Raw genomic sequence first — 57,671 nt, 5'->3', positions numbered from 1 at the left:
GATATCCCGGAAAAACGGCGACGGATCAGGGACTTGAAGCGTTCTGCACAGAAAAGGCCACCTTGCACAGAAACGGCTACCTTGGCGCACACAAAAGGCCACCTTGCTGCACAAAAACAGGCACCTTGCCCTGCACATAAAAGAGCACTTTGTGCACACAAACGGGCACCTTGAGGTCCGAATTGCACACAAACAGGCACTTTGATGAACGTAAGCTGTTGATTTCAAATAGTTTTTTGGCTTCCTAAAGCTTGCTGGTTTTTTAATTATTTAAATAGCTGGCTGAAGTCGAAGCCGTTGAAAAAGACATGAAGCCAAATACAGCCGACAGGGGATCAGGGCTGCGAGCGACCATGAAACGGCTTACGGCGCTTGCAGCACTTTTGCCTCCATGCTTGGCGGCACGCGGTTGCTCGTCGTTGGGCAGACAGAGGGTCAGATATCCATCAACCAGGCGTGCAAGAGCCCTCAGAAGCCTCCACACGGGTTTTGGAAGCCAGTAGTGGCCCCTTCCCCGCCCGCGACGGCCTTGTTGCCGACACCGGGCGTTGAACGCTGACTCGCACGCAGCTCCACAGCCATCGCAAGGTGCCTTTTTGTGTGCATCAAACGGCCGATCTTTATCTACCGCGCCGGCTGCGTAGCAAGGTTGCACAAAAAAGAGCACCTTTGGCGCTCGTGCCCTGGGTCGCGCACTGCAGCGTGCTCATGGGCATCCGAGGAACGCTCTTCCGGATCCCGCTACATGGCGCATGCGTGCACAAAAAAGGACACCTTGTACGGCGCTTCGACCTTGCCGCGGGGTAGCGCAGGGTGCCGCAGCACAAAAAAGAGCACCTTTGTCTCGCTGACGGAGCCAATCGGCCGCTGTTGGCGTCATGGCATTTCTGCTGATGTTCCCTAGACAAGCGCACGGCAGCGGCGCTGCACAAAAAAGGGCACCTTGTACCCATGCCGTCCCGGGACGGCACTGGCGCCATAGCGCGCATTCCCTGTGCACCCGCCCGCACGGGCGGAGCACCCCGGCGTCCATTGGTGCCGCGTCAAAGCTCCACGGACTGCGGAGCGGGCGCCCCGGCGCTGGGCGGACTGTGCTGTTGGGCAATATCCAGCCGCGCCTGGACCATCTTGCCCACCTCTTCGTAGAGCGTCTTGAGCAGTTCCAGAGGCACGCCCTTGAGCTCCAGCTCCAGACGGCGCTCGGCCTCGAAGAACTTGAGCGCGCCGCTGCCACCCGCGGGGCAGCGTAGCAGCACGCGCGCCGGCGTGGCGCGGCTGGGGGCGCCCTTGCGCAGCGGCTTGCCCTTGGCCTCTTCCACCTTCTCGATGAGCTTTTCCTCGCTCAGCGCGTCCTCGTGGTCGCGAACCAGTTTGAGCGTGCGCGCCGTGCCATCCAGCCCCTGCTGCGTCCACAGCGCGTGGAGCTGCGCCAGCGGATAGAGCTTGCCCAGCTTCTGCCAGGCCGAACTGCCGGCCGCGGCCTCCAGCACCGGGCGGGGAATGGCCGCGATGGTGACGGTCTTGGACACGCGGCTGGGCGGCACGTTGAAAAACTCGGCCAGCGCCTGTTGCGACTCGAACTCGCCCTTGTCCAGGGCATCGCGCCAGCGCACGGCATCGTCGAGCACCGTGGTGTCGGCCCGCGCCCCGTTGAGGTTGCGGCTCAGCCGGGCCCTGTGCTTGGGCGACTCCGGCGGGTCTATGACCAGCACGTTGAGGTGGGGCAGCGGGATCTGGCGCGCCGCACGCAGCCGCCGGTGCCCGCCGACCAGCTCGTACTTGCCGTCTTGGCGCAGGAAGGCCTGCACGGGTTCGAGCTGCCCGTCGCGGCGCAACTCGTCTTCGAGCTCCTGCAGCTTCTTCGGGTCGAAGAACACGCGCCAGTTTTCCTGGCCTTCCACCAACTGGTCCAAGGGCAACTGGATGATGCTGCCGGCCACCGCCGGCGGCTGTGGCGCGGCGGCGTGCAGGCCCGGCACGCGCAACTGCGGCACGGCGCCCGGCGTGGCAACCACCGGCACCGGCGCCTTGAGCAACTCGTCAGGCACCGTGCTGAGCGTGCCTTGCGCCAGCGCGCGCGCGGCGGCGCTGCCGCCCGCGGCTGGCGTGCCGCCGGTTCTGGAAAGCGACTTGCTGCGCAGCCTGTCCTGGGGTTTGGACATCTCAGGCTTCCTCTCTTGCGGCCTTGGCGCTGCTCTTGCGCTTGGCGGGCCGGACCTTGTTGAGCAGCCGCACTTCCAGGGCCACGTTGGTCAGCGCGGTGATGGCGGCATCACGTGCGGGCTTCTTGGTGACGACCTCGTCCAGGCCGACGTTGAGCGCCGTCATCTCCTCCAGCGCCACCGAGTCCGGCACGGTCGCGGCCGTGACGGAGAGCTCGATGTAGTCGTTGTTCTGCGCGATGTCCGTGAGCTCCTCGATACCGACCTTGTCCACGTTGTGCCGCTGCACGGCGTTGGGGACGATGGCGATGACGGGCAGGTGCTCCACGTTGGCCAGGCTCTTGGCCAGCTTGGGAATGCCGATATCGCGCAGCACGCGCACGTCGGCCCGCCCGGGCTTGCTGGGGATGAGCACGAAGTCGGCGCCTATGAGCGCGGCCAGTTGCTCCGGCTCCTCGGAGCGGGCGGGCAGGTCGATGAACACGTAGTCATATCCCTGCCCCAACTGCAGCACTTGCGCCAAGTACGCCGCGGTATCGGGCTTCAAATGCCCCGGCCGCTGCGGGTCCGGGTAGCGCGGCGCCTGCAGGATCACGGCCTCCACCGGAAACGTGGACTCCGGGTCCATCAGCCGCGTCACGTTGGCCGACGTGGCCTGCTCCGGATCCGAGTCCACGATCAGCACGCGGCAGCCGTGCTTGTGCAGCACGTAAGCCAGGCCCAGGCAGAGCTTGGACTTGCCCGCGCCTCCCTTGGTGTTGAAGAAAGTGACGATCTTTGGCAGCGCTTGTTCCATGGGGCGGCAGTGTAAAGGCTTGTTGCCTTTTCAAGCGCTACAAATCTCAAGAATGAATGGTTCGCACACCGGCGGCCTTGGGAAAGCCCATGGAATTTCGGTACCGAAATTCGGCTCGATCCAGCCTCTGCGGTTTTCGATACCAAAGGCCGCAGTTCGAGCTTGGAGCACGGAGAGCTGTCAAGCCGCTGCGCGCAGCTGTGCGACAAGACGCGGACGGAAGGGCCTCCACTTTCGGTACCGAAAGTGGTTGAGGCTCCGCGCGGCCGGCGCCCAGGGCCGAAAATTTCGGTACCGAAACTGATGGCCAAAGCCTTCTGGTGGCGGCTCTGTCTTTGCGTCCGGCAAAGCGATGCGTGCATGCGGTTGGCGTGGCCGGAACGGCATCCATGAACTTTCGGTACCGAAAGCTTTTCCGCGCTTGCCCGCATTTCGTCCCCGGCCGCTTGGACGCGGCCTGCCGTCCAAGCGCCAGCGAGCGAGCGCGCTCTCTTCGAATGCCGGCATCTTTTTTGCCCCGGTTTCGCGCCTTTGCGCCGTTGTGCCACCGGTATCCGAATTGGCGCGCAGGCTTGCCGGAGTACAGCCATGGCCCATCGCCGACACCGCGCGCTTGCCGCATGCCTGCTTTCCTTGTTGATGGCCGTACCGGCCTGGGCGCAGGAGGGCAGCCCCGAAGCCGCCGAGCACTGGGTGGGCACTTGGAGCACGGCGATGCAGTACCCCCTGTTTCCGCCCATACGCAACGGCTTTCCGGGACAGACCTTGCGCCAGATCGTTTTCACCAGCATGGGAGGCGACCGGGTTCGGGTGCGCTTTTCCAACGTCTACGGCAACGAGCCGGTGATCCTGGGCGAGGCTCGCATCGCGCTGCGCAGCAGCGGGCCGGCCATCGAGCCGGGCTCGGACCGCCTGCTGACCTTTGGCGGCAAGCGCTCCGTGACCATGGCGCCCGGTGCCATCGTCGCGAGCGACCCGATTGCCTTCAAGGTGCCCGCCCGCACGTCGCTGGCCGTCAGCACCTATTTCCCCGGCTACACCGGCGCGCCCACGCTGCACTTCCGGGCCCGCCAGACCAATTACGTTTCGCCGCCGGGCAACTTCACGGCCGCGGCCAGCTTGCCGGTGGCGTCCACCGGGTTTTGCGTCTACCAGGGCGGACGCCGGGTCTGCAGCTCGCCCTGGTATTTCCTGGTTGGGGTGGACGTGCAGGCCGCCGCCGAGGTGAAGTCCATCGTGGCCTTCGGCGACTCCATCACCTCCGGCGCGGGCTCGCCGGAGAACGCCAACAAGCGCTGGCCCGACTTTTTGGCAAGGCGGCTGCTGAACCAGGGGATGGTGCATGGCGTGCTGAACCAGGGCATGGACGGCAACAAGCTGTGGTCCTCGTGGCTCAGCGAGAACGGGCAGTCGCGCTTTGGCCGCGATGCACTGGACGCCCCGGGTGTGCGCTACGTCATCGTCCTCATGGGCATCAACGACCTGCGCGGCGGCGTCGACGCCTCGCGCGTCATCAGCGCGCTGCAGCAGCTTGCCTCGCGAGCCAAGGCGCGGGGCCTGCGCGTGTACGGCGGCACCTTGCTGCCCAACGCCAATGCGCCGCAATCCGTGCAGGAGCAGCGCCAGGCCGTGAACCGCTGGATACGCACGGGCGGCGCCTTCCACGCCGTGATCGACTTCGATGCCGCCCTGCGCGACCCCGCGCAGCCGCTGCGGCTGCGCCCGCTCTACGACAGCGGCGACTCGCTGCATCCCAACAGCGCCGGCTACCAGGCCATGGGGAACGCCATCGACTTGTCGCTGTTCCGGCGCTGACGCGCCGCACGGGCAGAGCAGCACCTGCAGCGTTCCGGCGCGCGTCAACGTAGTTGTCGCCTGAGCTATGCGGCCAGCGGCTGTTTATTCCGGACCGGCACGTGTGCGGCTACGACAGTATCGTGCTCGGGGTTCAGGTTCACGGCGCCGACTGGAGTCCAAGTACGAGCGTCACGTTATCAGCGGCGTGGATAGAAATCTCGGGCTTCGCTGTACAGCATGTGAAGGGCGGCCAGAGCCGAACTCCGTGTGGCTGGAACCCGCATGGTGCACCTCTATGAAGCCGTCGGACGGGTGAGGCCGCAAATCGGAGAAGATGCGCTGGTCAGGCCCGCTCCAATGGCAACGCCACGTCAGAGCTGCAATAGAGGATGTCTTCCTTCAGCGCTGACCGGGGCGGCATTAGCTGCGATGGCGGCCAGTAGAAGTCGATCTCTGGCCCGAGGTTCACTAGGATCCGGCCATTGAGGTGAAGGCAGGGCAAACGAAGCAGCAACCACCCAGGCCGGCCAAGTCCGTGAGTAGGACGCGTGCGCCGGTTGGCAGACTCTTGCCGGACACCACTTGCGCAAGGGCATGCGTCTGGCACGTTATGGCGTGGCGGTGAATGCAGGCGTGGCTGCGGCCACGGTAAAGGCCGGTAGGGCGACGTCGGTGCCGGCCGCAATGGTGCCGACGGTGAAGCCTGGATCCGCTGGACAGCGGCTTGGCCCCCCTGACGACGACTTTCAGCACGGTAAGTATGCCCGCCATGATGCGGCCCACGACAGCCACAAATGCTTGTCACGCCTGGAACAGCCGCCATGCAGGCACCAGCAGCAGCAATTGGTCTAATTTTTCTTTATAAAAGATTATGCGTGATTATCTGGATTACAAAGGAAGCACTGGCACCGCGTCTTGGCGCATTTCCTCGCGTCCATGCCGACTATCGGGGCCAAGATTTGCACGGTTCGCTACTTGGCGGTTCGCCGAGGTACGGGTGTGCCAGCATGACGGGTTGGACGCTCCGGTGCCGATGAGAATTGCAGTTATCAAGACTAAGGATCGAAGTTAAATCGCAGGGAACCGTAGACGGACTGCAGTCTTTTTCGATGCTCGGGGTAGGCAGTGTTTTGCTACAGGCATCGGCCACCGCAAACGTCGATGCCTTCCCTGGATGTGGCGGTGATACAGCGCCATCAACGATCCCGAAGCGCTGGGTTCAAGGCTCATGCAGCTGGGGTTTGAGTGCCATTGACTCCTCACGATCCTGCCAACAAGTATCTGCAGCGATGCCCTTCGGCTGGCCGCGACATGCAACGCAGTCGCCGTGCAACACTGAGCAGCGACGTCTATCCCTCACCTTCCATGCCCCTACCGGCCCCGGGCGCGTTGCGCCTAGATCCGTACAGCCTTCACCTTTTCGTTGCCGCTGCCGAGGAGGGCTCCATTGCCCGCGCGGCCGAGCGTGAGCACATTGCAGCCTCTGCGTTAAGCCGCCGCATCGCGGACTTGGAACATGCGCTGGGCGCCAAGTTGCTGGTGCGCTCCACTCGCGGCATTGAATTGACGGAGGCCGGCCACTGCGTGTTCGAGCGCGGTGCACGCATTGAGGAGGAACTGCGCACGCTGGTCAAGGACGTCTGGAAACTCAGTGGCAGCGTGGTCGGAACCGTCCGGCTATGCGCCAACGCCTCTGCCATCGTCGGCGAGTTGCCCGAGCGGCTGCAGACGTTCAAGCGGGCTTATTCGGCCGTAAACATCGCCTTGCAGGAGCAGCGGAGCTGGGAGGTCATCAGGGCCTGCGTGGATGACCGTGCGGACGTGGGCATTGCGGTGGCATCCGAGGGCGCGCCCAAAGGACTGGAATCGTGGCATTTCGCTACGGACCCGCTCCTCGTGCTGCTGCCGACAGAGCACCCATTGGCCGCCCGGCAGCGCCTTGGGTTCAAGGAAGTGGCCGCCAGCGGCTTGGTCGGCATCCAGGCCGGCGGCGCACTCGACCAACTGATCCATGAAAAGGCCGAGATGGCGCAGGTGCCGCTACGCATCGGGGTCACCGTCAATAGCTTTGACGCCGCTTGCCGCATGGTGCAGGCCGGGTTGGGCGCTGCCATCGTGCCGACAAGCGCGGCCACGGCCTATGCGGGCTCCACGGCCTTCGAGCGGCGTGAACTGGCCGAACCCTGGGCCGACAGGGAACTGCGGCTTTATGCCTTGCGCAAGGAGCCACGCCTACGGGCGGTCGAGCTGTTGATCGAAACGCTCAAGCGATAGTGTGCCGTCTCAGGGTTTCCACGGACATCGCATGACGCGATGCCCCGCATGTCGCATGAGCGCTTCATGGGGCGTGAAGCCGTGACTAGATTCACGGCCACCAACCTACGCCCCGTGTGTCGCCCAGTACAAGGCTCTCGCCCTGGCTGGCGCGCACCCATGATTGCATGAACACCCTTCAGCTCGATGGCCGCCTCCTGTTCCTGAGCCAGTCGGCCGACGTGATGGCGCGCCAGCTCGCTGGTGAGAATTTCACCGTTGCTCAGGCCGGGGCGTTGCGCGACGACGTCTCCACCGACGAGATCACGCCGGTGCATATCCTGTCGCACTACGACGACCGGCTCGGGCGCTTTACCTACACCGGCGTCCAGGCAGGCGACAGCCTGCCCTTCGCGCCCGAGGCCGCGCGCGCCGGTGGCTTCGCCGTCACGGTGGCGGGCAAGCGCTACGGCAAGGGGTCCTCGCGCGAGCACAGTCCCTTTGCAGAGAAGCTCGCCGGCATCCGGCTCGTCATCGCCGAGAGCTTCGAGCGCATCTACCGCCAGAACGCCGACAACATCGGGCTGTTCACCTCGACCGACTTCGGCCTCATCCCGCGCATTCAGGCCGGCGAGGCCATCGGCATCGACGAGCTCGTGGCCGGGCGCGACGCGCTGGCCGCGTCCATCCTGGGCGCCGGCGGGCTGCTACGCTTCGGGCAGCAGTTCATGCGCGACGTGCGCCCGGTGGCCTTGCCCGAGGGCGGGCGGCCGCGCACGCTGTTCGAGAAAATCGTGGCGCGCCACGCGTTGTCCACCGAGCTCACCGCCGCCGACCCCGCACCGGGCGACGGCGCCTTCGTGCGCGCCGACCTGCGCTTCATCCACGAGTACTACACCGGCATGGCCGCGCACATGCTGGATGCCACCTTCGGTGAGCCTCTGGCACTGCAGGACCCGGTGTCCATCGTCGTCTTCGAGGACCACACCAACTACGTTACCGAGAGCCTGGCGCACGTGCGCGGCGGCCTGGTGGACAACGTGCTGGCCATGTGTCGCGCGCAGCGAGCGTTCGCGGCCCGGCATGGTTTGCGCGAGTACCGCGCGCTGACCGAGGCAGAGGCCACGCAGGACGACGGCCGCAACGACGCCGGCATCTCGCACGCGATGGTGGCCGAGCATTACGCGCTGCCTGGAGGCCTGCTGGTGGGCACCGACTCGCACACGCCGCACAGCGGCGCCCTGGGCTGCGTGGCTTTCGGCGTGGGCACCACCGACATGGCCAACGCCTTCGTCACCGGCGCGGTGCGGTTGACCGTGCCGCAGTCGCTGCTGGTGCGGCTTGACGGTGCGCTGCCCGACGGGCTGACGGCCAAGGACGTGGTGCTGCACCTGCTGGCTCTGCCGGCCATCCGCGCCGGCGCGGGCCTGGGCAAGGTGTTCGAGTTCACGGGGCCGGTGGTGGAAAAATTGTCCACCGACGAGCGCGCCACGCTCACCAATATGACGGCAGAGCTGGGCGGCTTCACCGGCATCGTGGCGCCCGACGCGGAGACGGTGCGCTTCCTGAAGGAGCGGCGCGGCGTGGATGTCACGCTGCAGCCGTGGATGCAGAGCGACGCGGGCGCGGCCTACGCTGGCGTGATCCACCTCGACTGCAACCGGCTCACGCCGATGGTGGCGCGCCCGGGCGACCCGGGCAATGGCGTGGCGCTGGACGAGGTAGCGGAGCGCCCGCGCGTGGACATCGCCTACGGCGGCTCGTGCACCGCGGGCAAGCTGGAGGACTTCGAGCACTACCACGGGGTGCTGGCATGGGCCGCGCAGCGCGGCCTGCGCGTGGCGCCAGGCGTGCAGCTGTTCCTGCAGTTCGGCACCACGGCTGTGCGCGACCAGTGCATCGCGCGCGGCTACCTCGACGCGTTTGAAGCCGTGGGCGCGCGCATCCTGCAGCCCTCATGCGGGGCCTGCGGCAACTGCGGGCCGGGATCGTCCGTCGAGGCCGCGCAAGTCACGGTCAGCGCCATCAACCGCAACTTCCCCGGCCGCGGCGGCCCGGGCCAGGTGTGGCTGGCGAGCCCGCCCACGGTGGCGGCCAGCGCCATCGCCGGGCGGCTGGTGTCGTTCGAAGAACTGCAGGCTCAGGCCGGCAACTGAGAGCCGCCTGTTGCCCATCTCATTCATCACACAGGAGACAACGTGACGATTCGCACCCTCACGCGCCGCGGCGCTTTGACCCTGGCTTGCCTGGGACTGGCGCTGCCTGCTTCGTTGGTACAAGCCCAATCCGACAAGCCCATCCGTGTCGTCGTGCCGCTTTCCGCGGGCTCCACCGTGGACGCCGTGGCGCGCGCCATGAGCAACCAGATGGCCAAGGTCATGGGCCATCCGATCGTGATCGACAACTTGGCAGGCGCCGGCGGCATGACGGGTACGGTCCAGGTGGTGAATGCACCCAAGGACGGCCTGACGCTGGGCATGATCTCGTCCAATCACGTCATCAATCCGAGCATCTACAAGAAGGTTCCGTTCGACACGCTCAAGGACATCACGCCGATTACCGTCATCGGCACCGTTCCGTTGGTGCTGGTGGTGCACCCGTCGGTCAAGGCCAACAACGTGAAGGAACTCATCGCGCTGATGAAGGCCAAGCCCGGCACGCTGAACCTGGGCTCGGCCGGCAACGGCAGCACGTTGCATCTGGCCGGCGTGATGTTCGGCACCGAGGCCGGCGTCGAGATCCGCCACATCCCCTACAAGGGTACGGGCCCGCTGACCTCGGACATCGTCGGCGGCCAGGTGGACATGGCGTTCATCTCCGTGACGGCTGCCGCGCCGCACGTCAAGAGCGGCAAGCTGCGCGCGCTGGGCATGTCCACCAAGACCCGCTCTGCGGTGCTGCCCGATGTGCCCACGCTGGCGGAGTCCGGGCTGCCCAACTACAGCTTTGACGCCTGGATCGCGCTCGTGGGTCCGGCTGGGTTGCCCGCACCCATGGTCCAGAAGTACTACGCCGACACCAAGACCGTGCTGGCGCAAAAGGAAGTGCAGGATGCCTTGGTCCAGCAGGGCATCACCGTCATCAACAGCACGCCGGAGCAGTCCGTGCCGTTCTTCAAGTCCGAGCTGGAAAAGCATGCCAAGCTGGTCAAGCAGTCCGGCGCGACGGCTGAGTGAGCACGCTCGTGAGCCAGCCGCACCGCATCGCCGTCTTGCCTGGGGAGGGCATCGGCCCGGAGATCGTGGCCCAGGCGCTCAAGGTGCTGCGTGCCTTGCAGGGCCCTGGAATCGAGTTCGAGATCAATGAAGCGCCCGTGGGCGGCAGCGCCTACCTGCTCACCGGCACGCCCCTGCCGCAGCCGACCGTCGAGCTGGCGCTGGCCAGTGATGCGGTGCTGTTCGGCGCCGTGGGCGACCCGTGTTTCGACCACCTGGAAACCGCGCTGCGACCAGAGCGTGCCATCCTGGGGCTGCGCAACGCGCTGGGCCTGTTCGCCAACCTCAAGCAGGTCAGCGTGCCGGCCGAACTCGCAGAGCTGTCGCCGTTGCGTGCTGATAAGGTGTCCGGCGTGGACGTGCTGGTGGTGCGCGAGCTCAACGGCGACGTCTACACCGGGCAGCCCCGCGGCGTGCGTGTGGCACCCGATGGCCTCTTCACCGGCGAACGCGAGGGCTTCGACACGATGCGCTATGCCGAAGGAGAGGTGCGGCGCATCGCGCACGTGGCTTTCAAGGCCGCGCAGCGGCGCTCCAAGCGGGTGTGCAACGTGGACAAGGCCAACGTGCTGGCCACCTCGCGTGTGTGGCGCGAGGTCGTGATCGACGTCGCGCGCGAGTATCCGGACATCGAGCTGACTCACCTGTACGCCGACAGCGCGGCGATGCAGCTGATCTCCAACCCAGGCCGCTTCGACGTCATTCTGGCCGGCAACCTGTTCGGCGACATTCTCTCGGACGCCGCCTCCGTGCTGACCGGCTCGATCGGCCTGCCCGCCTCGGCGCTGCTGGGCGAGGGCCCGCGCGGCATGTACGAGGCCGGACACGGTACGGCGCTGGACATCGCGGGGCGCGACATTGCCAACCCGCTGGCATGCATCCGCGCCGCCGCGCTGATGCTGCGCCATTCGCTGGGCCGCAACGATTTGGCGCAGCGCATCGAGGCGGCAGTGACTTCGGTACTGCGCCAGGGCCTGCGTACGGCCGATCTCGCTGGTGGCAGCCGTGTGGTGGGCACCAGCGCCATGGGCGACGCCGTGGTGGCCGCGCTGAGGTGACCGCGCCCGCAGCTCATTCCGAGCCGGGCGCTCCGACGGACACCTCCAGGTACTTGCACAGCGTGCTGGCCACGGGTCCCAGGCGATGTCCCTTGCGCCACACCAGGCCCACCTCCATGGGCGGAATCGGGTCCTTCAGCGTCACAGTCTGGATGCGCCGTCCGTCCAGCGACCAAGGGCGAAACACCATGTCGGAAAGGATGGTGACGCCCAGACCCAGTGCCACCATCTCGCGCACGGCCTCCATCGACGTTGTGCGCACAAACGACTCCGGCTCCATGCCGGCGTCGCTCCAGTAGCGCATCGCCGCCGTGTCGCCCTCGTCCACTGCGGGCAGGATGTACGGATAGGGCGCTACGTCATCCAGCGAGGCTTGGCTCAACTCAGCCAGTGGATGGTTGGCCGCTACCCAAAGCTGGCGCCGCGAGCGCGCCAGCACGCGGCGCTGAAGTCTTTTGGGTTCGATCAGGTTGGACGTCAACGCCACGGCCAGTTCGATGTCGCCCGCCTCGATGCTCGCCTCGATGTGCTCGCGGTCACGCTCCACCGGCACGATGCGCACGTCCGGATAGAGCTTCTGGAACTTGGCGATGAAGGGCATCAGGAAGTAGCCCAGCACGGTGTAGCTGGCTGCCAGCTCCAGCGTGCCCGATACCGTGCTGCGGTCCCGAAACGGATGGCGCGCCGCGTCGGCCGCAGCTTCCAGCACCGTCTGCGCGTGCTGCAGGAACAGGTGTCCCTCGTAGGTCAGCGTCACGCCGCTGCGGCTGCGCTCGAACAGCATCGTGCCCAGCACGCGCTCCAACTCGGCGATGGCCGCCGTCATCGTGGACTGGGTGATGTTGGCCTCCGTGGCCGCCAGCGAGATCTGGCCCGTACGGGCCACGGTGGCGAAGTACTGCAGCTGGCGCAGCGTGAATCGGATAGGAAGCTGAGAAGTGGACATCGATTTCTTCGATGGCAGGTAGCGAACATTTGCGTTTTACCTCAAAGCTGCTGCCAACGAAACTGGCGTCAATCACCACGTATCAAGCAGATGCCAAGCACCGAGACCGCGATGGACAACTCCCAGACCCTTGCCAACGTCACGCTGGAAGACAAGTACACGCTGCCCAAGGGCCGCGTCTACATGACCGGCACCCAGGCCCTGGTGCGGCTGCTGATGGCGCAGAAGGAACGCGACGCGGCCGCCGGGCTGAATACCGGCGGCTTCGTCTCGGGCTACCGCGGCTCGCCCCTGGGCGCGGTGGACCAGGAGCTGTGGAAGGCCAAGAAGCACTTGGCCGAGCACGACATCAAGTTCGTCCCCGGCCTCAACGAAGAGCTGGCCGCTACTGCCGTCTGGGGCACGCAGATGGTCAACCTTGACCCCAATGCCTCGGTCGACGGCGTGTTCTCGCTGTGGTACGGCAAGGGCCCCGGGGTGGACCGCAGCGGCGACGTGTTCAAGCACGGCAACATTGCCGGCTGCTCCAAGCATGGCGGCGTGCTGCTCATCGCGGGTGACGACCACTCCTGCAAATCGTCCAGCCTGCCGCACCAGAGCGAGCATGCCTTCATCGCCGCCATGATCCCGGTGCTTAACCCGTCGGGCGTGCGCGAGTTCATCGAATTTGGCCTCCACGGCTGGGCCATGTCGCGCTACTCGGGCTGCTGGGTGGGCTTCAAGTCCATCAGCGACACCATCGAGTCATCCTCGTCCTTCGAAATTGACCCGATGGCCGTGGAGATCAAGGTGCCCGACACGTACCCGATCCCCGGCGACGGTTTCCACATCCGTTGGCCCGATCCGCCTCTGGAGCAGGAGAACCGGCTGCAGCGCGAGCGTCTCTATGCGCTGCTGGAGTATGTGCGGCTCAACCGTCTCAACCGCCAGGACTGGAACGCGCCGAATGCCAAGCTGGGCATCGTCACCACGGGCAAGAGCTACCTCGACGTGCGCGAGGCTCTGGCGATGATGGGCATCGACGAACAGGCAGCGCAGGCGCTGGGCGTGCGGCTGCTCAAGATCGGCGTGTCCTGGCCGCTGGAGCCCGAGTGCATTCGTGAATTTGCCGAAGGGCTCGACGAGATCCTGGTGGTCGAGGAGAAGCGCCAGATCATCGAGTACCAGCTCAAGGAGCAGCTCTACAACGCGCCCATCGCCTCGCGACCGCGCGTGGTGGGTAAGTACGACGAAACTGGCGAGTGGGTCAAGGTGCCGCATGACGGCATCCTGCTGTCGCCCAACGGCGAGCTCACGCCGGCAGCCATCGCCGGCGTCATCGCTACGCGCATGGCCAAAGTGCTGGGCGTCGAGGCGCTACCCGACGGTGCCCGCGCACACCTTACTCCCTGCCGCGCCGCCGACGGCTTTACTCGGGTCGAGCCCGGCTCGCAGCAGCGGCTGCCGTACTTCTGCTCGGGCTGCCCGCACAACACCAGTACCAAGGTGCCCGAAGGCTCACGTGCCGTGGCCGGCATCGGCTGCCACTACATGGCGCAGTGGATGGACCGCCGCACCGAAACCTTCACGCAGATGGGCGGCGAGGGCGTGAGCTGGATCGGCCAGGCGCCGTTCACGGGCACGAAGCACATCTTCGCCAACCTGGGCGACGGCACCTACATGCACTCCGGGTCGCTGGCGATCCGCGCGGCCAAGGCCGCGGGCGTGAACATCACCTACAAGATCCTGGTCAACGACGCGGTGGCCATGACCGGCGGCCAGCCCGTGGAAGGCTCACCCACCGTGCCGCAGATCCTGCAGCAGCTCGCGGCCGAGGGCGTGGAGCACCTGCACCTGGTCAGTGACGAACCGGAGCTTTACAAGGGCATGAGCGGGCTGCCCGCGGGCGTGGCCGTCGGCCACCGCGACGACATGGACAACCTGCAGCGCGAGCTGCGCGAGAAGCAGGGTGTCTCCGTCATCGTCTACGCCCAGACCTGCGCGGCCGAAAAGCGGCGCCGCCGCAAGAAGAAGCAGCTTGTCGATCCGCCCAAGCGCGTCGTCATCAACGAGGAGGTGTGCGAGGGCTGCGGCGACTGTGGCGTGCAGTCCAACTGCGTCTCCATCCTGCCGCTGGAAACGCCGCTGGGGCGCAAGCGCCAGATCGACCAGAGCTCGTGCAACAAGGACTACTCTTGCGTGAAGGGCTTCTGCCCGAGCTTCGTCACGGTGGAAGGTGGGGCTTTGCGCAAGCCCGCCAAGTCGAAGGCAACGCCGCCAGAAAACCTGCCCACGCCCGTGCTGCCGTCGTTGGCTGCGCCGTGCAACGTGGTGGTGACGGGCGTTGGCGGTACCGGCGTGGTGACCATCGGTGCGCTCATGGGCATGGCCGCGCACCTTGAAGGCAAGGGCGTGCTGGTACTGGACATGGCGGGCCTGGCGCAGAAGGGCGGGGCGGTGATGTCGCACGTGCGCCTGGCCGCCACGCCTGCCGGGCTGCATGCCGCACGGGTGGCCGCGAAGCAGGCCGACGTGGTGCTGGGGTGCGACCTAATGGTCGGTGCCGGCAAGGAAGCCATCGGCACCATGGATGCCAGCCGCACGCGGGCGGTGATGAATACCGACGTGCCGCCCACCGGCGCTTTCACCCAGGACCCGGACTGGCAGACCGATCCCGAAGCGATGCTGCAGCGTGTGCGCGGCGCGGCGCAGTCGGTGGAGGCGCTCAACGCTGCGGCGCTGGCCACCGCGCTGATGGGTGACGCCGTGGCGACCAACGTGTTCGTGCTGGGCTATGCCTGGCAAAAGGGTTGGATTCCGCTGCATGAGGCGTCGCTCATGCGCGCCATCGAGCTCAACGGCGCCGCAGTGCCGATGAACAAGGCGGCTTTCGCCTGGGGTCGGCAGGCTGCGCTGGATCTGGCCGTGGTGCAACAGGCTGCCGGGCTCAACAAGCCGGCCGCAGTGGTGATGATGCCCCAGCGCACCCTGGGCCTGGAGTCGCTGATCGAGGATCGCACCAGGCGCCTTGCCGCCTACCAGAACGCGGCCTATGCCCAGCGCTTCGAAGCTTTCGTGCGCGAGATCGCCGTGGCCGAGAAGCAGCGCACTGGCACGGATCGTGTGGCGCGCGAGGTCGCAGTGAGCCTGTACAAGCTCATGGCCTACAAGGACGAGTACGAGGTGGCACGGCTTTACGTCGAGACCGGCTTTTTCGACCGCGTAGCCCAGCAGTTCGAGGGTGACTACAAGCTGAACTTCCACCTGGCGCCGCCGCTGTTCTCCAAGAAGGATGCCAAGGGCCACCTGGTCAAGCAGTCCTATGGCCCGTGGATCGCCACCGCCTACAAGTGGCTGGCCAAGGCCAAGCGGCTGCGCGGCACGCCGCTGGACATCTTCGGCTACACGGCTGAGCGCCGCGGCGAGCGCTCTGCCATCGGTGATTTCAAGACGTTGATGCGGCAGGTCGTTGCCGCCGTGACCCCGGACCGGCTCACGACGGCGTTGGAGCTGGCCCGCCTGCCGCAGAGCGTGCGAGGTTTCGGCCATGTCAAGGAGCACAACGCCGAGGCCGCCAATGTGCGTCAGAAGCAGCTCCTGGCCGCACTTACGGCACCACAGGTGCCTGCCTCGCAGCCTGAAAAGGCACCCCGCGCCGCTGCCTGAGCTGCACTCGCAGCACCAGCAAACATGGCGTGATCTGCAACCTTCCTGACCCACGCCGTACTGCGCCGGCACCTACGCTTGCCGACGAATTGAACCTGTTCCAGGAGACTTTCCTCATGATGCACCTTCCCGGCCTGAGCTTCGATCTCGGCGAAACCATCGAGATGCTGCGCGACACGGTGCGCAGCTTCGCGGCCGACGAAATTGCGCCACGCGCCGCCAGCATCGACCACGACAACCTGTTCCCGGCGGACCTGTGGAAGAAGCTCGGCGATCTCGGCCTGCACGGCATGACGGTGAGCGAGGAGTGGGGCGGCACGGACCTCGGTTACCTGGCTCACATGGTGGCCATGGAAGAGGTTTCGCGTGCTTCGGCCTCGGTGGGCCTGAGCTATGGCGCGCACTCCAACCTGTGCGTCAACCAGTTGCACCGCAACGGCAATGCGATGCAGAAAGCGAAGTACCTGCCGCCGCTGGTGGCCGGCGACCATGTGGGGGCCCTTGCTATGAGCGAGCCCAACGCCGGCTCCGACGTGGTAAGTATGAAGCTGCGCGCCGAGAGGAAGGGGGACCGTTTCGTTCTCAACGGCTCGAAGATGTGGATCACGAACGGCGGCGACGCCGACACGATGATCGTCTACGCCAAGACCGACCCCGAGGCTGGTCCCAAGGGCATCACCACCTTCATCGTCGAGAAGGGCTTCAAGGGCCTGTCCTTTGGCAACAAGCTCGACAAGCTGGGCATGCGCGGCTCCAACACCTACCCCGTCTTCTTCGAGGACTGCGAGGTGCCCGAGGAGAACGTGCTGGGCGGCCTGGGGCAGGGCGTGAAGGTGCTCATGAGTGGTCTGGACTACGAGCGCGCCGTGCTCTCCGGCGGGCCGCTGGGCATCATGGCCGCATGCATGGATGCGGTGGTGCCCTTCGTGCATGACCGCAAGCAGTTCGGCCAGAGCATCGGCGAGTTCCAGCTGATGCAGGGCAAGCTGGCCGACATGTACACCACCCACCAGGCCTGCCGCGCCTACGTGTACGCGGTGGGCCAGGCCTGCGACCGCGCCGACCATGCACGTTCGCTGCGCAAGGACGCCGCGGGAGCGATCCTGTACGCGGCCGAGAAGGCCACGTGGATGGCCGGCGAGGCGATCCAGGCGCTGGGCGGCGTGGGCTATACCAAGGAGTTCCCGGTGGAGCGGCTGTGGCGCGACGCCAAGCTCTACGAGATCGGCGCGGGCACGAGCGAGATCCGGCGCATGCTCATCGGCCGCGAGCTGTTTGCCGAGACAATGTAAGGGCAGGCCATGTGCAGTCTTGACGGGCTCTTTGCCAACAACCGCGCCTGGGCCAACCAGCGCGTGGACGCCGATCCCGAGTTCTTCACGCGGCTTGCGCGCCAACAAGCGCCGCGCTACCTGTGGATCGGCTGTTCCGACAGCCGCGTGCCGGCCAACGAGATCCTGGGCCTGGATCCGGGCGAGGTGTTCGTGCACCGCAACATCGCCAACGTGGTGGTGCACTCGGACCTGAACTGCCTGTCGGTGCTGCAGTACGCCGTGGAGACACTCAAGGTCGAGCACGTCATGGTCGTGGGGCACTACGGCTGCGGCGGCGTGCAGGCCGTGGCCGAGCACCGCTCCGCGGGCTTGGCCGACAACTGGCTGCGCCACATCGAAGACATCGCCTTCAAGCACGAACTGCGGCTGGGGACGGACCTCGACGACGAGGCCCGCGGCAGGCGCTTGGTGGAGCTCAACGTCATCGAGCAGGTGGCCAACGTGTGCCGCACCACCATCCTGCGCCGCGCCTGGTATCGCGGCCAGCGCGTCGAGGTGCACGGGCTGGTCTATGGCCTGGCCGACGGGCTGCTGCGCCGTGTGGGCAAGAGCGTGAGCAGCGGGCAGGCTTGGGACGAGCGCTACCGGGCTTCCCTCATGACGCTGGGCTGAACTCCACAGAAATCACAAGCGAGACAACATGCAAGCACTCAAGACGCAGATCGACCCGCGCTCCAGCGAGTTTCGAGCCAACGCCGACGCCTTGCGCACGGTGGTCGAGGACCTGCGCGCCAAGGCCGCCGAGACTACCCAGGGCGGCGGCGAGGCCGCGCGTGCCAAGCACACCGCCCGCGGCAAGCTGCTGCCGCGCGACCGTGTGGCGCAACTGCTCGACCCGGGCGCACCGTTCCTGGAGATCGGCCAGCTCGCCGCGCACGGCATGTACGGCGGCGACGCACCGGCCGCGGGCGTGATTGCCGGCATTGGCCGGGTGCAGGGCGTGGACTGCATGATCGTGGCCAACGACGCCACCGTGAAGGGCGGTACCTACTACCCGATGACGGTGAAGAAGCACCTGCGTGCGCAGGAGATCGCGCAGCAGAACCAGCTGCCGTGCATCTACCTGGTGGACTCGGGCGGCGCGTTCCTGCCCAAGCAGGACGAGGTGTTCCCGGACCGGGACCACTTCGGGCGCATCTTCTTCAACCAGGCCAACATGTCGGCGCAGGGCATTCCGCAGGTGGCCGTGGTGATGGGCTCGTGCACGGCGGGCGGCGCCTACGTGCCGGCGATGAGCGACGAGACCGTGATCGTGCGAAACCAGGGCACCATCTTCCTGGGCGGCCCGCCGCTGGTGAAGGCGGCCACCGGCGAGGTGGTCAGCGCCGAGGACCTGGGCGGCGGCGACGTGCACACGCGCATCTCGGGCGTCGCTGACCATCTGGCCGAGAACGATGCGCACGCGCTCTTCATCGCGCGGCGCATCGTGGCAAACTTCAACCGCGTCAAGCCCTCGACCGTTACGCTCGAGGCCAGCGAGGAGCCGCTGTACGACGCTGAGGAACTGTACGGGATCATCCCGCGCGACACGCGCAAGCCGTACGACGTGCGCGAGGTCATCGCGCGCGTGGTGGACGGCTCGCGCTTCGACGAGTTCAAGGCGCGCTACGGCACGACGCTGGTCACGGGCTTTGCGCGGCTGTACGGCATGCCCGTGGGCATCGTGGCCAACAACGGCATCCTGTTCGGCGAGGCGGCGCAAAAGGGCGCGCACTTCATCGAGCTGTGCTCGCAGCGTGGCGTGCCGCTCGTGTTTCTGCAGAACATCACCGGCTTCATGGTCGGGCGCAAGTACGAGAACGGCGGCATCGCCAAGGACGGCGCCAAGATGGTCACGGCCGTCGCGACCGCCCAGGTCCCCAAGATCACGATGCTCATCGGCGGCTCGTTCGGCGCGGGCAACTACGGCATGTGCGGCCGGGCCTACTCACCGCGCTTCCTGTGGATGTGGCCCAACGCGCGCATCAGCGTGATGGGCGGCGAGCAGGCGGCTTCGGTGCTTTCCACCGTGCGGCGCGAGGGCATCGAGGCCAAGGGTGGCGCCTGGAGCGCAGAGGAAGAGGAGGCCTTCAAGGCACCGATCCGCACCCAGTACGAGGAGCAGGGCCACCCGTACTACGCCACGGCGCGCCTCTGGGACGACGGCGTGGTGGACCCGGCGCAGACGCGGCGCGTGCTGGGCCTGTCGCTGGCGGCCACGCTCAATGCGCCCATCCAGCCGACGAAGTTCGGCGTGTTCCGCATGTGAGGATGGCCATGGACTACAAGACCCTTAAGATCGAGCACCGCGGCGCCAGCGCGTGGATCTGGATGAGCCGACCCGAGGTGCACAACGCCTTCGACGAGACCCTCATCGCCGAGCTCACGGCCGCCTTCACCACGCTCGATGCGGATCCGGCCGTGCGCGCCATCGTGCTGGCCGGCGAGGGAAAAAGCTTTTCCGCCGGGGCGGACCTGAACTGGATGCAGCGCCAGGGCGCCGCAGCGCTGGAGGACAACCTGACCGACGCACGCAAGCTCGCCGGGCTATTCCGCGCCATCTCGATGTGCTCCACGCCAACGATCGCCCGCGTGCATGGAGCAGCGCTGGGTGGCGGGATGGGCCTGGCCTCGGCCAGCGACATTTGCGTGGCCTCGACCAAGGCGCAGTTCGCCACCTCCGAGGTGCGCCTGGGCATCATCCCGGCAGCCATCGGGCCGTACGTGGTGCGCGCCATCGGCGAGCGCCAGGCCTACCGCTACTTCCAGACGGCCGAGCGCATCAGCGCCGAGCAGGCGCGCCACATCGGACTGGCGCATGAGGTGGCCGAGCCGCAGGAGCTCGACGCCCGGGTACAGCAGGTGGTGGACGCGCTGCTGCTGGGCGGTCCGCTGGCGCAGGCTGCCGCGACAGACCTGATCCGCGCCGTGGCGCATCGCCCGGTGGACGACGAGGTGGCCGAAGACACGGCCCAGCGCATCGCCACGCTGCGTGCCACGCCCGAAGCGCGCGAGGGACTTGCTGCCTTCCTCGGCAAGCGCGCGCCCGCGTGGACGCAAGGCCACGCCTGAGAACGATTGGAGAGACGCATGTTCAACAAGATCCTGATCGCCAACCGGGGCGAGATCGCCTGCCGCGTCATCAAGACGGCGCGCCGCATGGGCGTCGCCACGGTGGCGGTGTATTCCGAGGCGGATGCCAATGCCCGCCACGTGCGCCTGGCCGACGAAGCGGTGCTGATCGGTCCGGCGCCGGTGCGCGAGTCGTACCTGCTGGCCGACCGCATCCTGGAGGCTGCCAAGCAGACGGGCGCACAAGCTGTCCACCCGGGCTACGGCTTCCTGTCCGAGAACGAGGACTTTGCCGAAGCCTGCGAAGCCGCGGGCATCGCCTTCATCGGCCCGCCGGCGTCGGCCATCCGTGCGATGGGTTCCAAGTCGGCCGCCAAGGCGCTGATGGAAAAGGCCGGCGTGCCGCTGACACCCGGCTATCACGGCGACAACCAGGAGTCGACTTTCCTGGCAGCGCAGGCTGAAGCCATCGGCTACCCCGTGCTGATCAAGGCCAGCGCCGGCGGCGGCGGCAAGGGCATGCGCCGCGTGGAGGGCGCAGCCGAGTTCGAGGCTGCCCTGGCCTCGTGCAAGCGCGAGGCTATCAACGCGTTCGGCGACGACCACGTGCTGGTCGAGAAGTACGTGCTCAAGCCGCGCCACATCGAGATCCAGGTGTTCGGGGACAAGCACGGCGACTGCGTCTACCTGTTCGAGCGCGACTGCTCGGTCCAGCGCCGTCACCAGAAGGTGCTGGAAGAAGCGCCCGCGCCGGGCATGACGCCCGAGCGCCGCGCGGCCATGGGCCAAGCCGCGGTGGAGGCCGCCAAGGCCGTGGGCTACGTCGGCGCCGGTACCGTCGAGTTCATCGCCAACCAGGACGGGTCGTTCTATTTCATGGAGATGAACACCCGGCTGCAGGTCGAGCACCCGGTGACGGAGATGATCACGGGGCTCGACCTGGTGGAGTGGCAGCTGCGCGTGGCCAGCGGCGAGCCGCTGCCGCTCAAGCAGGAGCAGCTGTCCATCGACGGCCATGCGCTGGAGGCGCGCATCTACGCCGAGGACCCGGACCGCGGCTTCCTGCCCTCCACCGGACGCCTGGTGCATCTGGCACCGCCGCCGGAGTCGGACCATGTGCGCGTGGACACCGGCGTGGAGCAAGGCGACGAGATCACGCCACACTACGACCCGATGATCGCCAAGCTGATCGTCTGGGGCGCGGACAGGCGCCAGGCGCTGTCGCGCATGCGCCAGGCGTTGGCCCAGTACCGAGTGGTGGGCGTGCAGAACAACGTCGAGTTCCTCTCGCGCCTGGTGGCTGTGCCGTCGTTTGCCAACGCCAACCTCGACACCGGGCTGATTGAGCGCGAGCAGGCACTGCTGTTCCCTGATACCGGCGATGTGCCGGCTGACGTGTGGCTGCTCACGGCCCTGGCGGAGTTGCTGCGCGAGCAGCGCCTGGCACAAAAGGCGGCGGCCAGCGCGCCGGATGCGGCCTCGCCGTGGCGGCAGCTCGACGGCTGGCGGCTCAACGGCAGCGCCATGCGCCAACTCTCGCTGCGCCTGGGCGACGTGGTGCACGATATCGGCGTGGCAGTCGTGCGCGGTGGCTGGGAGCTGACATTGGGCACTCAGCGCATCTTCGCCCGCGGCACGCTGGGCGCGGACAGCGAGCTGATGGCACAGCTGGGCGAGCGCCGCCTGCGTGCCGCGGTGGTAGCCACCGGCGAGCGGCGCCAAGTGTTTTTCGAAGGACGCTCCTGGCCGTTGGCGATGGTTGACCGGCTGCACGTCGGTGGCCAAGGCGAGGAAGCGGAAGGGGGCTTGCGCGCACCCATGCCCGGCAAGGTCATCACGCTGATCGCGCAGCCAGGCGCGACGGTGGAGAAGGGCGCCCCGCTGCTGGTGCTCGAAGCCATGAAGATGGAGCACACCATCAGCGCACCGCGCAAGGGTGTCGTAAAGGCATTCCGCTTCGCGCCGGGCGACCAGGTGGCTGACGGATCCGAGCTGGTGGAATTCGAGAGGGCCGAGTGATGGAAAAGGTTCGCATCGTCGAGGTCGGGCCACGCGACGGCCTGCAAAACGAGAAGCAGGCCATCCCCACGGCCACCAAGCTGGAGCTCATCGAGCGGCTGGCGGCTGCGGGACTGCGCGACATCGAGGCCACGTCCTTCGTGTCGCCGAAGTGGGTGCCGCAGATGGCCGACCACGCGGAGATCATGGCGGGCCTGCAGCGCAGGCCTGGCGTGAACTACCCCGTCCTCGCGCCCAACCTCAAGGGCTTCGAGGCGGCGGTGGCAGCCGGTGTCACGGAAGTGGCGGTGTTCGCCGCCGCGTCGGAGGCCTTCTCGCAGAAGAACATCAACTGCTCGATTGCCGAGTCCATCAATCGCTTCGCTCCGGTGTTCGAGGCGGCCCGGCAGCACGGCGTGAAGGTGCGCGGCTACGTTTCCTGCGTGGTGGCGTGCCCGTATGACGGCGCCATCGCCCCGGACAAGGTGGCCGAGGTGGCGGCACGGCTGCACGACCTGGGCAGCTACGAGGTGTCGCTGGGCGACACGATTGGCGCAGGCACGCCTGCATCCGTGCTGCGCATGCTCGAAGCCGTGGCCACCAAGGTGCCGGTGGCGCAACTGGCGGGCCACTACCACGACACCTACGGCATGGCCGCGGCAAACGTCTACGCCTCGTACCAGTTCGGTGTGCGCGTGTTCGACAGCTCGGTGGCCGGTCTGGGGGGCTGCCCCTACGCCAAGGGCGCCACGGGCAACGTTGCGACCGAGGACGTGGTGTACCTGCTGCAGGGGCTGGGCGCCGACACCGGCGTAGACCTGCAGCGCCTGGTGGACTGTGGGGCCTGGATCAGCGAGCAGCTGGGTCGTGCGCCGCAGTCGCGCGTGACCCGCGCGCTGCTGGCCAAGCAGCCCGCGGCCAACGGGGCCTGATGCCGTGATCACCCTGCATCACTGCGTCAGCGCGCGGTCCTTCAGGCCGTTATGGATGCTCGAAGAGCTGGGCCTCGACTACGAGCTACAGATGCTGCCGTTCCCGCCGCGCGTGAAGCAGCGGACGTACCTGGAAGTCAATCCGCTGGGCACCGTGCCGGCACTGTTGGATGGCGCCGCGCGAATGACGGAGTCGGCCGCCATCTGCCAGTACCTGGCGGCGAAGTACTCGCCCAGAGGCATGGACGTGGCGGTGGACGAGCCGGACTTCGGCGCCTACCTGAACTTCCTGCATTTTGGCGAGGCGACGCTCACCTTCCCGCAGACGCTCGTGCTGCGCTACCGGCACTTCGAGCCGCCCGAGCGGCGCCAGCCGCAGGTGGCCGAGGACTACGTCAAGTGGTTCCTGGCGCGCCTGCGCTCGCTGGAGTCCCGTCTTTCGACGCAGGCCTATCTGTGCGCAGGGCGTTTTACAGCGGCAGACGTATCAGTGGGCTACGCGCTGCTTCTGGCCCAGCACCTGGGTTTGAGCGATGCCTTCACGCCTGCCGTGCGAGCGTATTGGCAAGCACTTCAGCATCGCGAGGGTTACCAGCGCGCCATGCGATCTCAGCACGAGGCAGCCGTCATGCAGGGCGTACCGGCTCTGCCCGCACCGGATACTCGCTGAAGCTGCCCAGGCACTCGATACATCGATTCGTTCGATGTTTGATAACGAGCATTTGTGTTTTACCGCAAATGTAGAAATGACCAAACTGTCTTCATTGACGCGGCACCGAGCAACAGCCTCAATGCCCCGCGTCGAGTTCCAAGTCCTACAGCGGAGCAGCAAGACATATGGCATTTCTGCGGCAGTGCCTCCAGGAGGCAAGACGGCGTTCCGGTGACGTGGAAGGTTGTATCGAATTGGCGGCGTCGGCAGGTGGCCTGGACGACTACCTCCATAACCGGGTGCCTGAACAGGCTTGGTACCCCATGTCCCTGGCAACTCTGCAGGAGCGCCGCAGCCGTGGAGCCTCGCTGCCAAAGCGGGCCGGCCGGTCCCAAGCCCGCTGAGCGGTAGCGCGACTTTCCTAAATCAACCCAAGGAGACAGGTGATGAAGCTTTTGGTGCCCGTGAAGCGGGTGGTGGACTACAACGTGAAGGTCCGGGTCAAGTCTGACGGCTCGGGCATGGACCTCGCCGGCGTGAAGATGAGCATGAACCCCTTCGATGAGATCGCCGTCGAAGAGGCGGTGCGGCTCAAGGAAAAGGGCGTCGCCACGGAAATCATCGCCGTGTCCTGCGGCGCAAGCGCATGCCAGGAGACGCTGCGCACGGCTCTCGCCATCGGCGCTGACCGCGCCATCCTGGTCGAGACCGATGCGGAGCTGCAGCCGCTGGCCGTGGCCAAGATCTTGAAAGCCCTGGTGGACCGGGAACAGCCGGGCCTGGTGATCCTGGGCAAGCAGGCCATCGATGACGACTGCAACCAGGTCGGGCAGATGCTAGCCGCGCTCACCGATATGCCGCAGGCGACCTTCGCCTCGAAGGTCGAAGTGGCGGACGGCCGGGCGCAGGTCACGCGCGAAGTGGACGGCGGGCTGGAGACAATCTCCGTGACGCTGCCGGCGGTGGTCACCACCGACCTGCGCCTGAACGAGCCGCGCTACGTCACGCTGCCCAACATCATGAAGGCCAAGAAGAAGCCGCTGGAGAACGTCAAGCCGGCGGACCTGGGCGTCGATGTCACGCCGCGCTTGAAGACCCTCAAGGTCAGCGAGCCGCCCAAGCGCGGTGCCGGCGTGAAGGTGCCCGACGTGGCCACCCTCGTGGACAAGCTCAAGAACGAAGCCAAGGTGATCTGACATGACCGCACTCGTCATCGCCGAACACGACAACGCGAGCCTGAAGGCTGCGACCCTGAACACCGTCACCGCCGCTGCTGCCTGCGGCGGTGAAGTGCACGTGCTGGTAACCGGCGAGAACGCCGCCGCCGTGGCGCAGGCCGCTGCCCAGGTGCAGGGCGTGGCCAAGGTGCTGCACGCCGACTCGGCCGCGCTGGGTGCCCAGCTGGCCGAGAACGTCGCGGCGCAGGTGCTGGCCGTAGTCGGTGGCTACAGCCACATCCTGTTCCCCTCGACCGCGGCCGGGCGCAACGTCGCGCCGCGCGTGGCGGCCAAGCTCGACGTGGCGCAGCTCAGCGACGTCACCAAGGTGCAGGGCGCCGACACCTTCGAGCGCCCAATCTATGCCGGCAATGCCCTGGCCATCGTGCAGAGCGCCGACCCGGTCAAGGTCATCACGGTGCGCACCACCGGCTTCGACGCGGCGAGCGCCACCGGCGGCAGCGCGGCGGTGGAGACCATCGAGGCGGTGGCCGACAGCGGCAAGAGCGCCTTCGTCGGCCGCGAGTTGACCAAGAGCGACCGGCCCGAGCTGACGGCCGCGAAGATCATCGTGTCGGGCGGCCGTGCGCTGGGTTCGGCCGAGAAGTTCACGGAAGTGCTCACGCCGCTGGCCGACAAGCTGGGCGCCGCGCTCGGCGCCTCGCGCGCCGCGGTGGACGCGGGCTACGCCCCCAACGACTGGCAGGTGGGCCAGACCGGCAAGATCGTGGCGCCGGCCCTGTATATCGCCTGCGGCATCTCGGGTGCGATCCAGCACCTCGCGGGGATGAAGGACTCCAAGGTGATCGTCGCAATCAACAAGGACCCGGATGCGCCGATCTTCTCGGTGGCCGACTATGCGCTGGAAGCCGACGTGTTCGAGGCGGTGCCCGAACTGGTGCGCTCGCTCTAGAAACCTGGGAAAACACAGATGCTCAAAGGTCAATCGGCTGTCGTCACTGGTTCCACCAGCGGCATAGGCCTTGGAATCGCGCAGGCACTGGCCCATGCCGGCATCAACGTGATGCTCAACGGGTTCGGCGATGCAAGTCACATCGAGTCCGTGCGTCGCTCATTGAGTGAGGAAACGGGCGTGCGGGTGGAGTACTCCGATGCCGACATGAGCCGGCACGACGAGATCGCTGGCATGGTGTCGCAGGCTGAAGCGGCCTTCGGGGCCGTTGACATCCTCGTGAACAACGCTGGCATCCAGTTCGTGGCGCCCGTGGACGAGTTCCCGGACGAGAAATGGTCCCAGATCATCGCCATCAACCTGAGCTCCAACTTCCATGCCATCAAGGCCGTGCTGCCGGGCATGAAGCGGCGCAACCATGGGCGTATCGTCAATATCGCATCGGCCCACGGGCTGGTGGCCTCGCCGTTCAAGTCCGCCTACGTGGCGGCCAAGCACGGTGTCATTGGCCTGACGAAGACCGTGGCACTTGAAGTGGCCGAGAGCGGGATCACTTGCAATGCGGTGTGCCCGGGCTACGTGCGCACGCCTCTGGTCGAAGGACAGATCAAGGATCAGGCCAAGGTCCACGGCATGAGCGAGGAGGAGGTGGTACGCCATGTCATCCTCGCCTCGCAGCCCAACAAGCGCTTCGTCGAAGTGCAGCAGCTTGCCGAAGTCGTATTGTTCCTCTGCTCAGGCGCTGCCTCATCCATCACTGGTGCATCGCTGCCTGTGGACGGTGGCTGGACCGCTCGCTGAACGCATTCTGGGAGAGCCACATGCCCCTGCCTCGTCCGCTTTTCCCTGCCGCTGATGCAGGGAAAATCGTGTCTGCTTGGGATGCCGTGCGTCTCATTCGTTCGGGCGATACGGTAGCCACTTCCGGATTCGTCGGCATCGGCTTTGCGGAAGAGGTCGCCATCGCGCTGGAGCAGCGCTTCCTCGCCGAGGCGCAGCCGCGCAACCTCACGCTCGTCTACGCCGCCGGCCAAGGTGACGGCCGGGACAAGGGCCTCAACCACGTGGCACACGAGGGCTTGGTGCGCCGGGTCGTGGGCGGGCATTGGGGACTTGTGCCCAAGCTCGGCGCGCTGGCCATAGCTAACCGCGTCGAGGCCTACAACCTGCCGCAAGGCGTCATCTCTTGCATGTTCCGCGACATTGCCGGGGGTCGCCCGGGACATCTGAGCAAGGTGGGCCTAGGCACCTTCGTCGATCCTCGCCTGGGCGGCGGCAAGATGAACGAGTGCACCACCGAAGCCCTGGTGGAGCTGACGCACCTGGGCGGCTCGGAGAGCCTGTTCTACAAGGCCTTCCCGATCCATGTGGCCATCATTCGCGCCACCACCGCGGACCCAGATGGCAACCTCACCATGGAGCGCGAGGCGCTGACGCTGGAGTCGCTGTCCATCGCCACGGCCGCGCACAACAGCGGCGGCATCGTGATTGCACAGGTGGAGCGCGTGGCCGAGCGCGGCAGCCTGCATCCGCGCCAGGTCAAGGTGCCCGGCGTCCTGGTGGACTGCGTGGTCGTGGCCGAGCCGCAGCACCACTGGCAGACCTTTCGCACGCCCTACCACCCGGGCTTCAGTGGCGAAATGCGCGTGGTAATGCAAGGCCAGGAAACGCTGTCGATGGACGAGCGCAAGGTCATTGCCCGGCGCGCCGCGATGGAGTTGCGTGCCAATAGCGTGGTCAACCTCGGCATTGGCATGCCCGAGGGTATCGCCGCCGTGGCGGCGGAGGAGCGGATCATCGATCTGCTCACACTCACCGCAGAGCCCGGCGTGATCGGTGGCCAGCCCGCCGGTGGTCTGGACTTCGGCGCGGCAGTCAACACGCAAGCCGTCATCGACCAGCCCTACCAATTCGATTTCTACGACGGCGGTGGGCTTGACGTGGCGTTCCTGGGCCTTGCGCAGGCCGACGCTCAGGGCAATCTCAACGTCAGCAAGTTCGGGCCGCGCCTGGCGGGCGCCGGCGGCTTCATCAACATCAGCCAGAACGCGAAGAAGGTCGTCTTCGTCGGTACCTTCAATGCCTGCGGCCTGGACATCGTGGTGGAAGAGGGACGTCTCATCATCCGCAGCGAGGGCAACACACCCAAGTTCGTGGACCGCGTGGAACACGTCACCTACAGCGGCGCGGTGGCACGGCAGCAGGGCCAGGAGGCGCTTTACATCACCGAGCGATGCGTGTTCCGGCTCGGTGATCGGGGCCTGGAGCTCACGGAAATTGCGCCCGGTGTCGACCTGGAAAATGACATCCTCTCGCGCATGTCTTTCAGGCCGGTCGTGGCCGAGCCGCTGGCGCTGATGAGCGAAGCCATCTTCCAACCACGTCCCATGGGTTTGCGCGATGAGATGCTGCGGCTGCCGCTGGAGCAGCGCTTCGCGTTCGATGCGGTGCAAGGTCTCTTCTTCGCCAACTTCGAAGGCATGACAGTGCGCAGCGTCCAGGACGTCGAGGCCATTCGCACGGCATTGGAAAAACGCCTGAGCGGATTGGACCGGATGGTCCCGGCGCTGGTGGACTACGACAATTTCCTGGTGCTGCCAGACGCACTCGATGCCTACTCGGACATGGTGCGCGACGTGGCGGCCAAGCATTACTCACGTGTTACCCGCTACACCACCAGCGCCTTCCTGCGCGCCAAGCTTGGTGAAGCGTTGCTGGAGCGCGGCGTGGCACCGCACATCTTCGAGAGCGCCGCGGACGCTCACCGGCAACTGCGGCTGCTTCAGGTGGCCGACACGGCCCTTCCAACCGCCAACACGTAGAGCGCCTGGCATTCAGGCGCCTTGGCGCAGCGTTTCCACTGACTGCGCTCCCTTGGTGCAGCACTACCGCCGTCCTGGTGGACGCAGGCAGTGGGAGCAGTCCCGGCTGAGGCGATGGCAATCCGACTTGCCCATTGACCGGTGTGTGGACCAGGGCACGCAGACCTTGGTGCGGCACTTCACATGGACGTTGATATCGAGAGACAGGCGACTTCCATCGAAGCAGTCGATGTTTGATAGCAAATATTTGAGTTTTACACGGACGGTGCCAACTACCAAACTGGCTCCAACGCATTCAGTCGCTTTCGGCTGTTCAACCTTGGAAACACTGGAATCCCCGTGAAGCTCTCTGCCCAACAGTCCCAAGCCCTGCTGGACAAGTATGGTCCGCGCGACTCGATGGAGTACGACGTGGTGATCGTGGGCGCGGGCCCGGCAGGCCTGGCCACCGCGATCCGGTTGAAGCAGCTTGCCGCTGAGCGCAACGAAGAAATCTCGGTGTGCGTGCTTGAGAAGGGGTCGGAGCCCGGTGCACACATCCTCTCGGGCGCGATCATGGACCCCAGGGCGCTGACGGAGCTGCTGCCCGACTGGCGCGAGCAGCGTGCGCCGCTCACGCAGGCCGTCACGCACGACGAATTCTTGTTCCTCAGCCCCCAGGGCGCCAAGCGCACGCCCGAGGCGCTGCTGCCGGACTGTTTCAAGAACCATGGCAACTACATCGTCAGCCTCGGCAATGTCGTGCGCTGGATGAGCGGCCAAGCCGAAGGGCTAGGTGTGGAGGTCTTCTCCGGGTTCGCCGCGGCCGGAGTCCTGTACGGCGAGGATGGAGCCGTGCGTGGCGTGGTCACGGGCGACATGGGGCTGGGCAAGGACGGTGAGCCGACGGAAAACTTCCAGCTCGGCATGGAGTTGCACGCCAAATACACCATTTTTGCCGAGGGCTCGCGCGGCCACCTGGGCAAGCAGCTGATTGAGACGTTCGGCCTTGACGAAGGCAAGGACCCGCAAAGCTATGGCATCGGCCTCAAGGAGGTTTGGGAGATCGAGCCGCAGCGCCATCGTCCCGGCCTGGCCATGCACACCGCCGGCTGGCCACTCGATCCAGACACCTATGGCGGCTCATTCCTCTACCACGCTGAGGACCACAAGGTCTACGTCGGCTTCGTGGTGGGCCTCGATTACAAGAACCCGTGGCTGTCGCCCTTCGAGGAATTCCAGCGCTTCAAGACCCATCCGGCTATCCGGCAGCACCTGGAAGGAGGGCGGCGCCTGAGCTACGGCGCGCGTGCGATCACTGCGGGCGGGCTGCTGTCGCTGCCCAAGACGGTGTTTCCTGGAGGCGCGCTGGTGGGCTGTGACGCCGGCTACCTCAACGTCAGCCGCATCAAGGGCAGCCACGCCGCGATCAAGACCGGCATGTTGTGCGCAGAAAGCGCCTTCGAGGCGCTACAAGCCGGGCGCAGCGGCGACGAGCTCACGGCCTATCCGGAAGGCTTCGAGAAGAGCTGGCTGTTCGACGAATTGAACCAGGCGCGCAACTTCAAGCAGTGGTTCAAGAAGGGGCGCAACACTGCCACGCTCATGACGGGCATCGAGCAGTGGCTGCTGCCGCGGCTGGGCATGAAGCGGGTGCCTTGGACCGTGCACCGGAAGGTGGCGGACCACGAGAACCTGTTGTCAGCCAGCCAGTGCTCGAAGATCGGATATCCCAAGCCCGACGGCAAGCTCAGCTTCAACCGGCTCTCCTCGGTGTTCCTAAGCAACACCAACCACGAGGAGAACCAGCCGGCACATCTCACGCTCAGGGATGCCTCAACGCCGCTGCGCATCAACCTGGGTGAATTCGCCGGCCCCGAGAGCCGTTATTGCCCGGCCGGCGTGTACGAGTACGTGGCTGACGAAGGCGGCGGGCAGCGGCTGCAGATCAACGCGCAGAACTGCCTGCACTGCAAGACCTGCGACATCAAGGACCCGACGCAGAACATCGTCTGGGTCACGCCGGAAGGTGGCGGTGGGCCCAACTACGTGGGCATGTAAGGGCCTGGCGGCCTCGACACACCGCAACAGCGATCTTCATCTCTGTTCACGACTGCCGGATTGACCCATGCTGATCGAGCACATCGACCGACAACTGCTTGAGCTCGACGCCGCGGCGCTGCGCCGGCGTCTGCGCGTGGCCGAGTCGCCATGCGCACCTGTGCAATCCTTCGAGTCAGAGCAAGGAAGCGAGCCGCTGCTGGCCTTCTGCAGCAACGACTACCTGGGCCTGGCGCACCACCCCGCGCTGATCGATGCCATGGCCGAAGGTGCGCAGCATTGGGGCACTGGCAGCGGAGCCTCGCACCTGGTCAGCGGCCACATGCGGCCGCACGTCCAGGTTGAAGAACTGGTCGCACGCTGGTTCGAGCCCCACATCCCGCACGCGCGCGCGGTCCTGATGTGCAGTGGCTACATGGCCAACCTGGCGTTGACGACGGCCCTGGGTGACGGCGATGCCACGCTGTTTTGCGACAAGCTCAACCATGCCTCGCTCATCGACGGTGCACGGCTGGCGCAAGCGCAGGTGCAGCGCTACGCCCACGGTCGGCTGGACGTGCTGGAGAGGCAGCTGCAGTCCTGCACGACGCCGGTCAAGCTGATCGTCACCGATGCCGTGTTCAGCATGGACGGCGACGTGGCAGACCTACCCACGCTGCTGGCCCTGGCCGAGCAATACGACGCATGGATCGTGCTCGACGATGCCCACGGCCTGGGCGTGCTGGGCGACCAGGGCCACGGCACTCTGGAGCATTTCAGGCTGCGCAGCAAACGCTTCATCGTCATGGGAACGTTGGGCAAGGCTGCGGGCGTTTCCGGCGCCTTCGTCGCTGCGCATCCGACCATCATCGAGTGGCTGGTGCAGCGTGCACGCCCCTACATCTACACCACAGCCATGCCGCCGGCGTTGGCGCACACGGTGCTGGCCAGCCTGCAGTTGATTGAAAGCGAAGAAGGGCGCACGCGCCGGGCGCAGTTGCAGGGATTGGTGGAGCAACTGCGCATGGGCTTGAAGGCCCTGGCTGGCATCCAGTCCTCCTGGCTGCTGAGTGAGAGCTTTACTGCCATCCAGCCTTTGATCGTCGGTGACAACGACATTGCGTTGAAGCTGTCTGCTGCGCTGCGCCATCGCGGCCTGTACGTGCCGGCCATGCGCCCGCCCACGGTGCCGGTGGGCACGGCGCGGCTGCGCATCACGCTGAGCGCAGCGCATACGTCAGTGCAGGTGCAGAGCCTGCTGGATGCGCTGGCGCAGGCGATGGGGGAATTGCAATGAATGCGTTGATGGACAGCGCACTGCGCGGCTGCTTCGTCACCGGTACCGACACCGGCGTGGGCAAGTCCCATGTCAGCGCCGGGCTGCTGCACTGGCTGGGCCAGCGCGGCCAGCGCGCCGTGGGCTACAAGCCGGTGGCGTCTGGACTCGACATGGCCGCCGATGGCCAGCTCTACAACGAGGACGTCGAACGCCTGCGCAGTGCCGGCAGCGTGCCGCTGCCGGCCACGCTGATCGGACCCTTTCAGTTCAAGGAAGCCTGCGCGCCGCACATCGCCGCGGAGCTCGAAGGCCGCTCCATCAACCGTGCGGCGTTGCTGCGTGGTGCACAGAAGCTGTCGTGGCGTGCGGATATTGTCGTGGTCGAGGGCGCAGGCGGGTTGGTCATCCCTTTGGGCGCAGATTGGGACAGCACGCAGCTGATGAGCGCATTGGGCTTGCCCGTGGTTCTGGTGGTCGGCATGCGTCTGGGCTGCCTCAACCACGCACTGCTTACGGCCGAAGCCGTGCTGGCCCGAGGTCTGCTGCTGGCGGGCTGGGTCGGAAACGTCATCGACCCCGGCATGCCGCACCTTCAGCGCAACCTCGAGACGCTGCACCACGAGTTCGTCCGCCGGCACCAGACGCCCTGCATGGGCATGGTGCCGCACCTGGCAGATCCCAATGCCGCTGCAGTGGCCAGCTACTTCGACAGCAATTCGCTCCAAAGCCTCTTCGGCAGCGAGTGATTCAATCCATCAACCCACCAAGAGCAGTACGCCATGAGCACTGTTGTCGCCACAGTCCCGCTTGCTTCTCTGCGCCGCCGCGCGCCCATTGAGCCCGAAGCCGGGCGCTGGTCCGTGGCTGAGGTGCAGGCGCTCTACGACCTGCCGTTCATGGACCTGCTGTTCCGCGCCCAGCAGGTGCACCGCGAGCATTTCGACCCGAGCGAAGTGCAGCTCTCCACGCTGCTGTCCATAAAGACCGGCGGCTGCGCCGAGGACTGCGGCTACTGCCCGCAATCGGCGCACTTCGACACGGGCGTCGAGGCGTCGAAGATCATGTCCATCTCCGAGGTGCTGGGCGCCGCGCAGGCGGCCAAGGAGCAGGGCGCCACGCGCTTTTGCATGGGAGCCGCCTGGCGCAGCCCCAAGGAGCGCGACATGGAGCGCGTGACCGAGATGGTGCGCGAGGTGCGCGGCCTTGGCCTGGAGACCTGCATGACGCTGGGCATGCTCGACCAGGAGCAGGCGGCGCAGCTCAAAGATGCCGGCCTCGACTACTACAACCACAACCTCGACACCGCGCCGGACCACTACGGCAACGTCATCCACACCCGCACCTACCAGGACCGCCTGGACACGCTGACCAACGTGCGCGACGCCGGCATCAACGTGTGCTGCGGCGGCATCGTGGGCATGGGCGAGACGCGCGCGCAGCGCGCCGGGCTGATCGCGCAGCTGGCCAACCTGGACCCGTTCCCGGAGTCGGTGCCCATCAACAACCTGGTGCCCGTGCCGGGCACGCCGCTGGCCGACAGCGAGCCCATCGACCCGTTCGAGTTCGTGCGCACGATCGCCGTGGCGCGCATCACGATGCCGACGACCATGGTGCGCCTGTCGGCCGGCCGCGAGCAGATGGACGACGAGCTGCAGGCGCTGTGCTTCATGGCCGGCGCCAATTCCATCTTCTACGGCGACCGGCTGCTGACCACGACGAATCCGCAGGCCGAGAAGGATCGCCGCCTCTTCGAGCGGCTGCAGTTGCGCCCGCAAGGCCAGCGCCCAGAGGTGCAGGCGCACCTGGACGTCTCCGGCGCGGTCGCCAAATGAGTGCACTGCTGGCGCCGCGGGCGTCGGTCGCGCCGTTCGTCGATCTGGAATTCCTGCAGGACCCGTATCCGGCCTACCAGGCGCTGCGCGAGGCCGGGCCGATCCACTGGAGCGAGGTGTTCTTTGGCGGCGCCTGGCTGCTGACGCGCCATGCCGACGTCGAGGCCGCGTTGCGCGACCCGCGCCTGTCCGCTTGCCGCACGGGCGGCTGGGTGATGCGCGCGGCCGAGCCGGATGCGCGCCTGGACCTCACGCCGATGCAGCGGTTGTTCACGCGTTGCCTGCCCTTCCTGGACGCGCCCGACCACACGCGGCTGCGCAAGGTGCTGCAGCCCGCGTTCCGGTCGGACCGCGTGCAGGCCTTGAAGCCGGTGACGCAGGCGCTCATCGATGAGCTGCTGGACGAGGCCGGCGACAGCTTCGACTTCATGCAGAAGGTGGCGCGCCCGCTGCCGGCGCGCGTGATCGCCAAGCTGATGGACGTGGACGCGTCGGTGTATGCCGACTTCACGGCCTGGAGCGAGGACATCGCCGCCTTCCTGGGCTCGGTGAACCCGACGCAAGCCGAGGTGCGCGCCGCGCAGCGCAGCGTGGTGACGCTGGCCGGCTATTTCGAGCGCGAGCTGCTGCCGCGGCGCCGCCGCGAGCCGGGCGACGACTTGGTGAGCGGGCTGCTCGCGGCCCAGGCCGACGGCAGCGTCGAGGACGGCGCGGAGCTGCTGGCGCAGTGCGCGATGCTGCTCTTTGCCGGCTACGAGACCACGCGCCACCTGCTGGGCAACGCGGTGCACGCGCTGCTAACACACCGTGATCAGTGGGAGATGCTGCGGAAAGCTCCCGAGCTGCTGCCCAACGCCGTGCGCGAGCTGCTGCGCCACGACACGCCGGTGCAGTGGAGCGGGCGACGCGTGGCCGCTGACTTCTCACTGCATGGACAGCGCTTGCGGCGCGGTGACCTTGTCATCGCGCTGGTCGGCGCAGCCAACCGGGACCCGGTGCGCCATGCGCGGCCTGATGTGCTCGACGTTGCGCGAGCCAGTCCAGGGGCGCTGGCTTTCGGCACCGGACCGCATGTGTGCCTGGGTGCATCGCTGACGCAGCTTGAGACGCAAATAGTGCTATCCACGCTGCTGCGCCGCCTGCCCACCTTGCAACTGCGTGGGCCAATCCAACGGACCCAGAGTCCGCTGTACCGGGGGTTTACTCACCTTCACGTGAGCGCTTGAGGCAACGGCTGTATGGAGATGGGGCGGCAGTCGCAGCCCCGACACCCCGTGGATTGCCTTTGCTCGCTGCCTCAGCGGTGTGATGGTCATACCGATATGGCTACACGGTATGCGCGGACTCGTCGTGGGCTTGGACCTTGCCGTGCAGAAATCAACACGGCGACCGGCACGCTGTTGGCAAAACGCAAGTTGCCCGGCTCAAAGCGAGGAACCAACGAGGTGTCGTCGTTGATAAATCCAGGGCATTGAAGTTATCACCACCATGCGTAAGCGTCCGGCGGCACCACGGTTGACGCGGTGACCGAGGCGCGGCAACGTCTTCAGCTGTCAAGCGACATCAGAAACTGACCCCTCATGTTGCCTCACGAAGGAATGTTACCGGGCTCTTGGACGGTTTCTTGGACAGGTAGGTCAAGGGAATCGACTCCCCATCGGCATTGATCAATCCATTGCCGGACTGCTTCAGCACGCCAGATCTCCAGTGCCCGCTGAACGGTTCGCACGTGCTTTGAAGCAAAGGTTCCAGCAGGTGCAATGTCTTGGAGGCGGTGGAGTACGTCCACTGCCGTCATGCCCGGCTGCGCTGCGAGCCACTGGCGTATCTGCGCTTCGTATTGGTCGAGCATGCGCGGTCGCTTGGGGACCGGCTTACGCCGGTTGTAGGCGCGCCGATGGATTGCCCGCTGCTCGCCCTTCGCTTCAATCTCTGCGATGCTCAATGGAGTGCCCAGCACCTGGTCGCCTTCAGACGTTCCGCCGTCCAAGGCCACGTCGATCCACTCGCCGACCCAGCTCAGCTTGAGCAGCTCGGATCTCGGTGAAGAGCAGGACCGGGTCGGCTGCAGCGAGTCGCTGCTGCAGCGCGTCCTTGGCTTCGCCGCTGACGGCTTGATGCAGAAGAACCCGGTGCGCTGGCGGTATGGGAGGGTGGTACTGCTTGACCACCTGGGCACCGATGCGTGTCTTGCTCTTGAGCTTGAAGGACGGCTGCATGAGGTTCGTATGCAGGCGAGATGCGCGGTACAGCCGAGTCAGCATCTGCACCGACTCCAGCCCTTCGAAGCGCCCATAGCCAACCAGCCGCCGGACGATGGCTCCGTTCTTCTGCTCGACCCAGGCCTGATCGTTCTTCCGGTAAGCCCGTGCGCGGGTGACTTCCAGTCCTTGCCCACGGCACCACCCCACAACGCGCTCGTTCATGAAGACGCTGTCGTTGTCGAAGTCCACGCCGAGCAGCGGGAACGGGAACAGTTCGCGTGCCTTGGCGATGGCATCAATCACCAGGGTTCCATCGCGGGTGAGCACCGGCACGCACTCCGTCCAGCCCGTGGCGATATCGGTCAGCACGAGCGTTTGGACGAAGCTGCCGCAGAGGTTCGGTCCGCAGTGAGCGACGAAGTCCACCTCGACATAGCCGGGCACAGGATCGTTCCAGTCGCCAAAGGTTCTGATGGGTACGGCCCGGCGAATCGCCGAGCTCTTGCCCGCGGCACGTCGCCTTCCCTTGGCTGCGGCCAACCGCACTGGCGCCAGGAGCCGGTCTATGGTCGCTGGGCTGATCTGCCCGAGCTGGGCCTGCAAAGCAGCGTCGTCCGCGAGCTTGCCGTGCTGGATCAAAGCCGGCAGCAGCACTGGGATCATCACCTTGAGCCGCTTGGAGCAAACGCGGTCCGAGACCTCCCACAGAATGCACAGTGTCTCGCGTACCGCGGTGCCATACCGAGCCCGCGGCTGCCGCTTGCGAGGCTCTGCAGCAGGCTTGGACAGCAGCCGGATGGCATGTTTGCGGTGGTAGCCCGTGATGGCTACGAATTCGTCCAGGATTGCGCTGCGCTCCTCGATGGTGCTGGCCTGATACCGTGTGCCTACCGCCTCGGCCAATTCCTTGCGTGTTGCCATACTCACTCGCTTCGCCACGTTCCACTACTCCGACCGAACCTTCCGACCGGAGGCAAGTTACGTGAGGCAAGCAGGCCGACAAGAACCCGCCCGGTAGCAAACCAGCTGAGTCAATGCGGGGGTCAGTTTCTGATGTCGCTTGACAGGCGCTGCAGCAGGCCGGCCGGCGCAGTCAGCAACTGTTGCGCGCGGCGGCCGAGCGCGCCCAGGCGCGCCGTGGCAACGAGGCCGTGGAGCTGCTGGCGCAGGCGGTGCGCGTCAAGGGCGTGCTGCATGACGACACCAGGAGCTGGCAGGAGCGTGTGCTGGAAGCCCAACGCCTGCTCGCCGGCATCGATGCGGCTGCCGCAACCTCCTCGACCTTTGCCGCGCGTGTGCGCGTGGCGCTGGCGCAGGACTCGCAGCGGGTGCATGCCTGCCTTGCTGCCCTGGACGACATGGACTTCCAGGGGCTTGCCTCGGACGCCGGGTTTGTCCAGTGGCAAGCCTGGCGCGAGCTGCGGCAGCGCAACGCCGATGAACGTGCCGAGCCTGGTGCGCTGCCCGACGTCGGGGCGGCATGGCAGCCGCTGGTCAGCGCGAGCGATCCCAAGGCTGCTTGGCAAGCCTTCGAGGCAAGCACGATGATGGCGCTGCGCAAAGGCGTGCGCCGCGGCTCGGTTTGGGTGGACCACTCGCTGAGCTTTCGCGAGCGCGACCAGATGCTCATTGCGCCGCAGGAGTGGGCACTGCACCGCATGGAGTTCATCGGCCAGCTCGGTCTGCCCGAGGCAGCAGCGGACTTTATCAAGCCGCTCATTGCCACGCTCGTGGCCGGCCTGTGGGGCGTGGTCGGCGCCGTGCGCCGCGGCCAGGTGGAGATCGGCACGGACAGCATGCTGCACCTGAGCAAGCTCGCCGCCGTACCCAGTGACCGCGAGCCGCGGCGCACCCGGGAAGCCATCTACCGCAGCATCGGCGCCGTGCAGTTCCCGGACGTGATGCTGGAGGTCGATGCGGCGACCAACTTCAGCGACACGCTGCTGGGGCACCGGGCGCGCTCGCACCAGGAGCTGCTGGCGCTCTACGGAGCACTGCTGGCTCACGGGACCGAGCTGGACGCCAGCGAAGTCGCGCACATGATCCCGCACCTGGAGCCCACCCAGATCCTGGCGGCCATGCGCTCCATCGAGTCCGGCAAGCGCCTGCGTCGGGCCAACGAGCGCATCGTGCAGTACCAAAGCAGCATCCCCATGGCCGCACTCTGGGGTGAGGGTGACAAGGCTTCTGCCGACATGCTGGCCCTGGACGCTTCCCGGCAGCTCTGGAACGCGCGCGTCGATCCGCGCCGGCGCACCTACGCCGCGGGCATCTACACGCACCTGCGCGACCGCTGGGGCGTCGTCTACGACCAGCCCATCGTCCTCAACGAGCGCCAGGCTGGCGTGGCTATCGAGGGCGTCGAGCAGTTCAACCGCGTGGAAGACCGCATTCGCCTGTCGCTGCTTTGCGTAGATACCCACGGTTGGACCAACGTCGGGATGGGCATTGCGAAGCTCCTGGGGTTCGATCTGTGCCCGCGCCTGCGCGACCTGGCCGAACGGGAATTGTTTCTACCTCATCCATTCTCCATTCCCGAAGAGCTTGAAAGGGCCGTTGACAGGCGCGTTTCGCTGCGGGCCATAGAGCGCGGCTGGGACGGGTTGCTGCGGCTGGCCTCGTCCATTCGCACTGGGCGGGTGTCAGCTGCGCTGGCACTGCAGCGCCTGGGGTCCGCTGCGCGCGGTGACCCGGTTCACCGCGCGGCCGACCACCTGGGACGGCTGCTGCGCACGATCTACCTGTCGGACTACATGGCTGTGAACGACTTTCGGCGCGAGATCCACATGCTGCTCGATCGCGGTGAGTCCGTGCACCTGCTGCAGCGTGCCGTCTACAGCGGCAAGGTGGCACCCGAGCGCGGCAGGCGCGCAGACGAGATGCGCACGATCTCCGGCTCGCACAGCCTGTTGACGAATGCCGTCATCGCGTGGAATACCGCCCGGATGGAGGCCACCGTGGACCGGCTGCGCAAGAGCGGCGTGCGTATCGAGGACGACTGGCTGCGCCGCATGGGCCCAGCTCATTTCGGCCACATCAACTTCCGCGGCACGATGCGCTTTGGCATCGAACGCTTCGCACCGTCGCTGATCGAAGAGCAACCCGGCTCGGGGCGTCAGTTGCGACTGGTCTGAAAGCGGTGGGTAGGCGTTCTATGGCTTTGACGGCCTCGTGCCGACGCCAGCCTCGTGGATTCGGTGTAGCGCCAGACAGAGCCGGCACGGCCCTATTGCCTTTGGCAAGCAACACGATGGGCAAAAGCTTTGTCTATCAATGGCGAGGAATAATCAAATAGACCTCGCGGCTTCTGGTGCCGATACTGACATCAATACGACGGATGAGCCTGTCTCTTCACGGGGAAGACAGCAGGCAATGTGTCCGCTACCAGGAGACAACATGCTGTTCAATCGCCGCCACGTTTTGGCCGCGGCGCTGGCCGCCGCCTGCGCACCTGCCGTCCTGGCCCAGTCCTATCCCGCCAAGGCCATCAAGGTCGTTGTGCCGTTCCCGCCGGGGGGTGGACCCGACATCATTGCCCGCGAGGTGACGCAGAAGGTCACTGCAGCCACGGGCTGGACCTTCGTCATCGACAACCGTCCGGGCGCCGGCGGCAACCTCGGCGTCGATGCCGTCGCCAAGTCTCCCGCCGACGGCTATACGCTGGTGCTGGGGCAGACCAGCAACCTGGCCATCAACCCCTCGCTCTACGCCAAGCTGCCCTACAACCCGTTGAAGGACCTGGCTCCCATCACGACTGCGGCCACGGCGCCGCTGGCGCTGGTGGTCTCCACCTCGTCGCCTTACAAGACGCTGGCCGACGTGGTCAACGCCGCTAAGGCCAAGCCTGGAGCGGTGAACTTCGCCTCGCCGGGCAATGGCACCGTGGCGCACCTGACCGGCGAGCTGTTCCAGAAGGCCGCGGGCGTGCGCTTCCAGCACGTCCCCTACAAGGGCGCCAACCAGGCGCTGAACGACGTGATCGGCGGCCAGGTGGACCTGTACATGGCCTCGGTGACCTCGGTGCTGCAGCAGATCCGCAACGGCAAGCTGCGCCCGCTGGCGGTGACGTCGGCCAAGCGCGTGAACGACCTGCCGCAGGCACCCACCATTGCCGAGGCGGGCTACAAGGGCTTCGACGCCACCACCTGGTTCGGCTTCCTGGCACCGGCTGCCACGCCCAAGGACATCGTGGCTCGCCTCAACACCGAGTTCAACAAGGCGCTGCAGCAGAACGATCTGCGCAAGCGACTGGGTGAAGAAGGCGCCGACGTGGCTGGCAGCACGCCCGAGCAGTTCGCCACCCTGATGCGCGACGAGCTTCAGCGCTGGAGCAAGGTCGTGAAGGAGTCGGGCGCCAAGCTCGACTGAGCTCGGCGGCATCGCGCCGCCCATACATCCCTCTGCCGCGCGGCACCTCTGCCGGTGCGGTCCTGTGATTTCCAACGGAGATTCTCATGAGTCAAGCCGCCGCATTGCCCGACGTGATCCGCAACGTCGATCGCCTGTCCAACGACATCGTCAAGCAGGCCGCCGAGTTTGCTTCCTCGATCCTGGCCGACGTGGCCGGCCGCCGCGGCGCGCTCAACGGCCGCATCCAGCCGCTGAGCCCCTCGATGCGCTTCGCGGGCACCGCTATCACGGTGGAAGTGCGCCCGGGCGACAACCTCATGATCCACGCCGCCATGGCCATCGCGCAGCCGGGCGACGTGATCGTGGTGGACGGCAAGGGCGATCTTTCCAGCGCGCTGATGGGCGAGATCATGTCGCAGCAGTGCGCGGCTCTCGGCATCGCCGCCGTGGTCATTGACGGCGCCGTGCGCGACAGCGATGCCATCCGCGAGCTGGGCTTCCCGATGTTCGCTGCCGGCCTCAACCCCAACGGCCCGACCAAGCTCGTTCCCGGTCGCCTGAACCACCCCGTCTCCATCGGCGGTGTCACGGTGAACCCAGGCGACCTGGTGGTGGGCGATGCCGACGGCGTGGTGGTGGTCGAGCGTGACAAGGCAGCCTCGCTGATGCCACTGGCCGCCGAGAAGGTGGCCGCCGAGACCAAGCGGATCCAGGGCATCAAGAGCCGCCAGGCACTGCGCCCGGCCTGGCTGGACGGCGCGCTGCGCGCTGCCGGCGTGCTCAAGGATGGGGAGACGCTGTGATGAGCAACAAGCCGGTTTTCCTGGTCACTTCGAACGACCTGGCGTCGCAGGCGCTGGCGCTGCTCGCCGACTACGAGGTGGTGTTCGCCGGCAAGACGCCGACCGAAGACGACATCGTGGCACTGTGCAAGCAGCTCGACCCGGTGGCGATCATCGTGCGCTACGGCAAGGTGGGGCCTGCCGTGATGGACGCGGCGCCTTCGCTCAAGGTCATCTCCAAGCACGGCAGCGGCACCGACACCATCGACAAGGCAGCGGCTGCGCAGCGCGGCATCCAGGTCGTCGCTGCCACGGGCGCCAATGCCGCGGCCGTGGCCGAGCAGGCGCTGGCACTGCTGCTGGCTTGCGCCAAGTCGGTGACCCAGCTCGATCAGCGCATGCATGCAGGTCATTGGGACAAGGCCACGCACAAGAGCCTGGAGCTTGGTGGCCGCACCATCGGCGTGGTTGGCCTCGGCGCCATCGGCCTGCGCCTCGCGCGAATGGCCGACGCGATCGGCATGCGGGTCATCGGCTTCGACCCGTACGCCAAGGACCTGCCAGCCTACGTGCAGTCCGTCGATCTGGAGACGATCTGGCGCGAGTCGGACGCCATCTCGCTGCACTGCCCGCTCACCAGCGACAACGCCCAGCTGCTCAATGCGCAGACGCTGGCCAGGTGCAAGCCCGGTGTGGTCGTGGTCAATACCGCGCGCGGCGGCCTCGTCGATGAGGCGGCGCTGCTGGAGGCCATCCGCAGCGGCCAGGTGCGCAGCGCCGGGCTGGACAGCTTCGCGGTTGAGCCCATGGCGGCGCCGCACCCCTTCCACGGCGAGCCGCGCATCACGCTCAGCCCGCACATCGGCGGCACGACCAGCGACGCCTACGTGAATATGGGCGTTGCGGCGGCAAAGAACGCGCTGGCAGTCATCGGCGGCTGACGGAGGTTGTCATGGCTCAGCGCTGGAAGCACGCACCTCAGGGCAGCCACTGGGGGGAGTTCGGACCCGATGACCAACGCGGTCGCATGAACCTCGTGGATCGCAGCAAGGTGCTGCAGGGCATTGCCGAGGTGCGGGAGGGGCGGACCTTCTGTCTCTCGCTGCCCCTGGACGTGCCCGGCGGCGACGCGCTCAACCCGCGCCGGCAGCCGCCGCGCCATTTCGCGACGCTGCGCAACGGCCCCAGCGCTGGGCAGCAGGGCTTTTGTTGGTCCTACGCCTCGGAAGACCCGCTGCTCACCGACGTGGTCAACGACGACGTCGTGCTGATGAGCCTGCAGTACTCCACGCAGTGGGACAGTTTGGCGCACATGGGCAGCCGCTTCGACGCCGACGGCGATGGGCAGGACGAAGCCGTGTTCTACAACGGCTTTCGCGCCGGCGAGGAGATCCGGCCCGGACAGCACGACCCCGACGCTACCGCAGCGTGGGCCCGCTATCCGGACCCTCACGCCGGCGCGCTGGGCATCGAGCACCTGGCCGAGCATGGCGTGCAAGGCCGCGGCGTGCTGATCGACCTGGAGCACCACGTCGGGCGCCGGCGCACGGCGGTGGGCTACGACGCGCTTATGCGCATCCTGGAGGCCGATGGCGTCGAGGTGGAGGCCGGCGACATGGTGTGCGTGCACACCGGCTTCGCCGACGCGCTGCTGGCCATGAACAAGCAGCCCGACGTCAAGCAGCTGCACGACCTGGGCAGCGGCCTGGACGGGCACGACGCGCGGCTGCTGAATTGGATCGTGGATGTGCGCCTGGCGTGCCTGATCGCCGACAACCCGGCCGTGGAGCTCACGGGCGTGAGCCTGCAGACCCCCACGCCGCTGCGCCGGCCCCGCCTGCCGCTGCACGAGCACTGCCTGTTCAAGAACGGCATCCACCTGGGCGAGCTCTGGTATCTGACCGAGCTGGCGCGGTGGCTGCGCAGCCAGGGCCGCAGCCGCTTCCTGCTCACGGCGCCGCCGCTGCGCCTGCCCGGCGCGGTGGGCTCGCCGGCCACGCCGATCGCCACCGTCTGATCCTCATCAGGAGCAAAATCATGAAACTCAAGTTCCAGGCATTGGCCGTGGCCATGTTGGGCCTGCTGGCCGGGGCGGCGCAGGCCGCATGGCCGGATCGGCCAATTCGGCTGATCGTTCCCTATCCGGCGGGTGGCGCGGCCGACAGCATCGCGCGCGTGGTGGCCACGCAGTTGTCCGAGCGGCTCAAGCAGCAGGTGCTGGTCGAGAACCGTGCCGGCGCAGGCGGCACCATCGGCGCTCAGGCCGTCGCGCAAGCTCCGGCGGACGGGTACACCTTCCTCTACGACGCGACCTCGTTCGCGGTGAACCCCAGCCTCTTTCGCAAGTTGAACTTCAGCTACGCGAAGGACTTTGCACCGGTGTCGATGGTGGCTCGCATCCCGACGCTGCTGGTCGTGCCAGCGGCATCGTCGATGAAGTCGGTCGCCGACCTGGTCAAGGCAGCCCGGTCGCCCCAGGGGCCGCTGACCTACGCGTCGGCAGGCAACGGCAGCGCGTCGCAGCTGACGGCAGCCATGTTTGCCCAGGGCTTCAACGTGCCCATGGTGCACGTGCCCTACAAGGGCGGTGCACCGGCGCTGACGGACCTGGCTGGCGGGCAGGTGCAGCTGATGTTCAGCGCCGTCACGGCGTCGATGCCGCTGGTCAAGGGCGGCAAGCTCAAGGCACTGGCCACGGCCTCGCCGCAACGGCTGCCCACCTTGCCTGACTTGCCCACCGTGGCCGAGTCTGGCCTGCCGGGGTTCCAGGCGTTCGAGTGGAACGCGGTGTTCGCGCCGGCGGCCACGCCCGCGGACATCGTGGCCCGCATGGAGGGCGAGTTGCAGCAGGTTCTCACCTCGCCCGCGGTGCGCCAGCGCATGGACGAACTGGGTGCCCTGCCTGCTGCAAGCGGTGCCAAGGAGCTCGACCGCTTCGTAAAGGCAGAGACCGCTCAATGGGCCCGCGTGATCAAGACGGCGGGCATCACGCTGGACTGAAGGAACCATTCCCCATGAAGAAGTCCGTCGCCGCCCTGGTAGGCGCCGCAGTGCTCACGGCGGCCACGCTGGTCCACGCGCAGGGCTACCCAGCCAAGCCCGTCAAGATCATCGTGCCGTATCCGCCGGGTGGGGCGGTGGACGTGGTCACTCGCAAGATGGCCGCGCAACTGCAGGCGCAGACCGGGCAGACCTTCTTCGTCGAGAACAAGGCCGGCGCCACCGGCACCATCGGCATCATGTCGGTGGTGCATGCGCCGGCCGATGGCTACACGCTGGTGGCCAACGACACCACCTACGCGCTGCTGCCGCACATTTTCAAGAAGCTGCCCTTCGACCACCAGAAGGATTTACAGCCGGTGTCGGCCTTCGTGTTTGCGCCCATGGGTGTGGCGGTCAGGGCTGACGGTGGCCCGAAGACCCTGGGCGAGCTGATCGCGGCGGCCAAGGCCCAGCCCGAGAAGGTTACCTACGGCACGGGCGGCGCCGGCACGATGCCGCACTTCGCCAGCGAGGCGCTGGGCATCGCTACGGGTGTCAAGTTCATGCACGTGCCGTTCAAGGGCGCTGGCGAGGCCACCATGGCGCTGCTGTCGGGCACCATCGAGTTCCAGATCGCCTCGACACCGGGCATCATCGGCCAAGTCAAAGGCGGCAAGGCCCGGCTGCTGGCGGTCAGCGGAGAGCAGCGCCTGCCCTTGCTCCCCGACGTGCCGACCTTCGCCCAGGCGGGCATCAAGGACTTCAGCGTCGTGAACTTCACGGGGTTGTGGGCCCCCAAGGGCACACCGGCGGCTGTGGTCACCCGGCTGCAAAAAGAGATCGCCGAGGCCATGGCCAGCGACGAAATGAAGTCCTATGCCCAGAGCATCGCGGCGCTGCCAGGCTACTGGGATGCCGGGACCTTTGCCAAGATGCTGGGCGAACGCACAGCGTACTGGGGAAAAATCGCCGGCAACACGGCCTTCGAGCGCCAGTGACACTGTGCCTGCTGCAGCCGCCCCAGTTTCGCGAGGCCAACGTCTTCACGCGCATGCTGGTGGATCTCCGCAGCAACGGCATATGTTCGGCCTAGCCATGGACGAGGCAGGACACCTGCTGGTCGCCGATCCCGGCATGGGTTATTACCGGGTCTTGAACCACCGGGCCGATCCGGTGCAGGTGATCCGCAGTCTTGAAGGCACGTCGCTCACGAACCTGGCCTTCGGCGGCCCGCAGCGGCGTACGCTGTACTGCACAGAGTCCGTTCCCGGCTCGATCCTCAGGATCCGTATGGACGCTGCAGGCCTGCCGTGTGCCCGACCCGAACAACTGCCACGGGTGGCCTCCGGCTCGAAAGATTGCGGCCTTGGCGCGGCCTGCTGGGCACCGATGTAGGCTGCATCGGCGCTGCATCCGTGTCTGTGCGCCGCAGGCGTCACCCTCCGGCATGCTGCGCACCGTCACCCAGGGCCGCTGCTTGCATGCACGATCTTGAGGCGCCTCGGTCTTGTCAGATGGCGCATCACTCCCAAGTCCTGAACGTCCCTGCAGAACGATCAAGCGGCGGAAGACTTGCGTCGTGCGCTTGGTGAAGCCTGAACGGTCTGACGCCGGGCGCGGGACTTTGATGGTCCGGCTCCTCCCGAGGTTTCAACAAGCAACTCGATCAGGCGCTTTGCCGCAGGCAGCAAGTAGCTGTCCGAGCGGTAGGTCACCGTCAGGCGTCTGTTCATGGTTGTCTCCTTGAGAGGAACTTCCTTCAGCTGCGTGTTCTTGTTGACGTGGTACCTGGAGACAAAGCTCAGCAGACCGGTTTCGACGATCAGCGCCGGCAGCATGATCAGCATGGTGCTCTCGATCTGCACCACAGGTCGAGGAAGAAGGTAGCTGTCGAACGTACGGTCCAGCCAATCCCGGGTTGTCGCGCCCGGTGGCTGCAGAACCCAGCGGTGGCTCGTCAAATCTGCCATCGTCACCTTTTTCTTGAGAATCGGATGGTCGGCGCTGGCAGCCACCACGATGCTGTCCTGCGTCATCAGCCTGGACGTCATGCCCGGCTCGGCGGACATCTCTGACGCTACGATCAGGTCGAGCTCGCCTGCCTTGATCTGCGCCTTGAGAACATCCAACAGCCCGACGACGGTTTTCAACGTCACGGATGGCGCCTCCACCAGCAACTTCCGTGTTGCCGCGGGAAGCAGAAACTCGGCCGCCGTGGGCACCACGCCAATGCGCACGTGCCCCGTCAGCCCGAGGCCGATGTCGCCGATTTCTCGCTTGGCGTCGTCGGAGTCGAAGCGCATGCGCTGCGCCCACTTCTGCAGGATTCGACCCGCCGGTGTGAGCCGGATGCCTCGGCCATGTCTCTCGAACAGTGGTCCGCCATAGGCGTCTTCAAGCCGGCGCACACAGCTCGTCAGTGTGGGTTGCGATCGGTGCAGCTTCTGGGCCGCCAGGCCAATGTGCTGCAGCTCGGCCATCGTCTCGAAATAGCGCAGGTCACGCAGATCCATTGCAAAAGATCCATCAATGAATGACCAGCAATTATCAAATAGACGCAACGTCCCTGGGCACGAATACTTGAGGCCACCAAAGGAAACCGTCTTCGATTGCTGCGCGTTGTGAGGCTCGAACGCGTATGGGATATCCGCCTCAAGTCATTTGCAGGCGAATGCATCGCACGGTAGTCGAGGTCTTGGGCTGTATGCGCAAAAGGGCGCCATTGGCCCTGGTCAATTGGCCGTCCGACGCTCTGTCGAGATCACCAAGCAGGCTTGCGCAGCAGCTATTCCCGTGTCCATAAAGTTGCCTGCACAACGGTGTGAACCGTTGTGTGCAGACTGAAGGACGCGACACATGTTCAGGTCGGGTGCCTTTTTGCCGGCTGGACGCCTTCGACCCAGCGCCCGTGATCTGGCGCATGCGGATCGTGCATTCAATAAGGAGACACATGCTCACCAAGCACCACGCCATCGGCGCAGCAGTTGCTGCTGTACTGGCCATGCCCATGCTGGCCAGCGCTCAAACCAACGTCACGGTGTACGGCATCGTCGATGCGAGCATTCGCCGCGCTGACAACGCCAACGCTGCGGGCCAGTCGGTCACGTCGCTCAACGACGGCGTCTACGGCACAAGCCGCTGGGGCCTGCGCGGCAGCGAGGATCTGGGCAGCGGGATGAAGGCCGTCTTCACGCTGGAAAGCGGCTTCGACCCCTCCACCGGCACGCTCCTGAACGCTGATGCCAGCGCCAACAACGGTTTCGGTGCCGCTCCGAACGGCCGCCTGTTCGGGCGTGAAGCCTCGGTAGGCCTGGATTCCCCACTGGGTCTGGTGACGCTGGGGCGGCAATACACCTTGGCGCATCCCTTGTCGGGCCGCTTCCAACCGCAACCCAACCCGAACCTGGCTGCCATCTCCATGTTCAGCACCCACCATGTCGCCCGCCAGGACAACATGGCCCGCTACTACAAGCAGCTCGGACCGGTGGGTGTCTATGCCAGCTACACGTTCAACGAGGGCAACGGCCGCGGCCGCGGCGTGGGGGCCACCTACACCGCCGGTCCCCTGGACCTGACGGCCTACTACCAGGAGGTCAACAACGCCACCAATACCGCCACGCGCGGCATTGCCGGCGCGGGTGGCAGCTACGCCGTGACCAAGGATCTGAAGGCCTTCCTGGGCTACATGAAGCGCAACGACCGCGGCACCAGCGCCCAGGAAAACGACGTCTGGAGCATCGGCGTGAACTACAACCTCACCGCCCCGCTGGTCCTGACCGTGAACTATGCGCAGGACCGCCAGAGTGGCATCAACGCGGGCAAGCGCAAGATGGGCTACGTCGGGCTGGACTACAACTTCTCCAAGCGCACGGACTTGTACGCCGAGGTGGACAACAACCGTCTGAGCGGAGCCTACCCGCTGCCAACATTCATGGGCACGCGAGACTCGGCCACCAGCTTCTCCGTCGGTCTGCGCCACCGCTTCTGAGCAGCCACGCAACCAGGCCGGCACGGCGCAGTGCCGGCCGCTGCTGCCATGGCTGGTCAAACCGCCCGCATTGGCTTGTCACGTCATGCCGGCCAGCCTCATGACGTGAACCGCAGCCCGATGCCCATGCGGTTCTGATCTTTAGTCCTGACACTACACGGAGCTCTCTTGATGGACATGCCTTCACACCAGCTGGCCATGACGGTGCTGATGACGCCCGACACGGCGAACTTCGCCGGCAACGTGCACGGCGGCACCATCCTCAAGCTGCTGGACCAGGTGGCCTACGCCTGCGCCAGCCGCTATGCGGGCTGCTACGTTGTGACGCTGTCGGTCGATCAGGTCATGTTCCGGCAGCCGGTCCATGTCGGCGAGCTGGTGACGTTCCTGGCCGCAATCAACTACACCGGCACCTCCTCGATGGAAGTGGGCATCAAGGTCATCGCCGAGGACATCCGCTCCCAGGCGGTGCGCCACGTCAACAGCTGCTTCTTCACCATGGTGGCCGTCGACGAACATCGCAAGCCCGTTGCCGTTGCACCACTGCGACCGTTCACGCCGGATGAGAAGCGCCGTCATGCAGCTGCCCTGGTTCGAAAGCAGCTGCGGCAGGAGCTCGAACAGCGTTCCCGGAACTGACCGTCATCCCGGCGCGCCGTGGCCATGGCCGCATGTCACGCTGACCACGAACGTTTCGCAGCTGTTGGTGTGCCTTTCACATCAGCCGGAGTACCTGCTCATGGACAAGTTGAACGATCGAGTCGACCAGCGAAAGGCCGACACCTCGAAGCCGGCCTCGCACCGTATCGTCATCGTGGGCGGCGGCGCCGGGGGGCTGGAGCTGGCCACGCGGCTGGGCGACACGCTGGGCCGGCGCGGCTTGGCGCAGGTGACGCTCATCGAGAAGGCGCGCACGCACTTCTGGAAGCCGCATCTGCACGAGGTTGCGGCCGGCACCGTGGACCTGCACACCCACGCCGTGAACTACCTGGCGCAGTCGCACTGGCACTGCTTCCGCTACCGCATGGGCGAGATGACGGGGCTGGACCGCGAGCGCCGCGAGGTGCACGTGGCGCCCTTCATCGACTCCGACGAAAATGAGCAGGTCACGGGGCAGCGCGTCTTCGCGTACGACACGCTCGTGATTGCCGTGGGCAGCCTCAACAACGACTTCGGCACGCCCGGCGTGCAGGAGCACGCGATTCTGCTGGAGACGCCGGCGCAGGCCGAGCGCTTCCACCGCCGGCTCGTGAACGCCTGCGTGCGCGCCCATGCGCAGAGCGCGCCGTTGCGCCCGGAGCAGTTGCAGGTGGCTATCATCGGTGCCGGAGCCACCGGCGTGGAGCTAGCCGCGGAGCTGCACCACACCACGCGCACGCTGGTGTCCTACGGGCTGGACCGCATCGACCCGGAACGCGACATCCGCATCGAGCTGATCGAGGCCGGCCCGCGCATCCTGGGCGCGCTGCCCGAGCGCATGTCGGCCTCGGCGCGGGAGCTGCTGGAGGGCCTGCACGTGCGCGTGCGCACGAACGCCAAGGTCACGGGCGTGACGGCCGACGGCGTGCAGCTTGCCAGCGGCGAGACCATTCCGGCCGAGCTGGTAGTGTGGGCCGCCGGGGTGAAGGCGCCGGCGTTCCTGGCCACGCTCGATGGCCTGGAGGTCAACCGCATCAACCAGCTCGTGGTCGGCCCGACGCTGCAGACCACACGCGACGACAACGTCTTCGCCATCGGCGACTGCGCCGCGGCGCCGTGGCTGGGGCGCGAAGGCACGGTGCCGCCGCGCGCGCAGGTGGCGCACCAGCAGGCCTCGCACCTGGTCAAGCAGATCCGCCGGCGCATGCGCGGGCTGCCGGTGCAGCCCTGGACCTACCGTGACTTCGGCTCGCTGGTGTCGCTGGGCAAGTACTCGACGGTGGGCAACCTGATGGGCTCGCTGGTGGGCGGCAACATGTGGATCGAAGGGTTGTTCGCGCGCTGGATGTACCAGTCGCTCTACAAGCTGCACGAGTTGGCGCTGCACGGCGTGTGGAAGTCGACGCTCGGCACCGCGGCACGCTTCATCGCACGGCGGACGGTGCCACATGTAAAGCTGCACTAGCCGAATAATCCTTGTTATCTTGCCAGCGCCGCCGTGGGAGCAAACTGGACGCCGTGAAAACGCGCGAGTCTCCAACCGGGCCAGGTCACGAGCTGGAACTGCCCGATGCCGCGGCGCTGTCGGCCCTGCGCGCCTGGCACCAGGGGCTGTCCTCGCGCGAGGCCGTGGCGCGCTTCACGCCTGAGCGGCGCGCCGCCGGCGGCTCCTCGCGTGCGGTGATCGGCGCCATCCGCCGCCAGATCGCTGCGTTTGCAACCAGCCGGCAGCGTGGCGATCTGATTAGGCATTTCGCAGGCCCAGCGCGCAAGGGCACGGCTGCGGCCCGGGCCATCGCGCAGGCCATCGAGGCGCTGCGCCAGGCGCCCATCCCGCAGCCGCTCATTGGCGACGACCTGTCCCGCTGGCTGCCGCCGCGCGTAGCGGCAGTCCTGCGCCGGGCCGGCATCCGGACCCTGGCCGAGCTGACGCTGCGGGTGCCGCGCAGAAAGCGCTGGTGGCGCGGCATCGCCGGGCTCGGGCCAGCCATGGCCGGCCAAGTCGAAGGCTTCTTCGCCGCACATCCGGACCTCACCGAGCGGGCACGGGCACTGGTGGCCATGCCGCCGCAGGGCGACGTGCGCCCCTGGGAGCGCATCGTCCCTCCCGTCGAGCTCAACGGCTCCATGGGCGCGTACCGGGCGCCGCACGCGTCGTGCTCGCTGCGGCCAACACCGACTCTACGAGGCCGTGCAGGCCTGGCTCGCACTGCACGAGGCGCCGGCCACGCGGCGCGCCTACCGCCGGGAAGCCGAGCGCCTGGTGCTCTGGGCCGTCGTCGAGCGCGGCGTGGCGCTGTCGTCGCTGTCCACCGAGGACGCCACGGCCTATCGCGCTTTCCTGCGCCACCCGGCCCCCCGCGCGCGCTGGATCGGCCCGGCCGCGCCGCGCTCCTCGCCGCTGTGGCGGCCGTTCCTCGGCGGCTTGTCGCCGCGTTCCACGGCCTACGCGCTGTCGGTGCTGGGGGCGCTGTTCCGCTGGCTCATCGACCAGCGCTACGTCCTGGCCAACCCGTTCTCGGGCGTGCGCGTGCGCAGCGGGGCTGGATACGACACGGGTGTTCTCGGTGGGCGAGTGGCAGCTGCTGCGCACCGTGGCCGACGCTCTCGAATGGACCTACGGCTGGGAGCGCGGCGCCGCGCAGCGCATACGCTTTGCGTTGGACTTCGGCTACGCCACGGGTTTGCGCGCGAGCGAGCTGGTGGCCGCGGAGCTGGGCAACGTGGAGCTTGATGCGAGCGGAGATGCCTGGCTGCACGTGGTCGGCAAGGGCGGCAAGATTGGTCGGGTGGTGCTGCCGCCGCTGGCGCGCAGTGCGCTGGAGCAGTACCTGATGCAGCGTGGCTTGCCCGTGAGCGCGAAGAAATGGAACCCTTGCACGCCGCTACTGGCCAGCCTGCAGGGCGACGCCGGCATCGCCGCCACGCGGCTGTGGTCGGCGATGAAGCTCTTCTTCACGACGGCGGCCGCGGTGCTGGCCGACGTCAATCCGGTCCTGGCCGAGAAGCTGCAGCGGGCCTCACCGCACTGGCTGCGTCACGCCCATGCCTCGCATGCGCTGGACGCCGGCGCCGACTTGACTGCGGTGTGCGACAACCTGCGCCATGCCTCGGTCGCCACCACGTCGCTGCCCATCGCCGCCGCGAGCTTGAGCTGCCCGTCCTGCCGCTGCAAAGGGGCGGCCTTCCACGGCGGGGACGAAGTCGTGGGCCGAGCAAGCCTTGGTGGATGGGTGCCTACGGCTGCGGATCGGTACCCGAGCTGCTGCAGGACGGTGTCACCGGCTTCATCGTCCATGACCAGGCCCAGGCCATCGAGGCCGCACGCCAAGTCGATCGCATCGACCGTCGCCGCTACCGCCAGGCCTTCGAGCAGCACTTCAAACACCTCCGACGCTGGCCGCGCTCCATACTTGAAGTTGAGGATGACGTGGTTGACGCCGACGGCGCACGGCGCGTCGAGGAAGCGCAGCAGGAAGTGCCGCCCCGCCCTGAAGCCGAGGTGGATGGGCGTCGGCGGCAGGTGCGCGTTGTCGGTGAGGTCAACGTAGAGCGATTGCACGAACGGCTTGAAGACGCCCGGGCTGGCGGCTTGGACCTCACCGCGCCAGCGGGCCACCGCCTCGGCTTGGCGTTCGATGCCGCGGGGATAGGTGATCCAGCCGTCGGCATGCCCGGCAATCCCCGGCAGCGGCTGTCCGCTGTTTCCGGTGACGAGCATCAGCAGGCGCCCAAGCGGCTTGGGTACGAGGTCGGCGTTACCGGTGAGCACGCCGGCCGTTGACTCCAGCATCGAGTACTCGAGCTCAAGCACGCGGTGGATCACCTCGAAATAGTCGCGAAACAGGAGGGTGCGCCGTTCGATGTCGACGCCGAAGGCCGGAAACTCTACCGGCCGGTCACCCGACGCCACGCCCAGCACCAGCCGTCCGGCCGACAGCTGGTCGACCGAGGCAGCCGCCTTGGCCACATGCAGCGGGTGCCGCAGCGGCAGCACGATGGAGCCGGTGGCCAGCGCAATCGTCTGCGTGTGCGCCGCGATCCAGCCGAGGTACACCCAGGGATCGTGGATCTGGCCGAGGTCACCGAAGCTTGGGCACGTCGCGCACCCACAGCGCGGCATAGCCGAGGGCCTGGGCGCGCTGCGCAAGCCGCTCCTGGTCGCGCATCGACGGCGCGTCGCCCGTGAAGGCCTCGATGGGGAAGAAGACGCCAAGCGTGAGGCCGCCCGCGCGGAACATGCGACGAAAGCCAAGCGCTTCCTGGACGGTGGCCGTCGGATTGACTTTCAGCATGGGCTCTACGGGTCGACGTCGGTCAGCGTACGAAACGTGCCGACGCCGGTCTTCCCAATTGCTGCGAAAACTGCCCAAGGATGGCGAACCGTCTGCCTTCGACGAGCGCCGTCGGGTGGAACAACGCCAGATCGTGGCCCTGCAGATGCCGACCACCCCGGATCAGCACCTCTTTCGGTCACGCGCTTCTCGCCTTTTCGACTGGTGACCTCGACCAACCTCGTGGCGGCGGCAGGGTATTCACCGGGTTGGAGGCGCTGGCGTGCCGCCGCATGCCGGTCTTATGATGCATGCACCGTGTATACATTCAGTCCACACTGAGTCCACACATGATGACTCTCAAAAACGAAGACCTGGCGACTCACGCCTACCAGAAGGTCCGTGAGGCAATTCTTCAGGGGGAATTCGCGCCAGGGATGCCGCTGTTCGAGGTGCATTTGGCGACCCGGATGGGCATGAGCCGCACGCCGGTGCGCGAGGCGTTGAAAGTGCTGGCGCGGGACGGCTTCGTGCAGGTGGTGCCGGCGCGCGGATACATCGTTCCCTACCGGTCAATGGATGACCTGCGCGAGTTGTTTGAGCTGCGCGAGTCGCTGGAAGGCACTGCCGCGCGCTGCGCCGCGCAGCGCGCAACCGACGCAGAGCTCGCCGAGCTAGAAGCGTTATGCGTGCGCTATGAGAACGAGCAGGACTGGCATCGTTGGGTGCAAATCGGAACGGACTTTCACAACCTGCTGGTTGCCGCGGCTCGCAACCAGCGTCTGGCCAACATGCTCGATTCGCTGAACGGGCAGATTGTCCACTCCCGCCGCTCGGTCCTGCGCGCCGATCCGCAACGGCGCGACGCGGCGACCCGGGAACACCGCGCCATCCTCGACGCTGTGAAGGCGCGCAACGCCGCGGACGCCGAAGCTCGTGCCCGGGAGCACGTGCGGCTTTCTTACGAGGCGACCCTTTTCTCATACCAAAGCCGACCCGCAGCCATCGGCTGAGCGACCCCGTCCAACCCAGGAGCAACCCACCATGCAAGCCACTTCCATCAACAGCCAGGAGCGATTTCTCGTTGAGCCGCCCCGAAACACGCCAATCGTTCGAGAAGTCGATGTGCTGGTGTGCGGCGGCGGCGTCTCCGGCATCGGTGCGGCGCTCGGCGCCGCCCGTGCCGGCGCCAAAACGATGGTCATCGAGAAAAACGCGTTCCTGGGGGGAGCCGCCACGGCGGTCCTCATGAACACCTGGAACGTGCCGGTGTCACGCATGACCGGCGTGGCTCGCGAAGTCGCACTGACGCTGGCCGAGCGCGGGGAAGGCAACATCACGGGGCCGACCTTTCCATTCGACCCCGAGGGCTTCAAGCAGGCCGCTGTCGACCTGCTGCAGCAGGCCAACGTCGAAGTGCTGAACTACACCTGGATCGAGGACGCGATCATGGAAGGCTCGCGCATCAAGGGCGTGATCATCCAGAACAAATCGGGCCGCCAAGCGATTCTGGCGAAAACCGTTGTCGACGCAACAGGTGATGCCGACGTCGCCGCCGCAGCAGGTGCCGAATACGTCAAGGGGCGCGAGAAGGACAACAAGATGCGACCGATGAGTGTGCTCTTCAGGCTCGGGGGTGTCGATTTGGGCAAAGTGATCGAGTACTGCCGCAGCCAACCGAAAGAGTACTTCACCGCAGACCCCAACTTTCACATCATTCAGCCCGAAAAGGGGCTCGTCCGGCTGTCTGGCTTCTTCCATATCGCCGACAAGGCTCGCGCGGCTGGCGAGCTTCCGGAAGAGATCCATTACCTCCGGTTCGAAGGGATCGACGTTGCGCACGGCATCGTCACGGTGAACAACTCGCGCGTCTACGGCGTCGACGGCACCAACGCCTGGGACATCTCGCGCGCCGACACTCAGGCCCGGCTGCAGAACCGGCAGTTGAAGAACGTGATCCGCAAATACATCCCCGGCTTTGAGAATGCCTTCGTAATCGACTCGTCGCCGACGGTCGGTGTGCGGGAAACACGCCGGGTGCGCGGGCCCTACGTGTTGCCGCAGGAGGATCTGGTTGCGCAACGTACGTTCGACGACAGCGTGATCCGCGTCTGGCGGCACATGGCAGCAGGGCGCGACTGGCACAAGGCCGAGGGCGGCGAAGGCGCACCGAATGACGCCGTCTACCGCACCGTGACCACCGACCTGACGTGGTTCGAGATTCCCTGGCGCGTGTTCACGCCGAACAAGGTTGAAGGCATGACCGTGGGTGGCCGCGTGCTGTCCGTCACGCACGAAGCAGACATGTGGACCCGTGGTCAGTACTGCTGCCTGGTGACCGGGCAGATTGCCGGGATCGGCGCCGCGCTGGCGGCCGAGAAGGGCGTCACGCCCGCGGCGCTCGACGTGCGCCAACTGCAAAGCGTCCTGGGCAAGCAAGGCATAGACGTGGGATCGGCGGCCGAAAAGCTCATGCCACAGGCTGCCTAAGCCTCCGGTCAAACCCTCAACCCGAGAGTTCTCAACATGAAGGCTCTTTCATTCTTGACCGTTGCAGCAGCAACGCTGTGGCTGGGCGCCAGCGCCCCGGTGCTTGCGGAGCAGGCCTATCCGGCCAAACCGGTCACCATCATCGCTGCATTCCCGCCGGGCGGCACCGTCGACTTGCTTTCTCGCGTGCTGGCCGTGAAGCTCGGCGAAGCCTGGAAGCAGAGCGTCATCGTCGAGAACCGGGCAGGTGCGAGCGGCATCATCGGATCGCAGTACGTCGCCCGCCAACCGGCGGACGGCTACACCCTGATGGTGGTTCCCATCACACACGTCACCAACTCGGGCCTGTTCGCCAAGGTGCCGTTCGATCCGATCGAAGACTTCACACCCATCTCCATGCTTGCGTCGTCGCCGCTGATGATTGTCAGCAGCAACAACTTTGCGGCGAAGAACATCACCGAACTGGTTGCGCTGGCTAAAGCCAAGCCCGGATCCCTGAACTGCGGCTCGGGTGGCAACGGCACGTCCCAGCACCTGGCTTGCGAATTGTTCAAGCGCACGGCCAGCGTGGACATCAAGCACGTGCCCTACAAGGGCAATGCAATGGCCATGACCGACGTGATGGGCGGCCAGATCGAGCTGCTGTTCGACCAGATGGCCACTGCAGTGCCGCATGTGAAGGCGGGCCGGGTCCGCGCCTTGGCAGTCACCAGTGCCAAGCGCTCGCCCGCGATGCCCGACGTGCCCACGGTTTCAGAATCCGGTCTCCCGGGTTTTGAAACCAACGCCTGGTTTGGGATCGTCGGACCACGTGACATGCCCAAAGACGTGGTCGATAGCATCAACGCGTCGTTGCGCAAGGTGCTAGCGCGCACGGAGGTGCAGAAACAGCTCGGCGACCAGGGACTCGAGCTGACACCCAGTTCGCCTGAGGAATTCCGCAGCACGTTGAAGTCCGAAATGACCAAGTGGGCTTCCGTGATCAGGGAAGCCGGCGTCAAGGTCGAGTGAGGGATTCTTTCATGGTCACTGCTAAATCCCTGGCTAGAAGGTTCAGCAGGTCTTCCGGGTCCACGCGGCACCGTGCCGACGCTTGCATCGCCCTGCACAACGCTTAGACTGCGACAACGCCACCCACCCAGCAGTCGACCGAGGCGCGGTGCCGGCACCATGCGTGATCGCCCAACCGCCGCTGCCACGAAGTTCGAACTGCTCGCGCGAGAACTCGAGCAGCAGATTGCTGCTGGGGTGCTGCGCCCCGGCGATCGCTTGCCTTCCTTGCGCCAGGCTCGTGGCAGTCGGGGCCTGAGCCCAAGCACGGTTTCCCAGGCTTACTACCTGCTCGAATCCCGAGGCCTCGTCCGCGCGGAGCCGCGCTCGGGCTACTTCGTCGCCGCACGCGCCGATGGCGTGCTGCTCGCGGAGCCGCAAACTTCGGCACCCCAGTCCGGATCCCAGACCGTCGAGATCAACGACCTGATCTACACGTGTCTTGGCTTGTCACGCGCTCGCGACATTGTGCCCTTCGGTTCCGCGTTCCCGAGCCCGACCTTGTTTCCTCTCGATCGACTGCGTCGCTCGCTGATCTCGAGCACACGGCGGCTTGAACCCTGGAATATGGTCGACGACCTGCCACCGGGCAACCTGCGTCTCAAGCGCGAAATTGCCAAGCGTTACCTGCGTCAGGGCCTGACCGTGGCCACCGACGAGATCGTGCTTACCCACGGTGCGATGGAGGCGCTGAACCTGTGCTTGAACGCGGTGACGCGGCCGGGTGATTCGGTGGTGGTCGAGTCCCCGACCTTCTACATGGCGCTGCAGGCCCTGCAGCGCCTGGGCCTGCGCGCCATTGAGGTGCCGACCCATGTGCGCGATGGCATTGATCTCGGCCGCCTAACGCAGGTAATCGAGCTTTACCGCCCGCAGGCCTGCTGGCTGATGACGACCTTCCAGAACCCGCTCGGCTGCCTGATGCCCGAGTCGAAGAAGCACGACCTCGTTGAACTGCTCGCCCGCCACGACGTGCCTTTGATCGAAGACG

At 66.4% G+C, this 57,671-nt stretch carries 45 protein-coding genes and 1 pseudogene (1 of these 46 cut by a window edge); 38 read left to right on the top strand and 8 right to left on the bottom strand.

Annotated elements, in window-relative coordinates:
- Positions 1–1,043 precede the first annotated feature (1,043 nt).
- Together SM757_RS04830 and SM757_RS04825 are read right to left on the bottom strand one after the other, a co-directional pair.
- Positions 1,044–2,162, bottom strand: a complete 1,119-nt coding sequence (locus SM757_RS04830) for a ParB/RepB/Spo0J family partition protein (RefSeq protein WP_322464575.1) — start codon at positions 2,160–2,162, stop codon at positions 1,044–1,046.
- Position 2,163: 1 nt separating this feature from the next.
- A complete protein-coding gene (locus SM757_RS04825) occupies positions 2,164–2,958 on the bottom strand; it encodes a ParA family protein (protein ID WP_322464574.1) in 795 nt (264 codons plus the stop codon).
- A gap of 588 nt (positions 2,959–3,546) precedes the next feature.
- Between SM757_RS04825 and SM757_RS04820 the strand changes: the two genes are divergently transcribed.
- From SM757_RS04820 to leuB, 5 genes are all read left to right on the top strand, one after another.
- Complete coding sequence (locus SM757_RS04820; protein ID WP_322464573.1) at positions 3,547–4,773, top strand: SGNH/GDSL hydrolase family protein; 1,227 nt, start codon at positions 3,547–3,549, stop codon at positions 4,771–4,773.
- A gap of 1,371 nt (positions 4,774–6,144) precedes the next feature.
- The gene (locus SM757_RS04815; RefSeq protein ID WP_322464631.1) at positions 6,145–7,029 is read left to right on the top strand and encodes a LysR family transcriptional regulator; all 885 of its coding nucleotides are present in this window, start codon (positions 6,145–6,147) and stop codon (positions 7,027–7,029) included.
- Positions 7,030–7,196: 167 nt separating this feature from the next.
- Positions 7,197–9,164, top strand: a complete 1,968-nt coding sequence (locus SM757_RS04810) for an aconitase family protein (RefSeq protein WP_322464572.1) — start codon at positions 7,197–7,199, stop codon at positions 9,162–9,164.
- Between the two features lie 42 nt (positions 9,165–9,206).
- On the top strand, positions 9,207–10,184 hold the full coding sequence (locus tag SM757_RS04805; protein WP_322464571.1) for a Bug family tripartite tricarboxylate transporter substrate binding protein: 978 nt from the start codon (positions 9,207–9,209) through the stop codon (positions 10,182–10,184).
- Positions 10,181–11,281: a 3-isopropylmalate dehydrogenase gene (leuB, locus tag SM757_RS04800; protein WP_322464570.1), complete on the top strand. Its 1,101-nt coding sequence runs from the start codon at positions 10,181–10,183 to the stop codon at positions 11,279–11,281. Before SM757_RS04805 ends, leuB begins: the two co-directional genes overlap by 4 nt.
- 13 nt (positions 11,282–11,294) lie before the next feature.
- Here leuB and SM757_RS04795 read toward each other — a convergent pair whose 3' ends face one another.
- Positions 11,295–12,227: a LysR family transcriptional regulator gene (locus SM757_RS04795; protein WP_322464569.1), complete on the bottom strand. Its 933-nt coding sequence runs from the start codon at positions 12,225–12,227 to the stop codon at positions 11,295–11,297.
- Positions 12,228–12,338: 111 nt separating this feature from the next.
- Between SM757_RS04795 and SM757_RS04790 the strand changes: the two genes are divergently transcribed.
- The 17 genes from SM757_RS04790 (at position 12,339) to SM757_RS04710 (ending at position 35,147) form a co-directional block, all read left to right on the top strand.
- Positions 12,339–15,872, top strand: a complete 3,534-nt coding sequence (locus SM757_RS04790; RefSeq protein ID WP_322464568.1) for an indolepyruvate ferredoxin oxidoreductase family protein — start codon at positions 12,339–12,341, stop codon at positions 15,870–15,872.
- Positions 15,873–15,988: 116 nt separating this feature from the next.
- The gene (locus tag SM757_RS04785; RefSeq protein ID WP_322464567.1) at positions 15,989–17,164 is read left to right on the top strand and encodes an isovaleryl-CoA dehydrogenase; all 1,176 of its coding nucleotides are present in this window, start codon (positions 15,989–15,991) and stop codon (positions 17,162–17,164) included.
- 9 nt (positions 17,165–17,173) lie between these two features.
- The gene (gene can / locus SM757_RS04780; protein ID WP_322464566.1) at positions 17,174–17,818 is read left to right on the top strand and encodes a carbonate dehydratase; all 645 of its coding nucleotides are present in this window, start codon (positions 17,174–17,176) and stop codon (positions 17,816–17,818) included.
- Positions 17,819–17,846: 28 nt separating this feature from the next.
- Entirely contained in the window at positions 17,847–19,454 is a 1,608-nt protein-coding gene (locus SM757_RS04775) for a carboxyl transferase domain-containing protein (RefSeq protein WP_322464565.1), read from the top strand.
- 8 nt (positions 19,455–19,462) lie between these two features.
- Complete coding sequence (locus SM757_RS04770; RefSeq protein WP_322464564.1) at positions 19,463–20,257, top strand: enoyl-CoA hydratase/isomerase family protein; 795 nt, start codon at positions 19,463–19,465, stop codon at positions 20,255–20,257.
- An 18-nt stretch (positions 20,258–20,275) separates the two neighbouring features.
- Positions 20,276–22,276 carry an acetyl/propionyl/methylcrotonyl-CoA carboxylase subunit alpha gene (locus SM757_RS04765; protein ID WP_322464563.1) on the top strand — a complete coding sequence of 667 codons (2,001 nt, stop codon included), beginning with the start codon at positions 20,276–20,278 and terminating at the stop codon, positions 22,274–22,276.
- Positions 22,276–23,187, top strand: coding sequence for a hydroxymethylglutaryl-CoA lyase (locus tag SM757_RS04760; protein WP_322464562.1), 912 nt, complete (start codon positions 22,276–22,278; stop codon positions 23,185–23,187). The genes SM757_RS04765 and SM757_RS04760 overlap by 1 nt, the downstream gene beginning before the upstream one ends.
- 4 nt (positions 23,188–23,191) lie before the next feature.
- Positions 23,192–23,857 (top strand): glutathione S-transferase family protein, encoded by a 666-nt coding sequence (locus tag SM757_RS04755; RefSeq protein ID WP_322464561.1) that lies wholly within the window; start codon positions 23,192–23,194, stop codon positions 23,855–23,857.
- Between the two features lie 428 nt (positions 23,858–24,285).
- Positions 24,286–25,035 carry an electron transfer flavoprotein subunit beta/FixA family protein gene (locus SM757_RS04750; RefSeq protein WP_322464560.1) on the top strand — a complete coding sequence of 250 codons (750 nt, stop codon included), beginning with the start codon at positions 24,286–24,288 and terminating at the stop codon, positions 25,033–25,035.
- 1 nt (position 25,036) lies between these two features.
- Complete coding sequence (locus tag SM757_RS04745; protein WP_322464559.1) at positions 25,037–25,969, top strand: electron transfer flavoprotein subunit alpha/FixB family protein; 933 nt, start codon at positions 25,037–25,039, stop codon at positions 25,967–25,969.
- 18 nt (positions 25,970–25,987) lie between these two features.
- Entirely contained in the window at positions 25,988–26,770 is a 783-nt protein-coding gene (locus SM757_RS04740) for a 3-hydroxybutyrate dehydrogenase (RefSeq protein ID WP_322464558.1), read from the top strand.
- Positions 26,771–26,790: 20 nt separating this feature from the next.
- Positions 26,791–28,791 (top strand): acyl CoA:acetate/3-ketoacid CoA transferase, encoded by a 2,001-nt coding sequence (locus SM757_RS04735; RefSeq protein ID WP_322464557.1) that lies wholly within the window; start codon positions 26,791–26,793, stop codon positions 28,789–28,791.
- 399 nt (positions 28,792–29,190) lie between these two features.
- Positions 29,191–30,831 carry an electron transfer flavoprotein-ubiquinone oxidoreductase gene (locus SM757_RS04730; protein ID WP_322464630.1) on the top strand — a complete coding sequence of 547 codons (1,641 nt, stop codon included), beginning with the start codon at positions 29,191–29,193 and terminating at the stop codon, positions 30,829–30,831.
- 67 nt (positions 30,832–30,898) lie between these two features.
- The gene (gene bioF, locus SM757_RS04725) at positions 30,899–32,107 is read left to right on the top strand and encodes an 8-amino-7-oxononanoate synthase (RefSeq protein ID WP_322464556.1); all 1,209 of its coding nucleotides are present in this window, start codon (positions 30,899–30,901) and stop codon (positions 32,105–32,107) included.
- A gap of 8 nt (positions 32,108–32,115) precedes the next feature.
- Positions 32,116–32,835 (top strand): dethiobiotin synthase, encoded by a 720-nt coding sequence (gene bioD / locus SM757_RS04720; RefSeq protein WP_322464555.1) that lies wholly within the window; start codon positions 32,116–32,118, stop codon positions 32,833–32,835.
- 33 nt (positions 32,836–32,868) lie between these two features.
- Complete coding sequence (bioB, locus tag SM757_RS04715; protein ID WP_322464554.1) at positions 32,869–33,921, top strand: biotin synthase BioB; 1,053 nt, start codon at positions 32,869–32,871, stop codon at positions 33,919–33,921.
- The gene (locus tag SM757_RS04710; protein WP_322464553.1) at positions 33,918–35,147 is read left to right on the top strand and encodes a cytochrome P450; all 1,230 of its coding nucleotides are present in this window, start codon (positions 33,918–33,920) and stop codon (positions 35,145–35,147) included. The genes bioB and SM757_RS04710 overlap by 4 nt, the downstream gene beginning before the upstream one ends.
- A 362-nt stretch (positions 35,148–35,509) precedes the next feature.
- On the opposite strand, the gene SM757_RS04705 is transcribed toward SM757_RS04710, so the two are convergent.
- Complete coding sequence (locus tag SM757_RS04705; protein WP_322464552.1) at positions 35,510–35,917, bottom strand: hypothetical protein; 408 nt, start codon at positions 35,915–35,917, stop codon at positions 35,510–35,512.
- Positions 35,892–37,046 (bottom strand): integrase catalytic domain-containing protein, encoded by a 1,155-nt coding sequence (locus SM757_RS04700; RefSeq protein WP_322464551.1) that lies wholly within the window; start codon positions 37,044–37,046, stop codon positions 35,892–35,894. Before SM757_RS04700 ends, SM757_RS04705 begins: the two co-directional genes overlap by 26 nt.
- Positions 37,047–37,228: 182 nt before the next feature.
- Between SM757_RS04700 and SM757_RS04695 the strand changes: the two genes are divergently transcribed.
- From SM757_RS04695 to SM757_RS04660, 8 genes are all read left to right on the top strand, one after another.
- Positions 37,229–39,259: a Tn3 family transposase gene (locus SM757_RS04695; RefSeq protein WP_322464550.1), complete on the top strand. Its 2,031-nt coding sequence runs from the start codon at positions 37,229–37,231 to the stop codon at positions 39,257–39,259.
- A gap of 262 nt (positions 39,260–39,521) precedes the next feature.
- Complete coding sequence (locus SM757_RS04690; protein ID WP_322464549.1) at positions 39,522–40,493, top strand: tripartite tricarboxylate transporter substrate binding protein; 972 nt, start codon at positions 39,522–39,524, stop codon at positions 40,491–40,493.
- Positions 40,494–40,579: 86 nt separating this feature from the next.
- A complete protein-coding gene (locus SM757_RS04685) occupies positions 40,580–41,278 on the top strand; it encodes an RraA family protein (RefSeq protein ID WP_322464548.1) in 699 nt (232 codons plus the stop codon).
- The gene (locus SM757_RS04680) at positions 41,278–42,198 is read left to right on the top strand and encodes an NAD(P)-dependent oxidoreductase (RefSeq protein WP_322464547.1); all 921 of its coding nucleotides are present in this window, start codon (positions 41,278–41,280) and stop codon (positions 42,196–42,198) included. Before SM757_RS04685 ends, SM757_RS04680 begins: the two co-directional genes overlap by 1 nt.
- A gap of 11 nt (positions 42,199–42,209) precedes the next feature.
- Entirely contained in the window at positions 42,210–43,274 is a 1,065-nt protein-coding gene (locus tag SM757_RS04675; protein WP_322464546.1) for a cyclase family protein, read from the top strand.
- Positions 43,275–43,294: 20 nt separating this feature from the next.
- Positions 43,295–44,257, top strand: a complete 963-nt coding sequence (locus SM757_RS04670) for a tripartite tricarboxylate transporter substrate binding protein (RefSeq protein WP_322464545.1) — start codon at positions 43,295–43,297, stop codon at positions 44,255–44,257.
- A 14-nt stretch (positions 44,258–44,271) separates the two neighbouring features.
- Positions 44,272–45,237 (top strand): Bug family tripartite tricarboxylate transporter substrate binding protein, encoded by a 966-nt coding sequence (locus SM757_RS04665; RefSeq protein WP_322464544.1) that lies wholly within the window; start codon positions 44,272–44,274, stop codon positions 45,235–45,237.
- Positions 45,238–45,334: 97 nt separating this feature from the next.
- Complete coding sequence (locus tag SM757_RS04660; RefSeq protein ID WP_322464543.1) at positions 45,335–45,634, top strand: SMP-30/gluconolactonase/LRE family protein; 300 nt, start codon at positions 45,335–45,337, stop codon at positions 45,632–45,634.
- A 161-nt stretch (positions 45,635–45,795) separates the two neighbouring features.
- Here the strand turns inward: SM757_RS04660 and SM757_RS04655 are convergent, their stop codons facing one another.
- Positions 45,796–46,752, bottom strand: coding sequence for a LysR family transcriptional regulator (locus SM757_RS04655; protein WP_322464542.1), 957 nt, complete (start codon positions 46,750–46,752; stop codon positions 45,796–45,798).
- Positions 46,753–47,189: 437 nt separating this feature from the next.
- Between SM757_RS04655 and SM757_RS04650 the strand changes: the two genes are divergently transcribed.
- From SM757_RS04650 to SM757_RS04635, 4 genes and pseudogenes are all read left to right on the top strand, one after another.
- On the top strand, positions 47,190–48,227 hold the full coding sequence (locus tag SM757_RS04650; RefSeq protein WP_322464541.1) for a porin: 1,038 nt from the start codon (positions 47,190–47,192) through the stop codon (positions 48,225–48,227).
- A 171-nt stretch (positions 48,228–48,398) separates the two neighbouring features.
- Complete coding sequence (locus SM757_RS04645; RefSeq protein ID WP_322464540.1) at positions 48,399–48,866, top strand: acyl-CoA thioesterase; 468 nt, start codon at positions 48,399–48,401, stop codon at positions 48,864–48,866.
- A 100-nt stretch (positions 48,867–48,966) separates the two neighbouring features.
- A complete protein-coding gene (locus SM757_RS04640) occupies positions 48,967–50,331 on the top strand; it encodes an NAD(P)/FAD-dependent oxidoreductase (RefSeq protein ID WP_322464539.1) in 1,365 nt (454 codons plus the stop codon).
- A 53-nt stretch (positions 50,332–50,384) separates the two neighbouring features.
- Positions 50,385–51,994: pseudogene (locus SM757_RS04635) on the top strand (phage integrase family protein); the annotation flags it as partial.
- Here the strand turns inward: SM757_RS04635 and SM757_RS04630 are convergent.
- Positions 51,904–52,989, bottom strand: a complete 1,086-nt coding sequence (locus SM757_RS04630; protein ID WP_322464538.1) for an LLM class flavin-dependent oxidoreductase — start codon at positions 52,987–52,989, stop codon at positions 51,904–51,906. The pseudogene SM757_RS04635 and the gene SM757_RS04630 sit on opposite strands and share 91 nt — an antisense overlap.
- Positions 52,949–53,161, bottom strand: a complete 213-nt coding sequence (locus tag SM757_RS04625; protein ID WP_322464537.1) for a hypothetical protein — start codon at positions 53,159–53,161, stop codon at positions 52,949–52,951. The genes SM757_RS04630 and SM757_RS04625 overlap by 41 nt, the downstream gene beginning before the upstream one ends.
- 329 nt (positions 53,162–53,490) lie before the next feature.
- On the opposite strand from SM757_RS04625, the gene SM757_RS04620 reads away from it, so the two are divergent.
- The 4 genes from SM757_RS04620 to SM757_RS04605 all read left to right on the top strand — a co-directional run.
- A complete protein-coding gene (locus SM757_RS04620; RefSeq protein WP_322464536.1) occupies positions 53,491–54,153 on the top strand; it encodes a GntR family transcriptional regulator in 663 nt (220 codons plus the stop codon).
- Between the two features lie 31 nt (positions 54,154–54,184).
- Positions 54,185–55,630 carry an FAD-dependent oxidoreductase gene (locus SM757_RS04615; protein WP_322464535.1) on the top strand — a complete coding sequence of 482 codons (1,446 nt, stop codon included), beginning with the start codon at positions 54,185–54,187 and terminating at the stop codon, positions 55,628–55,630.
- 36 nt (positions 55,631–55,666) lie between these two features.
- On the top strand, positions 55,667–56,641 hold the full coding sequence (locus tag SM757_RS04610; RefSeq protein WP_322464534.1) for a Bug family tripartite tricarboxylate transporter substrate binding protein: 975 nt from the start codon (positions 55,667–55,669) through the stop codon (positions 56,639–56,641).
- Positions 56,642–56,800: 159 nt separating this feature from the next.
- Positions 56,801–57,671: the 5' portion of an aminotransferase-like domain-containing protein gene (locus SM757_RS04605; protein WP_322464533.1), read on the top strand. Its footprint extends 599 nt past the window's final position; 871 of the gene's 1,470 nt are visible here — the first part of the coding sequence; it begins with the start codon at positions 56,801–56,803; its stop codon lies off the right edge, out of view.

This window comes from Azohydromonas lata, assembly GCF_034427735.1.
Taxonomy (GTDB): Bacteria; Pseudomonadota; Gammaproteobacteria; order Burkholderiales; family Burkholderiaceae_C; genus Azohydromonas; species Azohydromonas lata.
This window is presented reverse-complemented; position numbering and strand designations above follow the sequence as displayed.

What these genes read in the sequence shown, in the direction of transcription:
- SM757_RS04830 (WP_322464575.1), bottom strand. Translation starts at nt 2,162, where the DNA reads ATGTCCAAACCCCAGGACAGGCTGCGCAGCAAGTCGCTTTCCAGAACC.
- SM757_RS04825 (WP_322464574.1), bottom strand. Translation starts at nt 2,958, where the DNA reads ATGGAACAAGCGCTGCCAAAGATCGTCACTTTCTTCAACACCAAGGGA.
- SM757_RS04820 (WP_322464573.1), top strand. Translation starts at nt 3,547, where the DNA reads ATGGCCCATCGCCGACACCGCGCGCTTGCCGCATGCCTGCTTTCCTTG.
- SM757_RS04810 (WP_322464572.1), top strand. Translation starts at nt 7,197, where the DNA reads ATGAACACCCTTCAGCTCGATGGCCGCCTCCTGTTCCTGAGCCAGTCG.
- SM757_RS04795 (WP_322464569.1), bottom strand. Translation starts at nt 12,227, where the DNA reads ATGTCCACTTCTCAGCTTCCTATCCGATTCACGCTGCGCCAGCTGCAG.
- SM757_RS04790 (WP_322464568.1), top strand. Translation starts at nt 12,339, where the DNA reads ATGGACAACTCCCAGACCCTTGCCAACGTCACGCTGGAAGACAAGTAC.
- SM757_RS04785 (WP_322464567.1), top strand. Translation starts at nt 15,989, where the DNA reads ATGATGCACCTTCCCGGCCTGAGCTTCGATCTCGGCGAAACCATCGAG.
- can (WP_322464566.1), top strand. Translation starts at nt 17,174, where the DNA reads ATGTGCAGTCTTGACGGGCTCTTTGCCAACAACCGCGCCTGGGCCAAC.
- SM757_RS04775 (WP_322464565.1), top strand. Translation starts at nt 17,847, where the DNA reads ATGCAAGCACTCAAGACGCAGATCGACCCGCGCTCCAGCGAGTTTCGA.
- SM757_RS04770 (WP_322464564.1), top strand. Translation starts at nt 19,463, where the DNA reads ATGGACTACAAGACCCTTAAGATCGAGCACCGCGGCGCCAGCGCGTGG.
- SM757_RS04765 (WP_322464563.1), top strand. Translation starts at nt 20,276, where the DNA reads ATGTTCAACAAGATCCTGATCGCCAACCGGGGCGAGATCGCCTGCCGC.
- SM757_RS04760 (WP_322464562.1), top strand. Translation starts at nt 22,276, where the DNA reads ATGGAAAAGGTTCGCATCGTCGAGGTCGGGCCACGCGACGGCCTGCAA.
- SM757_RS04750 (WP_322464560.1), top strand. Translation starts at nt 24,286, where the DNA reads ATGAAGCTTTTGGTGCCCGTGAAGCGGGTGGTGGACTACAACGTGAAG.
- SM757_RS04745 (WP_322464559.1), top strand. Translation starts at nt 25,037, where the DNA reads ATGACCGCACTCGTCATCGCCGAACACGACAACGCGAGCCTGAAGGCT.
- SM757_RS04740 (WP_322464558.1), top strand. Translation starts at nt 25,988, where the DNA reads ATGCTCAAAGGTCAATCGGCTGTCGTCACTGGTTCCACCAGCGGCATA.
- SM757_RS04735 (WP_322464557.1), top strand. Translation starts at nt 26,791, where the DNA reads ATGCCCCTGCCTCGTCCGCTTTTCCCTGCCGCTGATGCAGGGAAAATC.
- SM757_RS04730 (WP_322464630.1), top strand. Translation starts at nt 29,191, where the DNA reads ATGGAGTACGACGTGGTGATCGTGGGCGCGGGCCCGGCAGGCCTGGCC.
- bioF (WP_322464556.1), top strand. Translation starts at nt 30,899, where the DNA reads ATGCTGATCGAGCACATCGACCGACAACTGCTTGAGCTCGACGCCGCG.
- bioD (WP_322464555.1), top strand. Translation starts at nt 32,116, where the DNA reads ATGGACAGCGCACTGCGCGGCTGCTTCGTCACCGGTACCGACACCGGC.
- bioB (WP_322464554.1), top strand. Translation starts at nt 32,869, where the DNA reads ATGAGCACTGTTGTCGCCACAGTCCCGCTTGCTTCTCTGCGCCGCCGC.
- SM757_RS04710 (WP_322464553.1), top strand. Translation starts at nt 33,918, where the DNA reads ATGAGTGCACTGCTGGCGCCGCGGGCGTCGGTCGCGCCGTTCGTCGAT.
- SM757_RS04700 (WP_322464551.1), bottom strand. Translation starts at nt 37,046, where the DNA reads ATGGCAACACGCAAGGAATTGGCCGAGGCGGTAGGCACACGGTATCAG.
- SM757_RS04690 (WP_322464549.1), top strand. Translation starts at nt 39,522, where the DNA reads ATGCTGTTCAATCGCCGCCACGTTTTGGCCGCGGCGCTGGCCGCCGCC.
- SM757_RS04685 (WP_322464548.1), top strand. Translation starts at nt 40,580, where the DNA reads ATGAGTCAAGCCGCCGCATTGCCCGACGTGATCCGCAACGTCGATCGC.
- SM757_RS04680 (WP_322464547.1), top strand. Translation starts at nt 41,278, where the DNA reads ATGAGCAACAAGCCGGTTTTCCTGGTCACTTCGAACGACCTGGCGTCG.
- SM757_RS04675 (WP_322464546.1), top strand. Translation starts at nt 42,210, where the DNA reads ATGGCTCAGCGCTGGAAGCACGCACCTCAGGGCAGCCACTGGGGGGAG.
- SM757_RS04670 (WP_322464545.1), top strand. Translation starts at nt 43,295, where the DNA reads ATGAAACTCAAGTTCCAGGCATTGGCCGTGGCCATGTTGGGCCTGCTG.
- SM757_RS04665 (WP_322464544.1), top strand. Translation starts at nt 44,272, where the DNA reads ATGAAGAAGTCCGTCGCCGCCCTGGTAGGCGCCGCAGTGCTCACGGCG.
- SM757_RS04660 (WP_322464543.1), top strand. Translation starts at nt 45,335, where the DNA reads ATGGACGAGGCAGGACACCTGCTGGTCGCCGATCCCGGCATGGGTTAT.
- SM757_RS04655 (WP_322464542.1), bottom strand. Translation starts at nt 46,752, where the DNA reads ATGGATCTGCGTGACCTGCGCTATTTCGAGACGATGGCCGAGCTGCAG.
- SM757_RS04650 (WP_322464541.1), top strand. Translation starts at nt 47,190, where the DNA reads ATGCTCACCAAGCACCACGCCATCGGCGCAGCAGTTGCTGCTGTACTG.
- SM757_RS04645 (WP_322464540.1), top strand. Translation starts at nt 48,399, where the DNA reads ATGGACATGCCTTCACACCAGCTGGCCATGACGGTGCTGATGACGCCC.
- SM757_RS04640 (WP_322464539.1), top strand. Translation starts at nt 48,967, where the DNA reads ATGGACAAGTTGAACGATCGAGTCGACCAGCGAAAGGCCGACACCTCG.
- SM757_RS04630 (WP_322464538.1), bottom strand. Translation starts at nt 52,989, where the DNA reads ATGCCGCGCTGTGGGTGCGCGACGTGCCCAAGCTTCGGTGACCTCGGC.
- SM757_RS04625 (WP_322464537.1), bottom strand. Translation starts at nt 53,161, where the DNA reads ATGCTGAAAGTCAATCCGACGGCCACCGTCCAGGAAGCGCTTGGCTTT.
- SM757_RS04620 (WP_322464536.1), top strand. Translation starts at nt 53,491, where the DNA reads ATGATGACTCTCAAAAACGAAGACCTGGCGACTCACGCCTACCAGAAG.
- SM757_RS04615 (WP_322464535.1), top strand. Translation starts at nt 54,185, where the DNA reads ATGCAAGCCACTTCCATCAACAGCCAGGAGCGATTTCTCGTTGAGCCG.
- SM757_RS04610 (WP_322464534.1), top strand. Translation starts at nt 55,667, where the DNA reads ATGAAGGCTCTTTCATTCTTGACCGTTGCAGCAGCAACGCTGTGGCTG.